Origin of the sequence: Georgenia sp. Z1344, from assembly GCF_049856295.1 — a bacterium.
Classification (GTDB): Bacteria; Actinomycetota; Actinomycetes; order Actinomycetales; family Actinomycetaceae; genus JB111.
This window is the reverse complement of sequence record NZ_JBNDMZ010000002.1, coordinates 214,199-271,284: the sequence shown is the minus strand read 5'-3', so window position 1 is coordinate 271,284 and position 57,086 is coordinate 214,199. Positions and strand designations below refer to the sequence as shown.

The following is a 57,086-nucleotide window of genomic DNA, read 5'->3' as shown; positions in this document are numbered from 1 at the left end:
AGAACAACACCTCATGGAGAAGGGGCGGGAGCATGCCGTCAGGACGCCGCAGGTCCGAAGGCTCGACGACCCGTGGCGCATTGGCGTTGGTCGCGGACACAACCAAGGACGCAACCGGCGGTGCGTTAACGCCGGTCCCGGACGCGTTCTCCCTCTTCGAGGGCGACGTCAGGCACGCATACTCACAGTGGCCAACGCCGACCACGATCATCAGCGATGGAGCGTACGGCGTACGTGGATTCCACGGTGACACCGTGGATGCCACGGATCTGGTGGACTGGTATCGAGAGCACATCAAGGAGTGGTCGAACGCAGCCACGCCAGGCACGACGCTTTGGTTCTGGGGCACCGAGGTCGGTTGGGCGACCGTACACGCCGAGCTTGACAGGCAAGGCTGGGACTATGTGCAAACGATCATTTGGGACAAGGGACTTTCGCACATCGCGGGGAACGTCAATGGCAAGACGATCCGTCAGTTCCCGGTTGTGACCGAGGTGTGTGTCCTCTATCTGAACCGCCCTGGATCTCCTGGAGGGTGCTGATCTAGCAAGGGAGACTGATCCCCATGTCAGCACCGAGGAGATACGACGGTGAGTTCCGGGAGCGGGCGGTGCGGATGTACCGCGAGAAGCTCGGCGAGGGCACCGAGTCGAAGCTGGGAGCCCGCAAGCACGTCGGCTCGCTCCTGGACGTGAACCCCGCAACGCTGCGGAACTGGATCGAGGAGGCCGAGCACGCCAGCGGCGCCCGGCCCGCGACCACTCGCTCGAGTGAGTCCGAGGAGGTCCGCGCGTTGAAGAAGCGCGTGGCCGAACTCGAGCGGGCGAACGAGATCCTCAAGACCGCGTCAGCGTTTTTCGCTCAGGCGGAGCTCGACCGCCGACTCAAGTGATCGTGGCCTACATCGACACCTACAGGGACCGGTTCGGCGTCGAGCCGATCTGCGCCGTGCTGTCCGTGCACGGGATAAAGATCGCGCCGTCCACCTACTACGCCCACAAAGCCCGTCCTGTGAGCCAGGCGCTGTTGGAGGAGGCCTACCTCGTCAACGCGCTGGTGACGCTGCACCGGGAGAACTGGGGCGTGTACGGGGTGCGCAAGCTCTGGCATGCCGCCCGCCGCGCCGGCTTCGATGTTGGGCGCGACCAGGTCGCCCGGCTCATGGCCATCGCCGGGATCACCGGCGCAGTGCGGGGACGACACCGCACCACCACGACTCGGCGGTCGGCCCAGGCGCCACGTCACCCCGACCTGGTCAAGCGCGGCTGGCACGTGCCTACTGCGACCGACCAGCTGTGGGTGGCCGACTTCTCCTACGTGTGGACGCTGACCGGGTTCGTCTACGTCGCCTTCGTCGTGGACGTCTACTCCCGCCGGATCCTGGGCTGGCGAGTCGCAACGAGCATGCGGACCTTCCTGGTCACCGACGCCCTACGTCAGGCGATCGACGTGCGTCACCGCGCCGGAGCCCACTGGGAACACGGCCGGCTCGTCCACCACTCCGATGCCGGGTCGCAATACGTATCGCTGGCGCTGACCGCCGAGTTGGCCCAGGCCGGCATCGCCGGATCCATCGGCACCGTCGGCGACGCACTGGACAACGCGCTGTGCGAGTCGACGATCGGACTGTTCAAGACCGAGGCGATCAACGACGGCGGCCCGACCTGGAAGAACCACGCCGAGGTCGAGTGGCAAGTCGCCCGCTGGGTCCACTGGTACAACCACGACCGCCTCCACTCCTCAATCGGGCAGCTGCCACCCGTTGAGTTCGAACACGCTCACCGGCAGGCTACGACCGTGACCCCCGAACCGGAGGTCGCGTAACCAACCACCCTCCGGAAGATCCAGGGCGGTTCAGGGTCAGGCGAGCCGAAGGTCTGTGAGGCACGTGGCCCCGTCGTCGGCGGTGGAGAAGTCCGACGTACCCGTCAAGCCGTCATAGGTGATCTCGATGGTTCCTTCGACGTCGCGCGGCAACCAGAAGCCTGCGAAGCCGTTGTCGAAGGTGGTCACCTCGTCGTTGACGAGCTCTTCACCGCTTGCTTGGTCCAGGATCCGCACCTGGATGTCCTGGCCGGTGAGTTCCCCCTGGCAGGTGGTGAGACTGTGGTAGTAGCAGTCGTGCGTCTGGTTCACGTATGGGGCCACGGAGAGGTAAAACAGGTCGTCAGGCATGTCCAGGGCGAGGTCCTGCTCGCCGTCGGAGAACAGCAGTTCCTCGGACCGGATGGATGCCATGTAGCTGGTGGGGCGTTCTTGACCGCCCAGTCGGTCGAGATGGTCGATCATTTCCGGGACTTCCATCCCGTCCAGGCCGTGGGCGGCGAGAAACTCTCCTTCAGCGCCCTCCACGGACTGCTCGTCGCTGGTGTCTGCGGTCGAGCAGCCAGCCAGTATCAGTACCAACGCCGGGATCGTTGCGGCAAGTCTTTTCACGTTGTTTCTCCTGTCTGACGGTGCTGGCTGATCGGACCGGACGGCTCCATGACCTGGCGGGTGCCCGGCACACGGTAGGCAACCGTTGCGCAGGTGGATCTAGGTACTTCGTCCCGGGCTCGGTCATGTTTCATCAGGGGGTGCTGAAGAGTCTGTGTCGGCACAAGAGATGCCCGGTCATACCAGGGTTTGAAAGTTGGCGACCAGGCCCTGTAGGTATCCCGAGAGCCAACTCCACACCCCGGTGACCATGGCGAGCCCGAGGAGCACGAGCAAGCCGCCGCCGAGCCGTTGGAAGAGGCGGCGGTGGCGGCGCAGGACGTCCAGCGCTCGGCGCGAGCGGGACAGCAGCATCGCCCCAGCGACAAACGGGATGCCAAGGCCGAGGCTGTAGGCCAGCACGAGGATTCCGCCGCGGGTGGGGTCGGCTTCGCTGAACGCCAAGCTCAGGACGGCGGCCAAGGTCGGTCCCATGCACGGCGCCCAGCCCAACCCGAAGACGACGCCGAGCAGCGGGGCTCCCCAGACGCCTTGACGCGGGGCCAGGCGTAGGCGTCGGTCGCTTTGCAGCATGGGGATGTACCCCATGAATGCCAGCCCCATGAGCACGACCAGCGCGCCAAGGATTCGCGTGATCGTCTCCACCCACGGGGCCAGCAGGATCCCGAGCCAGGCGAACACCACGCCGAGCAGCACGAACACAGCGGTGAAACCGGCGACGAAGAGCAGTGCACCGGTGAGCAGTCGCCCGTCGCGCACCTTCGTACGTTGCGTCCCTCCGCCGTGCCCGCCATGTGTCGTCGCTCCGGCCATTCCGCTGAGGTAGCCGACGTAGCCAGGCAGGAGGGGCAGCACGCAGGGGGAGGCGAAGGAGATGAAGCCGGCGATCAAGGCGACCGGGAGTGCGGCGAGCATCGGCCCGGTGAGAACCGTGTCGGCGAAGGCGGCCCCGAGTTGGTCCCAGACCATGGCTGTCACGCCTCCTCAGCGAGCGTGTCGTCAATGAGGCCGCGCAGAACGGTCGGATCGATCTGTCCCATGACGCGTGCGGCCACGCGCCCCTGCTGGTCCAGGACCACTGTGGTGGGCATGGCCTGGAGCGGCACGAGTCCCTGGAAGGCGGCGACGGCGGCAGCTCCGCTGTCGTGCACCGAGGGGTAAGGAACCTCGAAGGTCCGCTCGAAGGCTTGAGCGGTCGCGACGTCGTCGCGCGGATTGATCCCCAGCATCTCTACACCCTGGGGGGCATAGTCCTCGTAGATCGCGCCCAGATCGTCGGCTTCCGCCCGGCACGGCGGGCAGGCGGCATACCAGAAATTCACCACCACCACCTCACCGCGCGTGTCGTTCACGTCGACCTCCGCACCGTCATAGGTCACCCCGACCAGGTCGATGGGAGCGTCACGCTGCTCGGGTTCCCACAGCTCCAGCGAACCGTCACCCGAGACGTAACCCGTATCAATGCTGAGGTCTGAGTTGGCACCGGGTGCCGAGGCGCAGCCTGCCAGTGCCATCACCGATGCCAAGCGGGCCGCAACAAACCACCGGTCCACCGGACCTCGACGCCTGTTGTTGGAATTCACGCCTTTCACCCTTTCAAGGGCCCTTTGGGGCTCACGTGCCACTGCCTGCACGAGGCGGGTCATCGAACCGTCCGACCTCATAGTCCTACAACTTCTCCTACGCGTGTTGTTCAGAAGTCTTTTTCGCGCATCGCTACCGATGAGCTGGATCCCATCTGGTCTGCGCGAAAGTTGTCAATTCGACCCGCGCTTCCAACGCCACACCATAGGCCTGGCCCGAACGTTGGCGACCTACGACGCCCGTCCGGTGAGACTCCATGAAGAATCGATGAAGATTCACCGCAAACACTGGCATCCAACCCTCACCTCTGCTCGTCCCCGGCTAACGTCGACGCGGCGTCGAGCACGCGGTGGGCAACTCTGCCAGCAAATCTAATGAGCCGGCCGGCCGAAGGTGCTCTTCTTGCCGGCCCGTCCTGCTGACCCGGCGCCCGACTCGAACTGATCTGGAGAAAGAAACCATGAAATTGAGGACTCGGTTTACGGCAGTTGCGGGCGGAACCGTTCTGGCATTGACGCTTGCCGCATGCGGCAGCGGTGACCAAGATGCAACGACTTCAGCCCCGGCCGGGGACGATAGCTCGGAGACAACCACAGAGAGCACGCTGCAGCCGGAGGTATCCGAGATGCACAACGACGCAGACGTGAACTTTGCCCAGATGATGATCGTCCATCACGAGGGTGCTATCGAGATGGCTGACGTAGCGGTGGAACGTGCCGCCAGTGAGGAGGTGCGCACGCTCGCTGAAGGGATCGCCGCAGCCCAGGGGCCCGAAATCACACAGATGACCTCCTGGCTGGAGGCCTGGGGACAGGAGACCTCTCCGGCCGGTGACGGCGGCATGGACCACGGCGGCATGGAGATGGAAGGGCTGACCCAGGAGGAAGCCATGGTCGAGCTGGAGTCGGTGCCGGACGCCGAGTTCGAACTCCGCTTCCTGGAACTGATGATCGCGCACCATCGCGGCGCGGTGGACATGGCCGAGACCGAACTGGACGACGGAGAGAACCCCGAAGCGCTCGCCCTCGCCCAGACGATGATCGACGACCAGCAAGCGGAGATCACCGAGATGGAAGACATGCTCGAGAGTCGTTGATGCCCAACGGACCCGGGGCAGCACTCATGAGGGCTCGCTCGAGGCTGAGACCCAGCCGCACGGCCACGCGCCGAGAGCCCCGCCACACGATTCCCCCACCCGGTACGGGGGCCGCCTCGCGGCGTCAGGGGAAGTTCTGCAGTGCGCCGGATGTCAACCGCGGGACGTGAGCCTGCGCACATGTCCTCGACCCCTAGAAGGTCACGCTTTACTATCGCTCAGGTTACGTTCCGATAACGAGGAGTCCTCCCGACGTGTTTGCACCCCCGCGCGGCCGCCACGCACGGCACCGCACCCTTGCCCCCCGGGTCGCCACCGCGCTCCTGACGGTCGCCGCGGCGACGTCGGTCGCCACGAGTGCCCAGGCCACCGACACCACCGGTGGAGTCCGCACCGTCACCCCGAGCATCCGCACCGACGTCGGCTGGCAGAACCAGGTGGCCAACGCGATCGCCGCCCAGACCAACGCCTACCGCGCGGCCAACGGGCTGTCCCAGCTCACGCGCAGCGGCTCGATCGACTCGGTCGCCCAGTCGTGGTCCAACCACCAGGCGAGCATCGGCTCGATGGTCCACCGCGGCGACTACGGAGCCTCGGCCGTCCCCGGCGGCTCCACCGGCACCATGGAGATCCTGTCCTGGGGCATGTACCCCGACCACGGGGCGGACTACTTCATGAGCCAGTGGCGCAACTCCCCGGTGCACAACAACATCCTGCTCACCGGTTCGTACACGCACTTCGGCGTCGGCGTGGCCGTCTCGGCCGACGGTCGCGTCTTCGCGACGCAGAACTTCGCGACCTACCCGGGCGGCGGCCCGGGCGGCTCCACGCCCGCTCCCGCCGAGCCCGCGCCGGCGGAGCCTGCTCCCGAGCCGGAGCCGGAGCCGCAGGCCGAGCCGCAGCCGGATGCACAGGCCGAGGCCCAGGCGCAGGCCGAGGCCCAGGCCGCACGGACCGACGACGCAGCCTCGCGCGACACCGCCCGCACGGAGCCGGAGCCCGAGCCGGTCCGCCCGCCCGGGACCCCGCGCTTCCTGCTGTCGGACGAGCTCGCCGGCGACGCCGTGCACAACTTCCTCTACGGCGTCGAGGGCGACGAGATCTTCGTCGGCGACTACGACGGCGACGGCACCGACACGATCACGGTGCGCCGCGGCAACGAGCTGCACATCACCGACACCCTGGGTACCGGCCCGGCGGAGCGCGTCGTCGAGCTCGGGGCTGGCGACGGCCACGAGATCGTTCAGGGCGATTTCGACGGCGACGGCACCGACACGTTCGCGGTGCGCCACGGCAACGTCCTGCACATCATCAACGACCTCGAGAACCCCGGCGAGATCGAGCTCGCGGCCTTCGGCGCCGACGGCGACACGCTCCTCGTCGGCGACTGGGACGGCGACGGCACCGACACGTTCGGCGTCCGCCGCGGCACCGACGTCGTCTACACGAACGACCCGACCGGCGCGAGCGTCGACGGCGAGTTCTCCCTCGGCGAGGCGACCGACCTCGTCCTCGTGGGCGACTGGGACGGCGACGGCGCGGACAGCCTCGCCCTCCAGCGCGGCGCCGACTTCTTCGTCAGCAACGAGAACGCGGACGGCGCCGAGGTCGAGGAGACCCGGTACGGCCACGACGGCGACACCGCCGTCTTCGGCGACTTCGACGGCGACGGTTCGGACAGCCTCGGCGTCGTCCGCATCGAGCAGACCCGCTGACCCGGCCCCCCGGCTGCATCAGCACGACCCGACGGGGTCACCGGTCCCACCCTGGACCGGTGACCCCGTCGCCGCCCGGCCCGGACCAGCCAGCCGCGCGAACGACGTCGGTCGATCTGATCGACGGGTGCGACCCGGAGATTCGCACGATCGCGAACGGGTGAGCCACCGGGAGGCGATGCTCGTGCTTCACGATGAGGCCATGGCTCCGCACGCTTCCCCTGACGCGAATCTGCCGCGAGTTCTCGTCGTGGACGACGAGGCGCCATTGGCGCGACTGGTAGCGAGCTACCTGGAACGTGACGGCTTCGAGGTCGAGGTCACCGGTGACGGGAACGACGCGATCGAGCTCGCGCGGCGATGGCACCCCGGCGTGATCGTCCTCGACCTGGGCCTCCCGGGCATCGACGGCATCGAGATCTGCGGGATCGTGCGCACCTTCTCCGACTGTTACATCATTATGCTCACCGCCCGCGTCGAAGAGATCGACAAGCTCCTCGGTCTGTCGGTGGGGGCCGATGACTACATGACCAAGCCGTTCAGCCCGCGAGAGCTCGTCGCCCGGGTGCGGGCGATGCTGCGCCGCCCGCGCCAGGACTCGGGCGACACCCGTCGCTCGGCGTCGTTCGGGCCGCTGACGGTGGACGTCGTAGGCCGGGAGGTGTTCCTCGCCGAGCATCCGGTGGAACTGACCCGCACGGAGTTCGACGTCCTGTCCGCGCTCGCGACCCGCCCACACATGGCTTTTTCCCGGCGCGAGCTGATCGAGGCGGTATGGGGCGCAGGTTGGGGCGGCGACGAGCACCTCGTCGACGTGCACATCGGACATCTCCGGCAGAAGCTCGGTGACAAGGCATCCGCGCCGAAGTTCATCCGGACAGTTCGTGGGATCGGTTACCGCATGGGGCCGGGCTCGTGAGCAACGCCCGGCCGGGGCCATGGGGCTTGGGTGCTCGCCTGCTTGCGGCGAGCGTGGCGGTCATCCTCGTGGCGGCGGGCACCGCGTGGGTGGTCGCCTCAGCCATCGGGCCGGTGATCTTCCACGACCACATGCTCATGGCCGAGCCGGCAGAGGCAGATGTCGTCACCCACGCCGAGCAGGCCTTCACCACTGCGTCGACGCTGGCCCTTTCCCTCGCTCTGCTCGCCGGCCTCCTGACATCGGTCGTGGTGAGCGTGCTCGTCACCCGGCGGATCGCCAGGTCGCTGGACCGGGTGCGGCACGCGGCGGCGAAGGTAGCGAACGGAGACTACGCGGCCCGTGTCCCCGCGGTGCACATGGGGTCCGAGTTCGACGATCTCGCGGCGGCGTTCAACACCATGGCCACCGATCTGGGGCAGATCGAGCAGACACGCACGCGGATGCTCGGGGACCTGGCCCACGAGATGCGCACCCCTGTGGCAACCCTGGACGGCTACCTCGAGGGCATGATCGACGGCGTTGTCCAGGCGGACGAACCAACCTTGGGCATGCTGCGCGAGCAGGCCGGTCGGCTCTCCCGCCTGGCACATGACATCACCCTGGTCACCATGGCTGGCGAGGGACGGTTGAGCATGCGGCTAGAACCACTTGTCGTCGGAGACCTCCTCGACGACGTCCGCGCGCAGACCCAGGCGAGGTACGCGGACAAGGGTGTCCACCTGCACCTCAGCGGCACCGACAGCGACCGACGCACCACCATCGTGGCCGACCGTGACCGGCTCGGACAGGTGCTGACGAACCTCCTCGACAACGCGTTACGACACACACCCGGTCACGGGCGGGTGGAGCTGGGCGTCCAACGCGACGTGCCCGTCCTCCGGTTGTGGGTCAAGGACAACGGCGACGGAATCACCGCTGAGCACCTGCCGCACATCTTCGAACGCTTCTACCGGGCCGACGCCGCCCGCGACCGCGCACACGGCGGATCAGGGATCGGGCTCGCCATCGTCCGATCCATCGTCGAAGCCCACAGCGGCACCGTGACCGCGACCAACCCCGGCCCGGGCGCCCTGTTCACCATCGACCTGCCTATGAACCACCCTCAGCCCGCGTAGGGCACAGTGGGAAACGTTCAGACGGCTCGACAGTGCGCGGCACTGAGCGGTACAGAGGGCAACTCATCGTCCGGTCGGGCCGGATACGTACGACTGTGGGACGTTGATCTTCGTTCGCTGGGATCAGCGGTGCTGCTCAGTGACTTCGTCGAGAAGCCCGCGCCCGCGCCCGCGCCGATGATGCCCACCCGTGAGCGTTCATCATGTGCTTCCGGGCTGCGCAGCGTTCGCAAAAGCCGGCAGCAGGATGGCGTCGATGAACCAGGGGGCGTCCTCGGCGTTGAGCCGCCCGGCTCGCACTTCCTCGGCCGCCCCGTTGATCACGACGTGGGTAGTGGCCAGGAGCCAGCTGACCGGAAGGTCAGCGCGAAAGGCGCCTTCGTGCTGACCACGCTCGAGCAGGTCGCGCATGCGGGCTTCGGCCTTCTCGTGGTGTTCGCGGATGCGGGCTGCAGGCAGTTCCTTCTGCGCCGCAGCCAGCACGGCCCTCGCCTGGTCCACGAGCACCCAGCTGGAGGCGACGAGCCGCTGGAACGCCTTACGGGCGTCACCGTCCAGTGACACCGCGCGCAGGACCTCCTCACCGCGTTCGAGGCTGTCGATGAGTGCAGCCTCGATGAGTTCGGTACGGGTCGCGAAGTGCCCGTACAGCGTCATGCGGCCCACCCCCGCCTCGGCAGCGATGTCGGCCACCGAGGCGTCGGGGTGCTCGCGGATCGCAGTGACGACCGCCGCCAGGATCTTCGCTCGGTTGCGTTGCGCGTCGGCCCGCTGGTTGGCCGCGCGGCGGTCACCTGCTGCGGGCGCTTGCTGGGGCCCGTCGTTCGTCAGGGGCTTCTTGGCCGCCATGCTCCACCTCAGTACTCGTACGGGAATGTATGAGATAGTCTAACCGCTGCATCTCGTACACACATGATTGAGTTGCGTGGGCGAAGCGCAGAACCCATGGGCACCGTCGAGTAGAAGGAGATCGATGATGACTGCGACACAACACGAGCAAGTAGGCGAAGGGGCCCACCCCAAGCGCTGGCTGGCGCTGGGCCTGTTGGGCACGGCCCAATTCATGTTGATCCTCGACGTCACGGTCGTGGCGATCGCCCTGCCGCAGATGGGACTGGACCTGAACCTGTCACGCGAGGCGATGACCTGGGTGGTGGCCGCGTACACAGTGACCTTCGGCAGTCTGATGCTCCTGGGTGGGCGCAGCGCCGATCTGTTCGGCTCCAAACCGATCGTCTATACCGGGCTGTTCATCTTCACCGCCGGGTCGCTGCTGGCCGGACTGTCCGAGAGCGGCGGCGTCCTGCTCGGCGGCCGAGTCGCGCAGGGCCTGGGTGCAGCGCTGCTCTCACCCGCCGCCCTGTCCGTGGTGGTGCGGCTGTTCACCGGCGACGAGCGCAACCGCGCCCTGGGCATCTGGTCCGCCCTCGGCGGTGGCGGCGCGGCGGTCGGCGTGTTGCTCGGCGGCCTGATCACCGCGGGGCCGGGCTGGCCATGGGTGTTCTTCATCAACATCCCCGTCGGCCTCATCGTGCTGGCAGGCCTGCTGTGGGTGCTCCCACCACTGCCACCTGGCGCCGGCCCGCGGCCATCACTCGACATACTCGGCGCGCTACTGGTCACCGCCGCCACCGGATCGGCGATCTACGCCCTGACCGTGGCTGGTGAGCTCGGTTGGACCAGTCCACAGACTCTTATCGCTGCGGGGGCGGCCGTTGTGCTCTATCTGCTGTTCGGGTGGCGACAGAAGACCGCTGCATCCCCGCTGATGAATCTCAGCCTGCTGGGCCGACGATCTGTGGGTGCCGGGGTTTTCGTGATCCTGATCGCCACCGCGCTGATGGTCGCGGTGTTCTTCCTGGGCACCTTCTACTTCCAGCAGTTCGCCGGACATGGCCCTCTCACAACCGGCTTGCTGTTCCTGCCGATCGCACTGGCCACGATGACAGGTGCCAATCTCGGCGGACGCCTTATCGCCCGCCTGGGAGCGCGCTCCCTGGGAGCTGTCGGCATGCTCATCGCAGCCATCGGCCTGATGGTGCCCGCCTTGTGGCCCACAACCGTGGCGACCACGATCGGCATCAGCTTCGGAGCCTTCGGTATCGGCGCACTGTTCGTCGTCGCCGCGGCCACGGCGCTGGGACAGATCGGCCCGGAGGAGGCCGGCATCGCCTCGGGCCTGCTGAGCACCTTCCACGAATTCGGCGCCTCGGTCGGCGTCGCCACAGTCTCCAGCATCGCAGCCCTCAGCCTCGCCACCGACGGTGGCACCGCAGGCTTCCAACAGGCCTTCACGGCCGCCGCCATCGCCGCAGTGGTTGCCGCCGTGATCTCAACGATCGCGATTCCGCGACAACCCGCTCGAACCTAAGCCGCGAGCCTCGCCCCTGTCTGTGGGCTCACCACTTGCATCAGATACCCCTACCCGGTATAAGTAGTGATACCCCCCCTGAGGTATCTCTGAAGGAGAAGGACATGACCACTACGTCCACATACACCGTGACCGGCATGAGCTGCGGCCACTGCGAGGGCGCGATCCGCGCCGAGGTATCGCAGATCGCCGGAGTCCAGGACATCGAGGTCAGCGCGGCCACGGGCCGCTTAGCCGTCACAACGAACGACCCGGCGGACGATGCCGCAGTGATCGCCGCGGTCGACGAGGCCGGCTACCAGGCCACCCCCAGCTGATATGCGAGCCCCGGCACGGCTCGGTTTGTACGGGCTGCTCCTCGTGTCCGTGTTCGCCGTGGCATTCGTCACGGCGGGCGCGGTCATCCCCGAGCAGACCGTGCAGAGCTGGACAGAAGAGACGGAACAAACCGATCACGCAGGGGAACAAGACATGGGCACCGGCGGCCACGAGACACACACCGACGATGCGTCCTCACTGGGTCTCGGCGTCGCGCAGGACGGCTACCGGCTCACCGGGGTCACCGCTCCCGCGGAGACCGGCACCGACGGCGACCTGTCACTGATCGTCACGGGACCCGCCGGGGACCCGGTCACCGACTTCGAGCTGGAGCACGAGAGGGAGTTGCACCTGATCGCGGTCCGCGCTGATGGGCAGCACTTCCACCACGTCCACCCCGAGATGAACGCGGATGGCACCTGGTCGATCCCCTGGCAGTGGGATGCAGCCGGCTCCTACCGCGTGTTTGCCGACTTCGTGCCCGCCGAGGCCGGCGAGGGCATCACCCTGTCGACCTCGGTCCAGGTCGCCGGCAACTACGCCCCAGCACCGGCCGAGCCTGCCACCACGACCACGGTGGATGGCTACGAGGTCAGCGTGACCGGCGACCTGGTGGCAGGCACATCGACCGAGCTGACGATGACCATCACCCGTGACGGGCAGCCGGTCACCGAGCTGGAGCCGTACCTGGGGGCCTTCGGGCACCTGGTGGCGCTGCGTGAGGGCGATCTGGCCTACCTGCACGTCCACCCGCACGGCGATGAGCCCCAGCCGGGCCAGACATCGGGACCGGAGATCGTGTTCGAGGCCACCGCACCGACCCCGGGACGGTACCTGCTCTACCTCGACTTCCAGGTCGCCGGACAGGTCCACACCGCACCGCTGGTGCTGGATACCACCCGCGACGCCGGGACAGACCACGGCGAGGCCGAACAGTCGGACAACACCGATGAGCACGAGGAGGGAGGCGGCCATGACCACGACTGAGAACACCACCGGCGCCAACAGCGTCGAACTGCAGATCGGTGGCATGACCTGCGCCTCGTGTGCGAACCGGATCGAGAAGAAACTCAACAAGCTCGACGGGATCACCGCCAGCGTCAACTACGCCACCGAGAAGGCCAGCGTGACCGGGCCGGAGGGCCTGGACCCGCAGACGCTGATCGCCGAGGTGGAGAAGACCGGCTACACCGCCGCCCTCCCCACCCCCACGAAAAGGGCCGGTGACGCACCGGGCAGCGAGGCCGAATCGGCCGAGGACGCCGAACTGCGCTCGCTGCGCGAACGGCTCATCGGTTCGGCGGTCCTGGCTGTCCCGGTGATCGCGATGGCGATGATCCCGGCACTCCAGTTCGACTACTGGGGCTTCGCCTCGCTCGTGCTGGCCGCCCCGGTGGTGGTGTGGGCCGGCTGGCCCTTCCACAAGGCAGCCTGGACCAACCTGCGCCATGGTGCGGCGACGATGGACACCCTGATCTCGGTGGGCACCACCGCAGCCCTGGTGTGGTCGATCATCGCGCTGTTCTTCGGCACCGCAGGCCAACCCGGGGTGGTCCACCCGTTCGAGTTCACCATCTCCCGCGGTGATGGTCTCGGGCACATCTACCTGGAGGTCGCAGCCGGGGTGATCACCTTCATCCTGCTGGGGCGCTACTTCGAGAAGCGCTCCAAGCGCCGAGCCGGTGCCGCCCTGCGGGCGCTGCTGGAACTCGGCGCGAAGGAGGTCTCGGTCCTGCGCGACGGCCGGGAACAGCGGGTGCCAATCGAGGAGCTCTCCGTCGGTGACGAGTTCATCGTCCGCCCAGGGGAGAAGATCGCCACCGACGGGGTCATCGCCTCGGGCAACAGCGCCATCGATGCCTCCATGCTCACCGGAGAATCCGTACCGGTCGAAGTGACCGAGGGCGATCCGGTCACCGGTGCGACGGTCAACGCCGGGGGCCGACTGGTCGTGCGGACAACCCGTGTCGGCTCCGATACCCAGCTGGCGCAGATGGCCAAGATGGTCGAGGACGCCCAGTCCGGCAAAGCCGAGATCCAGCGGCTGGCCGATCGGGTCTCCGGCGTGTTCGTCCCGATCGCGATCGCGATCGCCATCGCCACGCTCGGAGCCTGGATCGGCGCCGGTTTCCCCGTCAGTGCGGGCTTCACCGCCGCGGTGGCGGTGCTGATCATCGCCTGCCCCTGCGCCCTGGGGCTGGCCACCCCGACCGCCCTGCTGGTCGGCACCGGGCGGGGGGCGCAGATGGGCGTGCTGATCAAAGGTCCCGAGACTCTGGAGTCCACGCGCCGGGTCGACACGATCGTGCTGGACAAGACCGGCACCGTCACCACCGGCAAGATGACCCTGGACGACGTGATCGTCGCCGAGGGAGTGGATCGTACCGAGCTGTTGCGACTGGCCGGCGGCCTGGAGGATGCCTCCGAGCATCCCATCGCTCAGGCGATCGCCGCTGGAGCTACCGCCGAGGTCGGCGACCTGCCCACGCCGGAGTCCTTCGAGAACGTCGAGGGCCTCGGTGTCCAGGGTGTCGTCGACGGGCACACCGTCCTCGCCGGCCGCGAGGTCTTGCTGCGCGACTGGTCACAGCACCTCGACGAAAATCTGCGGTCGGCCAAGCAGGCCGCCGAGGCGCAGGGCAAGACCGCGATCGCGGTCGGCTGGGATGGTCGGGCACGCGGCGTGCTGGTCGTGGCCGATCAGGTCAAGCCCACCAGTGCCGAAGCGATCGCCCAGTTCAAAGAACTCGGTCTCACGCCGGTGCTGCTCACCGGGGACAACCAGAGCGTGGCCGAGCAGGTCGCCTCGGAGGTCGGCATCGAGTCGGTCATCGCCGAAGTCCTGCCCAAGGACAAGGTCGATGTCGTGGCCCGCCTCCAAGACGAGGGCAAGGTCGTCGCGATGGTCGGCGACGGCGTCAACGACGCTCCCGCCCTGGCCCAGGCCGACCTCGGCCTGGCGATGGGCACCGGCACCGACGTCGCGATCGAGGCCGCCGACATCACCCTCGTCCGCGGTGACCTCCGAGCCGCGGCGGACGCGATCCGCCTTTCCCGGCGCACGCTGGGCACGATCAAGACCAACCTGTTCTGGGCCTTCGCCTACAACACCGCTGCCATCCCGCTGGCGGCCTTCGGTCTGCTCAACCCGATGCTCGCCGGGGCGGCCATGGCCCTGTCCAGCGTGTTCGTCGTCAGCAACAGCCTGCGCCTGCGGACCTTCACCGCCCGGGCCGATGACAGTGCGCCAGCTCCCACACGAGCACCGGCTGAGCGTGAACCCGTCCACGTCTGACACCGGCATCAACACCACAGGAAAGGAACACACGATGACCGCACATGAGCACCACAACCACCACGAAACACCGCAGGGCGGAGGGTGCCACAGCCACCAGCCCACGACGGAGAGCCTGGCCAGCGTCGGGGCCGACGAGATCACCGAGTGCCCCGTGATGGTCGGCACCGCGGTGATCAAGTCCGAGGCCGAGGAAGCCGGACTCGCCCGCGACTACAACGGGCAGCGGTACTGGCTGTGCTGCGCCTCCTGCGGGCCGCTCTTCGACGCCGCCCCCGAACGCTACGTCGCCGCATAAGCACATTCGACCGGTCCCGCTCGCCCCGACCCCAGTCTGGGGTGAGCGGGACCGCCGCCCCGGAGAACCAGGAACGGTCAGGGGCGCAGGAAGGAGAAACCAGCATGAGCCAGGACCACCCGACAGCGTCACAGACCGCGACGCACGACGGCCAGGCGCACGACCACAGCACGCACGATGCACACGACCAGGGCACGCATGACAGTCATGCAGGTCACCACGACCACGCGGATCACGAAGCCCCCGGGGGTCACGCCGGGCATGCCGGGCACGGAGACCACGTCGGTCAGTTCCGGCGCCTGTTCTGGATCATGCTCGTCCTCGCCGTGCCCGTCGTTGGGTTCAACGACATGTTCGCCGACCTCATCGGCTACCAGCTGCCCGAGGCCGAATGGGTCTGGTGGGTCTCGCCGATCCTGGGCACGGTCATGTACTTCTGGGGCGGCTGGCCGTTCCTGACCGGTGCCGTCAGCGAGATCCGCTCCCGCAAGCCCGGCATGATGCTGCTCATCGGCCTGGCCATCACGGTGGCGTTCATCGCGTCCTGGGGCGCGAGCCTGCGAATCTTGGACCATGAGCTGAACTTCTGGTGGGAACTGGCCCTGCTGGTGGTCATCATGCTGCTGGGCCACTGGATCGAGATGCGGTCCCTGGCCCAGACCACGTCCGCCCTCGACTCGCTAGCAGCGCTCCTTCCGGATGAGGCCGAGAAGGTCGACGGCGATCAGGTCGTGAAGGTCGCTCCCGGCGACCTCATCGTCGGCGACGTGGTCATCGTCCGCCCGGGCGCCGCGGTGCCCGCCGATGGGAGGATCGTCGACGGGTCGGCGAGCATGGACGAGTCCATGGTCACCGGCGAGTCCAAGTCGGTCCGGCGCGAGTCCGGTGAGCAGGTTGTCGCCGGCACCGTGGCAACCGACTCCGGGCTGCGCGTCGAGGTCACCGCCATCGGTGACGACACCGCCTTGGCGGGCATCCAGAAGCTCGTCGCCGACGCCCAGGCGTCGTCCTCGCGCGCGCAGCGGATCGCCGACACCGCCGCCGGCTGGCTGTTCTGGTTTGCCCTCGGCGCCGCATTGATCACCGCGGTCGTCTGGAGTCTTATCGGGCTTCCGGAATCTGCGGTCGTGCGCACCGTCACCGTGCTCGTGATCGCCTGCCCGCACGCGCTGGGTCTGGCGATCCCGCTCGTGGTGTCCATCGCCACCGAGCGTGCGGCCCGCGGCGGCGTGCTGATCAAGGACCGGCTCGCCCTGGAATCGATGCGCACCGTGGATGCTGTGCTGTTCGACAAGACCGGCACGCTGACCAAGGGTGAGCCCACTGTGACCGCCATCGAACCTGCCGGTAGCCGCAGTGCCGACGATGTGCTGGCATTGGCCGCAGCGGCGGAATCCGACAGCGAGCACCCCCTGGCCAAGGCCATCATCGGCGCAGCCGGTGCCCGCGAGCTTCCAGTCGCGAAGGCGCGCGACTTCTCCTCCTCCCCGGCGGTCGGGGTAAAGGCGACCATCGATAGCTCGGTGGTCGAGGTCGGCGGCCCCTACCTGCTCGACCAGCACGGGCTGAACGAGTTGGCCATCGTTGACCAGTGGCGGGAGGAGGGCGCGATCATCCTCCACGTCCTGGCCGACGGTGAGGTCATCGGTGCGCTGCGGCTGGCCGATGAGATCCGCCCGGAATCCCGCGATGCTGTAGACGCCCTGCACGCTGCGGGCGCTCAGGTGGTGATGATCACCGGTGACGCCCAGGCCGTCGCGGACACGGTCGCGAAGGAACTCGGCATCGACCGGGTCTTCGCCGGAGTGCGGCCCGAGGACAAGGCTGCCAAGGTCGCCGAACTCCAGGACGAAGGCAGGAAGGTCGCCATGGTCGGCGACGGCGTCAACGACGCCCCTGCTCTCGCCCAGGCCGACGTCGGCATCGCCATCGGTGCCGGCACCGACGTCGCCATCGGCTCCGCCGGAGTCATCCTGGCCTCCTCCGACCCGCGCTCGGTGCTCTCCGTCATCGAACTCTCCCGCGCCAGCTACCGGAAGATGAAGCAGAACCTGTGGTGGGCCGCCGGTTACAACCTGATCTCGGTGCCCCTGGCCGCCGGCATGCTCGCACCGATCGGGTTCGTGTTACCGATGAGCATCGGCGCGATCCTGATGTCGGTCTCGACCGTCGTCGTCGCGCTCAACGCCCAGCTGCTCCGCCGTCTCGACCTCACTCCCGCGGCCAGCACGGCCAAGATCCTTGACCAGGCCACGTCCGAATGAGCACCCATCTGCTGCCGCAGCGGATACCGCACGAATCAGGAGAAGACACGATGGACACCATCACCACGCCAGCAATCGAAGCTGACCATGGCTATATCAGTGACAAGGACCGCTACCTTGCCCGGCTCAAGCGCATCGAGGGACAAGCCCGCGGCATCCACCGCATGATCGATGAGGACACCTACTGCATCGACATCCTCACCCAGATCAGCGCCGTCACCTCCGCTTTGGAGAACGTCGCCCTCGCCCTCTTGGACGACCACCTCACGCACTGCGTCGTCGGAGCCGCCAAGGCTGGCGGTCCGGAAGCCGACGAGAAGATCAAGGAAGCCTCCGCGGCCATCACTCGCCTCGTGAAGTCCTGAGGAGGCAGTCATGGGTAGGACGCGAAGGGCGCTCAGCCGGGTGCATGAATGGCGTGATGACCTCGAGGCATGGCTGGACCACCACAACCAGCACCGACGCTCGGCGTGCGGAAGCCAGCCGCCCTTCGCGCGATTGATCAACGTCCCCGAGCAGCACAACGAGTAGCCCCACCGCAGCCGCCTACCCTCGTCTTGTTGGGGTACACCCAACCGAGCAGCACCACCACGACCAAGCGAGCGTCAGCAACTCGAGCGAACCTGGTTGACCCACGGTTCAATCTACTCGAAGCCGCAGCCGCGCAGGCGACCGCACAGGAAGCGCTGGTCCAGACCGAGCTCGACTACGCAGCAGCACACAAGGCCGCCCTGGCCGGCGGATGGTCAACCGGAGAACTCCGCAAAGCGGGCCTTCCCACGCCACCCACGACGCGCTCGCGCCGCACGCGACGACCGTCCAACGCGCCCGCAGCAACCAGACCCGCGAACAATGGGAACCACGCGTAGGCCCCTCGACGGTGCGCCGCGCCGCCCTGGCTGCTCCCCCTGGCACGGACGATGCCGACCGCGTCGCATTCAGCGCCCCTGGTCGTTGCCACTCCCACGACACCCGCACTCATCGCGGTGGCGGTCAGCGCGCTCTTGTTGCCACGCCTCCCAGAGTGTTCGTCAGCAGGCCGACCAGGGACCCCGGCCAGGAGGCAACTCGACCACGTTGCGGTGACGCGACAATCACGCACGCATAGATCGTCATCAATGTTAAGCGCTCCGACGCGCCGCGTTCATCGAGAGTTTACATAGATCGTCTTCTATGACAGCCGTGGGGTCGGGCATCGATCCTGCTTCCGAACGTGAACGGAGATGTCCATGTCTGCACTTCCTCGCCGCAAGGTCCTGACGGCGATCGGCGCCGTCAGCCTGATGGTGACACTTGCTGCCTGCGGTGGCGATGACTCGGAGGCCGAGACCTCGGCCGACGATGGCGGCACCTCGTCCGAAGGTGCTGCTGACACTTCGGCCGACGGTGGCGGTGACCTGTCTGGTGACATCGCCATCGACGGCTCGTCGACGGTCACTCCCCTGACGGAGCCGGCTGCCGAGCTGTTCATGCAGGAAAACCCCGACGTGCGCGTCTCGGTCGCCACCTCCGGTACCGGCGGCGGGTTCGAGAAGTTCTGCAACGAGGAGACCGACATCTCCATGGCCTCGCGGCAGATCTCCGAGGAGGAGATCGCGGCGTGCGAGGAGGCGGGTGTCGAGTACTCGGAGCTGACCGTCGCGAACGACGGTCTCGCCGTCGTCGTCAACCCGGAGAACGACTGGGTCGACTGCCTCACGGTCGACGAGCTCTCCCAGATCTGGACCCGCGACTCCGAGGTCAACAGCTGGAGCGACGTCAACCCCGAGTTCCCGGACGAGGCGATCGATCTCTACGGCGCGGGCAGCGACTCCGGGACGTTCGACTACTTCACCGAGGCGATCAACGGTGAGGAGGGCGTCATCCGCACCGACTACAACAACATCGGCGAGGACGACAACGCCGCCATCACGGGCGTGGCCGGTGGAACGGGCGCCATGGGGTTCATCCCGCTGTCGTTCGTCGTCGAGGCCGGCGACCAGGTGCGCGCCATCGAGGTCGAGAACGAGGCCGGTGACTGCGTCGCTCCGTCGGCGGAGACCGTCCAGGCGGGCGACTACAACCCGCTCGGCCGCGAGCTGTACATCTACCCCTCGGCCGCTGCGCTCGAGCGTCCCGAGGTCCGTGCGTTCGTCGACTTCTTCATCACCAACAGCGACCCGATCGCCGAGGCCGCGACCTTCATCCCGCTGACGCAGGAGCAGAAGGACCAGGAGCTGGCGGACGTCGCTGAGCTCCTCGGCGAGTGATCTGACGCGAGCCACGACACCAGGACCGGGGAGACCTCATGAGCACGCAGGCTTCGACGGGGGTCGACCGCAAGGTCGAACCTGTTGATCTGGCACCGTCGAGCGGACGGTTCGGGGAGAAGGCCATCGTCGGTTGGCTCTTCCTGTGCGCGGTCTTCTCGGTCCTGGTCACGGTCGGCATCGTCTTTGCGCTTGCGGGGCCGACGATCGAGTTCTTCCGCCTGGTGCCGTTCGACCGCTTCTTCTCGACGGAGGAGTGGGCCCCTACCTTCGCCCCCCCCGGTTTCGGTGTCGCGAATGTCGTGGTCGGCACGCTCAACGTCACCTTCTGGGCGTTGCTTATCGCCCTGCCCGCGGGTCTCGGTTCGGCGATCTGGCTCAGCGAGTACGCCGGTCGCCGCGCCCGCAAGGTCGTCAAGCCGATCCTCGAGGTACTGGAGGGCGTCCCCACGGTGGCGTACGGGTTCTTCGCCCTCACCTTCGTGACGCCGCTGCTGCGCGAGTACTGGCCGACGTGGCTCCCGGGCGACTTCGGCAACCCACCGGGAATCTTCTCGGCCGCGTCGGCGGGGCTTGTCATGGGGGTCATGATCATCCCGACCGTCGCGTCGATCTCCCAGGACGCCATGTCGGCAGTCCCCTCGGGTCTCCGGCAGGCCGCCTACGGCCTCGGCAGCACGCGCATGCAGGTCGCCACCAGGGTCATCGTGCCCGCCGCGCTCTCGGGCATCGTCGCCTCGTTCATCCTTGGGGCCTCGCGCGCCATCGGCGAGACGATGATCGTGCTCATCGCAGCAGGTGCGACGCCGAACCTCACCTTCATGCCGAACGAGTCCATTCTCACGATGACGGCCTTCATCGGCCAGTCCTCCACGGGCGACATCGCCCACGGCACGATCACCTACTACACGGTCTTCGCCGTCGGTTCACTTCTGTTTGTCATGACCTTTCTGATGAACCTCATCAGCAGTCTTCTTGTGCGGCGATTCCGGGAGCACTACGAATGAGATCCTCACGACGCAGCCGCATCGCCATCGATGCCGCCACGGCTTCTACCGAGCAGCTGCTTACCGGCAACAGCCGCGGCGGGCGATGGAAGGGGCCGCTCTTCCAGGGACTGCTGCTCCTGTGCATCCTCATCGCGGTGACCATGCTGCTGGCGGTACTTCTGCAGGCCCTCGTCGAGGGCTGGCCCCGCCTGGACTGGAACCTCGTACGCAACATGCCCTCCTCGCTGGACACCTCGGCCTCGGGCATGAACTCCGCCCTGTGGGGGACGATCTACGTGATGGCCGGACTCATCGTCACTGTGGTCCCGATCGGCGTGAGTGCGGCGATCTACCTCGAGGAGTTCGCGGACAAGACCAAGTGGTACGTCCGGTTCATCGAGCTCAACGTCCAGAACCTGGCGGCGGTCCCCTCGATCGTCTTCGGGATCCTGGGTCTGGCATTCATCGTGCGCGGGCCGTTGAATCTCGGCTTCGTCGCCTACGCCGCCTCGCTCACTCTCGCTCTGCTCGTCCTGCCCACCATCATTCTCGCGGCACGCGAGTCGATCAGATCGGTCCCCTCCACGATCCGACAGGCGTCGATGGGTCTCGGTGCCACGAGGTGGCGCACGATCTGGCACCAGGTGCTGCCCGCCGCTGTCCCGGGCATCGTCACCGGCACGATTCTCGCCATCTCGCGCGCCATCGGAGAGACGGCCCCGCTGCTCCTCGTGGGCGCCACCGTCTTCGTCACATACGCGCCCGACGGCTTCTTCGAGGGCAGCTACACCGTGCTGCCGGTCCAGATCTTCAACTGGGCGGTGCGTCCGCAGGAGGAGTTCCGCATCCTCGCGTTCGCCGGAATCATCCTCCTCATGGTCGTACTGCTCAGCATGAACTCGATCGCCATCTGGATCCGCAACAAGTTCACGAAGGAGTGGTGACGATGACCGCGCACGACCAGGGCGAGATGCCCAACGTCCGGATGCACGCCCAGGGACACGAGCCGCTCGACGGCGCGGACGTGCGTGAGGTGAGCGAGACCGTCACGGCACCGATCATCACCACCCGCGACCTTGACATCTACTACGGCAGCTTCCGTGCAGTCATGGGGGTCGACCTCGACTTCGGGCACAACGAGATCACCGCCCTGATCGGCCCGTCGGGGATCGGCAAGAGCACGCTGCTGCGAGCGCTCAACCGGATGAACGACCTCATCCCCAGCTCCCACCTCAGCGGCACCATCGCCTACCGAGGAGCCGACATCTACGCCCCCGGGGTCGATCCCATCGAGGTGCGCCGACGCATCGGAATGGTGTTCCAGAAGGCCAACCCGTTCCCGAAATCAATCTACGACAACGTCGCCTACGGCCCCCGGGTGACCGGGATGAAGGTCAACGACATGGACGCCCACGTCGAATCGTGCCTCCGGCAGGCGGCACTGTGGGACGAGGTGAAGGACAAGCTCAAGGAATCCAGCCTCAGCCTGTCGGGCGGTCAGCAGCAGCGTCTGTGCATCGCCCGCGCCATCGCCACCACGCCCGACGTGATCCTCATGGATGAGCCGTGCTCGGCACTCGACCCCATCGCCACCGGCGCCATCGAGGACCTCATGGCCGAGCTCAAGGAGAAGTACTCCATCATCATCGTCACCCACAACATGCAGCAGGCCGCCCGGGTCTCGGACCGCACGGCCTTCTTCACCTCGTCCCCGGACGAGACCGGGGGCGACAGGACCGGCGTGCTCGTCGAATACGGCCCCACCGTGCAGGTCTTCGAGAACCCGCGGGACTCCCGCACCGACGACTACATCTCTGGGCGCTTCGGCTGACAGGAGAGACATGACCATCCTCGTGGGCTCAACGACGAGACGCACGGCGGGCAGGCACTGGCCACGGACCAGCGCACGGTCGATCGTGCTGGTGGACCCGGACCTGGACACATCCTCCCCGATTCTGTCCGAGCTCGCGGCCGGCGGCCTCGAGGTCACACTCCACGGCGACGTCCTGCACGCACTGGTGCACATCGCCGAGCACCGGCCGGACGCCGTCGTCCTGTCGGTCACCACCCCGATCGGCGACGCGGTGCGCCTGGTGACGCTACTTCGCTCCGAGTTCGCGATGCCCGTGCTGGTCGCACTGCGCACCGAAGCGGTGGACGACGCGGCGCCGATCATCGCTGCCGGCGGACGCCCGGTCGTGGACCTGCCCTATCGGCTCGACACGTTGCTTGACGCTGTCCGCGAGCTTCCCGCCAGGAAGTCCGACCTGTCCGTCCTGCATGTCGGCGCGCTCACCCTCGAGCCCACCAGCATGGAGCTCGTCCTTGGCGGCCAGCGCGTGCACGTCGCGCCGCGAGAGTTCAGCCTTCTCCTCGCGCTGGCCGAGCGTGCGGACGAGGTCGTGGCCACAGAAGAGCTCCGGCGAGCCGGCTGGCCCGGCCTGAGCGTCTCCGACGCCACGCTCATGACCACGGTGGCGCGCCTGCGCCAGCGCCTGGCGGAGGCCGGTGCCGGCCACCCGATACAGACCATCCGCGGGGTCGGCTACCGCATGAGCTCGCCGGCTCTCAGCGACCTACCGCCGCACTCTCGACCAGCCCCGTGACCCGCGCCGTGATGTCGTCGGCGATCACCTCCACGACGTGGATCGGCTGGTTCGCCGGGTCGGCGACCGGCCAGTCGAGGTACTGCCGGCCGGGGTAAATCGGGCACGCGTCGCCGCAGCCCATCGTGACGACGTAGTCGGAGGCACGCACGATCTCGTCCGTGAGTGGCCGGGGAAACTCTGTCACCAGGGGCAGCCCACGTCGCTCGAGGACCGTGCGGACCGTGGGGTCGATGCGTGCTGCCGGCGCTGAGCCGGCTGTACGGATGCGGGCGCGGTCACCGATGAGCGAGCGGAGGACGGCCGCCGCGATCTGGGACCGTCCGGCGTTGCGCACGCAGACGAAAAGGATGTCCAGGCCCGGTAGTCGGACGAGCCCTTCGGCCTGGGCGAGCGCACCGAGCCGGTCGGCGGCGAACCGCTGCGTGAGGACGGGGAGGTGGGTGCGGATGCTGGCGCGCGACGCCAGGAGCGCGTAGCTCTCCCGCACGTACTTCTCAACGGTCTCGGGAGCGAAGACCCCGCGGTACTGCTCGGCCAGTGCGACCGAGGTGCGCACGAGCTGGCGCTCGTGCGCGCGGGTCGGCGGTGCTGGGATCTCCTGCACGTCCTCCAGGGCGACGCTTCCGAACCGAACGAGGCCGTCATGCGTGGGAGAGAACAGCCACTGACCGTCCGGAGCCGGCCGGCAGTCGAGGACACCGGTGCGGCACATGTCGAGCAGGTGCTCCTCAATCTGCTCCACCTCACCGCCCGGGCCGACCAGCCGCTCGGCGGCGACCTCCCAGTCGGCGTCACGGATGATGCGGGAGAGCAGCTGCACCCGGACCGCTTTCGCCATGGCCTCGACCTGGCGTGACAGAGACGGCTCAATGACCATCTCGACTCCGGGGCAGAGGAACGGGAACTACCGCAGCAGGTCGGAGATCGTCGTCAAACGATCGGGAACGATCGAGAGGAGCACCTCGCGGCCGCGCGCCTCTCGGCGGACCACCCCGGCCTCGACGAGCACCTTGACGTGGTAGGTCACGGTTGGCTGCCTGAGCCCGAGTGCCACCGTCAGGTCGGTGATCCGTGCGTGGCCGTTCGGTGCGTTCTGGATGAGGCTGAGCAGCTGCAGCCGGCTCGGGTCGGAGACCACGCGCAGCATGCTGGCCGTGGCCTCGGCCTGTTCGCGACCGAGGACGGCCTGGACCGGGCTGCTCGGGGCGGGAGCGGGCGCCGGTGTCTGACCGCGGGGCGCCTGCTCGGTGGACTGATTCATCACGGTCGATCATACGGGCGATCTCCTCGTCCCTGTCGCCGGGGGTGGTCGCGGTCGGGCCCGCGTGTCGGCCCCCGGGTCAGAGGTACTCGGCGAGCTCCTCGAGGAACTGGGTCTTCGTCCGCGCCCCCGTGAGGCTCTTGACGAGCTCGCCGCCCACGAACAGGTTGAAGGTGGGGATGGAGGTGACGCCGTACCTGGTGACCGTCTCGGTGTTGGCGTCGGCGTCGACCTTGACGAACTGGATCTTCTCGCCGTGCTCGGCGGCGAGCTCCTCGATGATCGGGGTCGTGCGGCGGCACGGGGCGCACCAGGTGGCCCAGATGTCGACCAGGACCGGCCCCTCGGAGCCGAGGACCGTGGCGTCGAAGGTGGCGTCGGTGATGTCGGGAACGTTGCTCATGTCGGTCCTCTCAGTGGGTGAGCGCGAGCTCGGAGGCAGTGGGCTCGGGGGTGAGCACAGGAAGGTTGGCGAGATAGCGCGCGGCGTCCAGCGCTGCGGAGCAGCCGGTGCCCGCGGCCGTGATCGCCTGCCGGTAGGTGTGGTCGACAGCGTCGCCGCACGCGAATACGCCGGGGAGGTTGGTGGTGGTCGTGGGCGCGGCTGTGAGGATGTAGCCGTCCTCGTCGAGCTCGACCTGGCCGTCGAGGACGGCTGTGCGGGGGTCGTGACCGATGGCGACGAACAGGCCGGTGACGGGCAGGTCGCGGGTCTGGCCGGTCACCGTGTCGCGGAGGGTGAGTCCTGAGACCTTGTCCTGACCGTGGATCTCGGTGACCTCGCTGTTCCAGACCAGCTGGATCTTCTCGTTCGCCAGGGCGCGGTCCGCCATGATCTTCGATGCGCGCAGGCTGTCGCGGCGGTGGACGAGGTAGACCTTGTCGGCGAACTTCGTCAGGAAGGTGGCCTCCTCCACGGCGCTGTCACCCCCGCCCACGACGGCGATCTCCTGGCCGCGGAAGAAGAACCCGTCGCAGGTCGCGCACCAGGACACTCCGCGGCCGGTCAGCCGCTCCTCGCCGTCGAGCCCGAGCTTTCGGTAGGCCGAGCCGTTGGCGAGGATCACTGCTCGTGCGCGGTAGGTCGCCTCGTCGGTGGTGACGGTCTTGACCGGGCCGGTGAGGTCCACCGATGTGGCAGTGGCGTACACGACCTCGGCTCCGAACTTCTCGGCCTGGGTCTGCATCTTGTCCATGAGGTCGGGTCCCATGATTCCGTCGGGGAATCCGGGGAAGTTCTCGACCTCGGTGGTGTTCATCAGCGCACCGCCGGCGTCCAGCTCGCCGGCGATGACCAGCGGGCGCAGCTGGGCGCGGGCCGCGTAGATGGCTGCTGTGTAGCCGGCAGGGCCGGAGCCGATGATGATGACGTCGCGGACGTCCGCCGTGGCGGGAGCTGTGCTCACGGGGATCACGCCTTGACGGGCAGGAGCTCGTGGAGGAGCTCCTCGACGCGGCCGCGGATCTCGTCGCGGATCGGGCGCACGGCGTCGATGCCCTGGCCCGCCGGGTCGGCCAGGGGCCAGTCCTCGTAGCGGACGCCCGGGAAGAATGGGCACTCATCCCCGCAGCCCATGGTGATCACTACGTCGGAGGCCTGGACGTCGTCGGCCTTGAGGACCTTCGGACGCGCGGTGGTGATGTCGATGCCGTCCTCGCGCATCGCCTCCACGGCGACGGGGTTGATCTGGTCCGCCGGCATGGTGCCGGCCGACCGGACCTCGACCCGTCCGTCAGACAGGGCGCTCATGTATCCGGCGGCCATCTGGGACCGTCCGGCGTTGTGGACGCAGACGAACATGACGCTGGGCTGCTTGCTCATGTGGTGACTTCCTTGGGGTGGGTGGAGGTGCTGATAGTCAGGCTGAATCGAGGACCTGGGCCAGGGTCGTGACCCGGCGAGCGAGATCGGTATAGGCCGCCTCGAAGGCTTGGTTCGATCCCGTGCCGACGGGCTCCGGGACGGACCAGTGGATGTCGATCGGGATGTCGAGCTCCTCGTGCGCGCGGTCGCAGACGCTGACGATGAAGTCATCCGGGGCATGTACCGCGTCGATGTGCTGCGGGCTGATCGACGGCATGTGCAAGCCGTGCCGCTCGGCGGTGGCGACCGCGGACGGGTTGATCCGATCGGCCGGGTGCGTGCCGGCCGAAGCCGCCAACACCGCGCTGGCCCGGCGCCACAGGGCGGCCGCGAGGTGAGAACGGGCGGAGTTGTGGGTGCAGACGAACAGCACGCGTGGGACCACGCGGGCCGGCCGGAGGGCGAGGACGTCGAGCGCGCCGGGGACGAGCTGGACGTAGCTCCTCCTGCGGTCGCCCTCTGACTTCTTCCGGTCGACGATGCCCGCGCGCTCGAGCACCGCCAGGTGGTGCGCCATCAGGTTGGACGGCATGTCGATGCTTCGTGCGAGCTCGGAGGGCGCGGCATCCCCGAGGCTCAGTGTGTCGACGATCCGTAACCGGGCGGCGTCGGCAAGAGCCGCGTGGAGCTCCACCCTCTGCGTGATTGCCTCAGTGTTCATTGAGTCAATGATGGCTGAGGGGGTTGGGGGTAGTCAAGTGGTGCGCGACCGGGGCAGGCGCTGCTCGTCAGGCGCTGGGCTCGCCGGGCAGCGCGTGGTTGGCAGCGTCGCTCAGTGCGGCACCGAGCTCTCGCAGCGCTCCGGGCAGAAGGCGGTAGTGCACCCAGGTGCCTCGGCGCTCCCCCTCGATCAGCCCGGCCTCGCGAAGGACCTTCAAGTGGTGGGAGACGGTCGACTGGCTCAGTCCGAGCGGCTCGGTCAGGTCGCAGACGCAGGCGCTGTCCCCGGGGTGTCCGCCGATGCTGGCAAGGAGGCGCAACCTGGTCGGGTCGCCGAGGGCCTTGAACGCCCTGCTCAGCGTGGCCACTTCCTCGATCACTACGTGCTCACGCACTACTACCGGACAGCAGTCGTCGGCCGCGGTGTGCGGAGCGGCCAACGTCGTCGGGTTCGTCATACCCCCAGTATGGTCCGTGAATCGACAATGGTCGATCTAAGGGTCTACGGTCGTCCTTGCATCGATCAATCTCGATCCACCTAGGGAGTCATCATGAGCACCATCGAGGTCTACGAGTCGGCCATGTGCTGCAGCACGGGCGTGTGCGGTCCCGACGTCCCGCAGGAGCTGGTGAGCTTCTCGGCCGATGTGGACTGGCTCAAGAACCAGGGAGCCACCGTGAACCGCTTCAACCTCGGCAGCGAGGCGCAGGCCTTCGCCGAGAATCCCCAGGTTCTGCAGTTCCTCAAGGTCTCCGGCTCCGAGCACCTCCCGCTCGTGCTCGTGGACGGCACCGTCGCACGGACGGGCACCTACCCCGCCCGCGCAGAGCTCGCACGCTGGGCCGGCATCGAGGGCGAGGAGACCACCGCTCCGGCGCCCGGCGGGCGGCCCGAGCTGTCGATGGTCGCGGCCAGCGGCGGCTGCTGCGGCGGCGGATCCACCGGCTGCTGAACCGCCGTCCCTCACTGCCCCGACACTCGACCAGACCTCCTGAAAGGCTTCTAGTGATCCCGACCTTCCTCACCGACGCCCCCCGCTACCTGTTCCTCACCGGCAAGGGCGGCGTCGGCAAGACGTCGATCGCCTGTGCCAGCGCGATGCACCTCGCCCGGGCCGGACGGTCGGTGCTCCTGGTGAGCACCGACCCGGCCTCCAACGTGGGTCAGGTGTTCGACACGGCGATCGGCAACACGATCACCGAGATCGCCGCCGTGCCCGGCCTGTCCGCGCTCGAGATCGACCCCGCGGAGGCCGCGACCACCTACCGGGAGAGCATCGTCGGGCCCGTGAGGGGCATCTTGCCCGAGCCCGAGGTCGATCTCATCGAGGAACAGCTCTCGGGGGTGTGCACCACCGAGATCGCTTCGTTCAACGAGTTCACCGGGCTGCTCACCGACACGCAGACCACCGCCGCGTTCGACCACGTCGTCTTCGATACCGCCCCGACCGGCCACACGATCCGCCTGCTCCAGCTCCCCGGGTCATGGACCGACTACCTCGACGAGGGCAAGGGGGATGCGTCGTGCCTGGGCCCGCTCTCCGGCCTTGAGCGCCAACGCTCGACCTACGCCGAAGCCGTCGACGCCCTGGGCGACCCGGCACGCACCCGTCTCGTGCTCGTCGCCCGCCCGCAGCGCGGCGCCGTCACCGAGATCGCGAGAACCCACGGGGAGCTTGCCGAGCTCGGTCTGCGTCAGCAGCACGTAGTCGTCAACGCCGTGCTGCCGCTCCCGGACGACGGCGACGTGCTGGCACGCGCCGTCCACGACCGCGAGCAGGCCGTGCTGAACGACCTGCCCGAGGTGCTGCGCGGCCTCCCGACCGACCTACTTCCGCTCAAGGCCGACAACATGGTCGGCCTCGACGCGCTCACCGGGCTTTTCGACGAGGCCAGTACCAGCCGAGAGGCACCCATCGAGCAGGTCCCGGCCGGACTTCCCGCCGGCACCGACGACCTCGAAGCCCTCGTCGACGAGCTCGCGCAGCAGGACCACGGCCTGCTCATGTTCATGGGCAAGGGCGGGGTCGGCAAGACCACCATCGCCTCGGCAGTCGCCGTCGCGCTCGCCGAACGGGGGCACGACGTCCACCTCACCACGACCGATCCGGCCGCGCACCTGGCTGACACGCTCGACGAGGCGGTGGACGGGCTCCAGGTCTCGCGCATCGACCCGGACGAGGCCACGCGCACGTACCGCGAGACGGTGCTTCGGAACCGTGGTGCGGCGCTCGACGAGGCCGGCCGGGCCGCGCTCGAGGAGGACCTGCGTTCGCCGTGCACCGAAGAGATCGCCGTCTTCCAGGCCTTCTCCCAGGCCGTCAACGAAGCGCGCCGGCGCTTCGTCGTCATGGACACCGCTCCCACCGGGCACACCCTCCTCCTGCTCGACGCGACCGGCTCCTACCACCGCGACGTCGTGCGACAGATGGGCGACAGCAACAACGTCACCACCCCGATGATGCGCCTCCAGGACCCCGAGCACACCAAGGTCGTCGTGATCACGCTGCCCGAGACCACACCGGTTCTCGAAGCGACCCACCTTCAGGACGACCTCAGGCGCGCAGGCATCGAGCCCTGGGGATGGGTCATCAACAACTCCCTCACCGCCGCACAGACCACCAACGCCCTGCTCCTCAAGCGCGCAGGCAACGAACGCGCAGAGCTCGAGCGGGTCCTTGCCACCGCCGAGCGGTGCGCCGTTCTACCGCTCCTCCCAGCCGAGCCCATCGGCGTCGCCGGCCTCCGCGAACTCAGCCAGCGCGATCGAACCGTCGAGATGGTGCCCACCTCAGCGTGACCTGCCCAGGAGCGACGCCCGGCCTGGCCAGGCCGGGCGTCGCTCGGACGGAACAAGACCCGGCGATAGCCACTCCCCCTCGCGCGTTCCAAGACCGAGGACCTACAGGCCACCGAAATGCCGGCTCCCTACGTCGCCTAGAGCCCTACCGCCGCAGCGGGTGGCGAACACCGCCTCACGTTCGGTCCGGCTGCCGCGCGAGAGCGCGATACAGAGTCGACCGGTCAACGTCCAGCCGCCGAGCGATCTCCGCTTTCGGGATCCCATCGCTGATGAGGCTTCTCGCTTCGACCACCTGCTCGACGGTCAGTTTTCGCGCCCGGCCCTTGTACACTCCCCGGGCCCTTGCGGCACGGATGCCCTCGGTTTGGCGCTCCTTGCTGATGGCCCGCTCCAGTTGGGCGAAGGACCCCATGACGTTGAGCTGGAACTCGGCAAACGGGTCGCTGGCCCCAGGCTCGAAGCTCACCCGCTCGTTAATGAACGCGACCGCCGCGCCCTTGTCGACGAGCTCGGTGACGAGCTGGTTCAGATCGACCACCGAACGCGCTAGCCGGTCCATCGACGACACGACCACCTGGTCGCCCGAGCGTGCGTAGCGGATCAGATCGGCAAGCGCCGGGCGATCCGCCCGGCCGGCGGCGGATTGCTTCTCCTCGAACAGTCGGTCGACCTCCCCAAGAGCTTCGAGTTGTCGCGCGAGATTCTGGTCCTTGCTCGACACGCGCGCGTAGCCGATCCGATGTCCCGGGTGTTGCATCATGTCTAGACCCTGGCACACATCTGTCGCAAAATGCGTGTGTGGTCTTGGCCGTTAGATGGCGGGGTTCTGCCGGTGCTATGTGGCGGTAGTCAGTTGGTGCCGATGACCAGAGTGATCGCGGCGGCTTCGAACGACGTCGGTGGTGCTGTCATGGCGTGGCCGCCGCGGGGTGTGGGACGAGGCGAGGGACGATCCGAACGTAGATGACCATTCCGACGAGTTCGACAAGGGTTTGGGTGACAACGACAACGGCGGCCAGGGCGAGAGTTTCGGGTAGTGCCAGCGCTAGGGGCAGCACGACGAGGGAGTTACGGGTAGCGCCCGAGAAGACCATTGCCCGGGTTGCTGGCACGTCCTGTTTGAGGGCGCGGGCCGTGATGAGGCCGAGAGGGATAACGGCGATTAAGAAGGTGATGTAGATCGGGATCACGGCGAGCAGCGAGGAAGCATCGGTGCGAACGGCGTCAATCTGAGAGGCGACTACGACCGCGAGGGTGGCCATCATGAGCGGGACCATCAGCGCCTGCATGAGGTCCATGAGTCGTCGAGCGGCGTGAAGGCGCGCAGCCAGGGATTGCGTGATTGCGGCGAGAGTCAGGGGCGTGACGATCAGGAGTAGGAACGCCTCAACGAATGGCGCGACATCGATGACGTCGAACAGCCCTGGTCCGACGAACAGGCGCAGATAGACCGGCAGTAGCAGCATCTGTAGCAGCATCAGCAGAGGAGAGGCCGCGAGCAGGCGTTCGTGTGCGGCGCCAGCGAGTCCGGAGAAGACGATGACGTAGTCGATGCAGGGCGTGAGGAGGACGAGTAGGACGCCCAGCAAGAGTGCTTGGTCGTGAGCGACGAACCGTGAGAGTCCGTAGACGAGGACCGGAACGAGCACGAAGTTCAGGACGAGGAGACCAGCCAGGAAGGTCCCGTTGCGTAGGGCTTGCCCGAGTTTGGTCAGCGGCACGCTCAGGAACGTGGCGTACAAGAGTGCGATCAACACTGGGTTGATCGTCTGCTCCAGGGCCGGTGCGACGGACGGTGCTGCCAGACCGATTGCCGCACCGGCCACCAGCGCTAGGAGGTACAGCGAGATCTGCCAGCGCTCCAGCCACGCGATGACAACACCGGCACGGCTATCCACCGCTGCCTCTCCTCGGAGCTCTTCGTCCATGCGTGCAGTCTCTCAACCGAGATGGGCAATGGGGCCGCGGCGGGAACTCAGAAGCCGAAGGCTCCGCCGCTGACGAGGATGACGATCCCGAGGCCGATGAGGACGATCGGGAACAGGACGTGTTCCCAGCGTTCGAGGACTTCGGCGATCGGTCGGCGGGTGGCGATGAACTTGGCGAGCATGACGAGGACCGCGACGAGCAGGAGGAAGACGACGCAGTAGGCCACCACGGCCGCAGGCCCGACGCTGAGGAAGACTGGGACGTAGACACCGATGTTGTCTCCTCCGTTGGCGAAGGTGACCGCGCCGATGGTCCAGACACCGACGTTCTTGCCCTCAACCTTGGCGTCATCGTCGTCGTCATCGCCTCCGCGCCAGGCCCGCCATGCGGTCCACAGTCCTAGGGACAGGGGGATGAGCCCGAAGTACGGGATGGCTTCCTGGGGCAGGAATGCTCCCGCGCCCAGTGACACGAGCACGGCGGTGCCCAGGATGCCGCCGAATCCCAGGTATTGGCCTGCGGTGATCCGCGCTGTTGTTCCGCGTTGTCCTGCGCCGCGGGCGAAGAACAGCGAGAGCACGATGATGTCGTCGATGTTGGTGGCAATGAACAGGCCGATGGCCTGCAGGACCGAGGACAGGATCACGCGTCAGCCTCGGCGTTGGCGCACCCGGGAACCGGGCAGGCAAGATCGATGCAGGGAGCGTTCTCGTTCACCGCGAGGGTGACCTCGACCAGTGCGTTGAGTGCACGTGCCAGGTGCGGGTCGGCGATCTCGTAACGCGTTTGGCGGCCTTCGGGCTCGGCGATCACGATGCCGCAGTCGCGTAGGCACGCCAGATGGTTCGACACGTTCGAGCGCGTCAGCCCGAGGTCGCGTGCGAGCACAGCCGGGTAGCTCGGCCCCTCGAGAAGCGTCATGAGGAGCCGTGACCGTGTTGGGTCGGCCAGTGCCCGGCCTAACCGGCTCATCACGTCCAGCCGAGTAGCAATGGTCAGCATGCGCTGAACTGTACAGCGTCGACTGAACCGGCAGCCCCGTGCCGAAAACGATCGAATGCGGAGCAGCACCGGTCTTTGTGCGGCTTCTACAAGGGCAGCCACCGGTGGGGCTCCTGGCTCAGGCGCAGCAGGAGGTCGGTAGTTGGTTGCGGAACAGCCCCGCAGCGATGCGCAGCGCTTCGCTCATCGTGAGGTAGGGCGCCCAGGTGTCGGCCAGGTCGTCGACGGTGAGCCCGAACTTGATCGCATAGGTGGCGGCCAGCATGACGTCCCCGGCGCCATCGAGCGCGGCGTGCACGCCGAGGACCTTGCCGGTGTCCGCGTCGGCGACAAGTTTCAGCGCACCCCGGGTGTCCCGGTTCACCAACGCCCGGGGGATGTCCTGCCCGCCGAGCACTCGGCACGCGCAGCGGTGGCCGCGCTGGATCGCCTGTTCCTCGGTGAGCCCGGCACTGCCGAGCTGCGGGGTGGTGAAGGTGACGCCGGGTAGGCCGCGGTAGTCCACGGAAGTCGGCTCACCCAGCGCACCAGCGGCCGCAGCGTGCCCGGTGCGGGCGGCGACGTAGACGTACTGCGGTACACCGGAGACGTCCCCGGCGGCGAAGATTCGCGGGTTGGTGGTGCGCTGGTAGGCGTCAACAACGATGAATCCACGCTCATCGGTCTTCACCCCGGCAGGTTCCAGACCCAGGTCGCCCGTGTCGGCGAACCGGCCGGTGGCCACCAGCAGCCGCGCGCCGGGCACCTCTCGCCCGCCCGCCGTGCGCACCACCACGCCGGCTCCGGTAGCAGCGACCGCCACGCCGCGGTCCTCGATGACCTCGATGCCGTCGTCGGCGAAGACCCCGCGCAGCACGTCCGCGATCTCGGGCTCGGTATGCGGGCCGAACTGTCCAACGATGCTGACCCGCGCCCCCAGGCGGGCGAACAGCTGAGCCTGTTCCAGCCCGACGTAACCCGCCCCGAGCACTACCAGCGATTCAGGAAGCTGCTGCTGCTCCATCGCCGTCGTCGACGTCAGGTAGTCCACGTCATCGAGACCAGGCAGGTTCGGGATGTGTGGGGCGACCCCGGTCGCGACAATATAGGCCGAGGCGAGCAGCGGCTCGTCATCGACGTGCAAGGTGTTCTCATCGACGAAGCTCGCATGGCCGTACCGGATCGGGAAACCGTGGGCGTCGGCGACGTCGGCGTACTTGGCCTGCCGCAGCCGGTCGATCAACTCCTGCTTCTGTCCGAGCAGGGCCGGCATGTCCACACCGTCGGTGCCAGTCGGCACCATCGGGAACGGGTTGGCCAGCGCCCGGTGGCGCTGACCGGCGGCCGCGAGCAGGTTCTTGCTCGGCACGCAACCGATGTTCAGGCATGTGCCCCCAAGCGGCCCTTGCTCGACGAGGACCACCGACTTCCCACGAGAACGGGCCTCGATCCCGGCCGCCATCGCTGCACCGCCGGTCCCGATCACCACCAGGTCGAACTCGCCCATGCTCCGCTCCTTCTTCGTGCCGCCACCGTGCTCGTGACCGTAGGGCTTCCAGTGCGGTGGAAGGTCAAGGCGTAGGCTCGCTCGTGTGCGCATCGGGGAGCTTGCTGGCAGAACCGGCCTGACCACAAAGACGATCAGGTTCTACGAGCAGGCTGGCGTGCTGCCCGAACCCGACCGCCAGTCCTCCGGCTACCGAAGCTATGACGACGATGCGCTGACCCGGCTGCGGTTCGTGAAGGCCGCCCAGGCCGCCGGGCTCACTCTCGCCGAAATTCGCGAGGTCATCGCAGCTCGCGACGACACCGGGCCTCCGTGCCGGACCGTCACTGACCTGCTCCACACCCACGCCACGGAGTTAGATCGTCGGATCGCCGAGCTCACGGTCCTACGGGACGAGGTACACCGACTACTCGACCGGGCAGGGAGCCTCGACCCCCTCTCTTGTGACCCGGCGAACGTCTGCCACGTCATCCCGGCGTACCACCCGTAAACGAACGATTCTGCTACAGCGACGACGAGGGTGCGTCACGCCGTTCGGGATGGTTGACGCTTCGCGGTTCCCGGCTCATGCCGTTTGTAGCGGAACTCAGTGCCGGATTCTATGGTTCGATACTTCCCGGGGTGGATGAGTATCGCTACAGTCATCGGCATGGGGGACCTCCTTGGCTATGCGCGCGTGTCGACCACCGACCAGGATGCCTCGCTGCAGATCGATGCGTTGAACGCGGCTGGCTGCTACCGGGTCTTCGTTGACACCATCTCTGGCTCGCTTGATCACCGTCCCGAGCTGGAGAAGCTGATGGACCAGCTCCGCCCGGGTGACACGCTGGTGGTGTGGCGACTGGACCGGTTGGGGCGCTCGATCCGTCACCTCATTGACCAGCTGCAGACCCTGTCCGACCGCGGCGTGGGGTTCCGCTCCCTGCAGGAGACGATCGACACCACCTCCTCCGGTGGCCGGCTGGTGTTCCATGTCTTCGCCGCGCTGGCTGAGTTCGAGCGCGACCTCATCCGTGAGCGCACCAACGCCGGACTGGCGGCCGCCCGGGCACGAGGCCGCACCGGCGGACGGCCCTCGGCGCTGTCGCCCGCCCAGGTCAAGACGGCCCGGCGGATGTATGAGCAGAACGAGATGACCGTGGCTCAGATCGGTGACGTGCTGGGAGTCAGCCGCACCACCATCTACCGAACGCTGAACCGCCAGAGCGCCCCAGCGGTGCCACGGCGGTCGAGAAGCGCCGTGTAGGTCATGGACGCGGCCGGGCGCTGGCAGATCCTCAGGCTTCACGTCGAGGACCAGGTCCCGCTCGCCGCCCTCGCCCTGGACTCCGGCATTGGACTGCGCACCTTGGAGCGCTGGCACGCCCGCTACCGCACCAGCGGGTACGCCGGCCTGGACACACGGCGGCGCTCTGATGCCGGCAGGCACCGCCTGCCAGGTGAGCTCGTGGCGTTGATCGAGGGCCTGGCGCTGAGCAAGCCTCGGCCGGCGATCGTCACGATCCACCGCAAGATCAGCAGCATCTGCGACCAGCAGGACTGGCCGGTGCCGTCCTATGGAGTCGTGCGGGACATCGTCGACGCGTTGGACCCGGGCATGGTCACCCTCGCCCTGGAGGGACCGTCGTCCTACCGGGACAAGTACGAACTCGCGCTGCGACGGCAGGCCGAGCGCCCCAACGCGATGTGGCAAGCCGACCACACCCTGCTCGATATCCTCGTGGTGGGCACCGACGGTAAGCCAGCCCGCCCCTGGCTGACCACAATCATCGATGACTGTTACCGAGCCATATGCGGCTACACCGTCTTCCTCGGCGCGCCCTCCGCGATGAACACCGCCCTGGCACTGCGCCAGGCGATCTGGCACAAGGCCGACCTCTCCTGGCCGATGTGCGGCCTCCCCGATGTGCTCTACGTCGATCACGGCAGCGACTTCACCAGCAAACAGCTCACCGCCACCGCCGTGGACCTGCACATCCGGCTCATCCACTCTGCCGTCGCTCGCCCACAGGGCCGCGGAAAGATCGAGAGGTTTTTCGGGACCGTCAACACCGAGCTTCTCGCTGGCCTGCCCGGGTACATCGCCGAGGGCCACCCATGGCCCACGCCGAGCCTGTCCCTGGCTGAGCTCGACACCGCCCTGGAAGGGTTCGTCGCCACATACTACGACCGCACTCACAGCGAGCTCGGCACCTCCCCGCGCACTGCCTGGATCGCCGAGGGCTGGCTGCCGCGCATGCCCGAGAGCCTGGAAGCCCTGGACGGGCTCCTTCTCACCGTCGCCCAGACCAGGGTGGTGCGCCGCGATGGCATTCACTTCCAGGGTCTGCGCTACATCTCCCCGACCCTGGCCGGCTATGTCGGCCGGTCGGTCGTGATCCGCTACGACCCCAGGGACATCACCGAGATCCGCGTGTTCGACCACGAGGAGTTCATCTGCAAGGCCATCAACCAGGACCACCACGACCAGAAGGTCAGCCTCAAGGAGGTCCAGGCCGCCCGCAACGCCCGGCGTAGGGCTCTGCGTGAGGGCATCAACGAGCGCATCGCCGTCGTGGCCACGCACACCACCGAACCTCCACCAGCGCCCGAGACGCCGCCGCCGGCGCCGCGTCGGAAGTTGAAGGTCTACCGAGAGGACCTGAGGTGAGCCAGCGCTTCATCGTGACCAAAGAGCACCGCCGCTTCACCGAGTTCGCCGACGCCGTGCGCCGCGGGCACACCATCGGCCTGTGCTTCGGGCCAGCCGGCGTGGGAAAGACGCTCTCCGCGCGCCGCTACGCCCGCTGGGACAAGGCCCACGACCTACTGACCTACTGGGGGCCGCGCTCCGACAGCGACGCGAAGATCTACGCCGCGCTGGCCAAGAACCGCACCGTGCTCTACACACCCAGCGTGCTGACCACGCCACGGGCTTTGAAGGACGAGCTCGACCAGGCCATCGCCCGCACCAACATCTGCATCGAGCAGCACCTCGCGCCGGCCGGGCAGGTCACGCCAGAGACGCGGGGGTGGCGCCACGGCAGGAACTACGTGGAGCTGATCATCGTCGATGAGTCCGAACGCCTACGCCCCACCGCACTGGAACTGCTGCGCGATCGCTACGATCGCGACAACATCGCCCTCATCCTGATCGGCATGCCCGGCCTGGAGAAGCAGTTCAGCCACTACCCCCAGTTCTACAGCCGCGTCGGCTTCGCCCACCAGTACCGGCCCCTGGGCAAGGACGAACTGCTCTTCGTCCTGCAGCGACACTGGCGCGCCCTCGGTAAGACCCTCGACCCAGAGGACTTCACCGACGCCCAAGCCATCGCCGCCATCGCCCGCATCACCCGCGGGAACTTCCGACTCCTGGAACGACTCTTCCCCCAGATCGAGCGCGTCCTGAAGATCAACGAGCTCGACACCATCACCAACGACGTCATCGAAGCCGCCGCCAGCACGCTCGTCATCGGTGTCAGCTGACTGGCCGCCAGATATCGCCCACAGAACCCCGCCATCGAACGGCGCAAGCCACAGGGATGTGTGCTAGGGACTGCTGCACGGATTGGTGACAGGTTGGGTCACGCAGCCTGCGTGGCTGGCGCGGTCATGATGGCCTCGTACTCGATGGGGGTCAATCGGCCGAGGGCGTCTTGTCGGCGGCGCCGGTGGTAGGTCTTCTCGATCCAGGTGACGATGGCGATTCGTAGTGCCTCGCGAGTGGCCCAGGTACGGCGGTCGAGGACGTTCTTCTGCAGCAGGCTGAAGAAGCTCTCCATGGCGGCGTTGTCGCCGGCTGCACCGACGCGGCCCATCGATCCGACCATGGCGTGTCGGTTGAGAGCGTGGACGAATTTCCTGCTCCGGAATTGCGATCCTCTGTCGCTGTGCACGATGCAGCCGGTGACGTCACCGCGACGGGCGACGGCGTTGTTGAGCGCCGCCACCGCCAGGCGGGACTTCATCCGGGAGTCGATGGAGTAGCCCACGATTCGGTTGGAGTAGACGTCCTTGAGAGCGCAGACGTAGAGCTTGCCTTCGCGTGTCCAGTGCTCGGTGATGTCGGTGAGCCACAGCTCGTTGGGGCCCTCGGCGGTGAACTCGTGCCGGATCCTGCCCTTGTCGTCGATCACAGCGCACAGGTCGTCGTGGACCGGCGGGCCGGGACTCTTGCCGTTCTTGCCACGCTTCTTACCAAACGCGCTCCACCAGCCCTGCTGCGAGCAGATCCGCCACCCGGTCCGCTCGGCCATGGGCTCCCCGGCTTCGCGTGCTTCGTCGACCAGGAACCGGTAACCGAACTCCGGATCGTCGCGGTGAGCAGCGAACAGTGCGTTGGCGCGGTAGGCCTGCTTGAGCTCGGTGTCAGTGACTGGGGTGGTGCGCCAGCGGTAGTAGGGCTGACGCGCGATCTTCAATACCCGGCACGTCACCGTGACGGGGATCCCGCCGTCGGCCAGCTCGCGGACGAGCGGGTACATCATTTTCCCGGCAGGTTGGCCTGCGAGAGGTAGGCGGCTGCCCGGCGCAGGACCTCGTTCTCCTGCTCCAGCAGCCGGATCCGCTTCTTGGCCTCTCGCAGTTCGGCGGTGTCTGCCGCGGTCGCACCGGGCTTGACACCGTCCTCGACGTCCGCGGTCTTCAACCAGTTCGTCAGGCACGACTCGCTGATCCCGAAGTCGGCCGCGATCTGCTTCAGATGCTGACCTGGCTCACGGTTCCTCGCGACGCGCACGACGTCGTCGCGGAACTCGGACGGGTAGGGCTTGGGCACAGTGCACATCCTTCCAGCGGTGCCCCTCGGCACCACAGATCAGATGTCACCTGTCCGTGCAGCAGTCCCCTACACGGGATTGGTCTTGCTGGGGTACACCCCAGCGCAACAGTGTGGTGGCAGGTGTCAAGTACCGGGTTTGATGGACAGCATCCTTCCCGGTAGTTGACTGGCATTCTCGTGCACACCTGCTATGGCTGGCGCCGGCGAGCCCTGCGCGAGGGCGGGGAGCATGACATTGTCGATCACGGTTGGCCGAGGGAGCAGGCTGACGGTTTGCAGGATCCAGACGACCTCGGTGCCCAGCAGGGCCGGGGCATCGTGTCGGCTCGCCTCCCTGGCCGAGCACGTCAGTGTTGGGGCAGGTGGCAACGGCGCGGACTGATGAAGTCCGCCTGACGGCTTACCGGGTGCCAAAGGGAGTAGTCCCGCGAGCGAGCCGAGCACTACTCGTCGATCTACGCCGTCCCGGCTACCCCTCACCATCATGAACGGGCACCTGGCTCTTCGCCCGGCCCAGGCTGTCCTGCCCAGCAAGGATCCGAAACAGCAGCCAGGAGAAAACAACGACGGCCAGGAGTGTGACGTGCACGGCCGGGCTTGACCCACCCCATTGGATCCAGCCCAACCATCCGGGCTGCACCCCCAGGTTGAGCTCGTGCTCGATCGCGTTAGGGATGAGGTACGACCACACGATCAGCGTCGATACGACGACCAAGAACACGACAGCGAACGACCAGCGCAGGGCCTGCGAGCCACGAGCGATGATGCCGACCACGGAGACCAGCGCAAGCACGTTGATCGACGCCAGTGCGCTTATCTGCAGGACCGGGGTTTCGGGAGACTTCACGCCAACGAGAGTATTGTCCAGCCCGTATACCCCCCCTTGGGACAGTCCCATGATCTGAATCTCGAAAAATCCAGTAGCGAGCACCAGGATGATAGCCACTGCGCCTCCTGCAGCAGCGCTGAAAACAGTTTTCAAGAAAGCTCGGTAACGTACCGTCACAACAACCTCTGCCTTCTTCGCCGAACTAATAGACTACCCAGCACGATATCTCCGCCGAACCGCCAGTGTTGTCAATGGTCCAGCGGCAACGACTACGGGCATCATAAGCGCGGTCGTGGCTTACCCTAGCGGGCACCGCACCGGCACTGGTCGCCGAGGCCACTGACGTAAATCCTGGGGCCGGGTAGTACGTTTCGATACGGATATTGCCGACCCCGATGCCCAGTTCGGCTATGCCGCCCGTGATGCTCGGTCGCTGCCCAGAATCGCGATTCAGACCAGCCGGAGTGTCAATCGAATGCGCATATTGGAAAGTCGCAGCATTTGCCACCGGCATGCCTACGGCGAAGGTTCCTAGTATGAACGAGAATATTCCAAAAACCGCTACGGAAACCCTTCCTGCTGAGGAACGTCCCTGCATATTAGCCCGCACCTAGCTCACCCTTCACGTGGGATCGGTGTGAATGAGAACAACTCACCACTATCCAACGGCAGGTCGGTCGACTCAAGCGTCCCCCTGTGCTCCGGTGGAACAATTATGAGATTTGCAATTCTACTCTCCGCCGCTGGGCCCAGAGGTTCCTCGCCGATGCTAAATTCCTGCACATCTACGTTGTCCGGTACGAGGTACGCCTCTACCGCTCTATACGGGTCGTCATCCCCCTCTGAAGCCGTCAAACCGAGGCCACTCTGATAAAATTGCGGCAGGGATGCACATGCTGATGCCGCGACTTCAACCCCACCCGGAATATGCACAAAAAGGCAGATGTCATCGCTAGAAGTCTGCCCAATCCAGTAGGACCCGATTTCATCACTTTCCACCAACCGAACCGAGTCAGGAATGATGTCGCCCAGTTCATCCAACCGAACCGGTTCCGGAGGAGCATCACTTGCCGACTGAGGCAGCGACAACGCTTCCGCAACATCATCGATCACGCGTACCGAGTCGTCCGCTCCAGACGCTGGTACGGCAATGACGGTCGCAGCCAGCCCGACGACACCAGCGACAGCCAGTCCATTCTTGTGTCTCACGACGGTCCCCTTCTTCGAAGTGCATTTGGTCAAGTCTTAGTTCCTAGTAGCGCACGTCAATGCCAGATTGCCAATATCCCCAGAGGCGTACGGCCAAGTCCAGGAACAATTCTGTCGCGCATACGCAACCGACGCGTGCGTCATCCGGTGCGGGTATCCGTCACCGGAGCTCCTAGCAACCACGGAGTATCCGGGATGATCGTAATAGGTAGTGATATGCGTAACCGTTGGACTGCCGACGTCAAACACGGCAGTCTCGGCAGTTCCACCGCTAATAGTGGGGCGAGCCGGCGAGACTCGCACGGTATCCTGCGGCGTCGCGATTGCGTTGGCGTAGTACTGGTAAGTCGCAGCCTGTGCTACCGGAGCGACAGCCATTGCTAGCACGAAAAGGACGATCAGCAAAGGGCCAAATGCTCGACGCTTCTTTGCTCGACCCGCACTAACTGGCCGAGCAAACACATCCCCGGCGGGATTGCCGTCCAACTCCGTGATAATTCTCGTGAGTCCGCGATCTCTATCGTTCGGCATGTTCGTCCCCCTCGGCGCTGCCGTGTCATGAAGACTACCGGGCCAAGCTCACCGCATCCATGCGGCACCCGACCACAGTGGCGGGTCGCAACGCTGCGGAAAGCCGATCTCATGACGTAGTCATGTCACCGTACCGATAGCAGTTACTGCGGTCAATGGGGTCCTCTGCACGGATGGGGGAAGTCTGATCTGTGGTGCCGGGCAGTGCCGCTGGAAGAATGTCCATCGCGCCTAGACCTCATCCCAAGGAGTTCGGGGTAGTGTGCAGAGGAGTTTGATCGCCCGGCGTGTCCGTACCGGTGTGCACGGTGAGTTGGTTATTCCATAGTCCTGTGCACGACGACGAAGCGGTCGATGAGGTCCGGCTTCCTGAGCGTGGTCTGTTGACCGTCCCCGATGAGGTGTGGGCAGTTGCGGTGCGCCGGGCGGAGGTGATCGGGCGGTTAACCGAGGCCGGGACGGCCGGTGAGGAGACGGTGGAGGCGGCTGCCGAGCAACTGGGCATCTCGCGCCGTCAGGTCTAGGTCTAGCTGCGTCGGTGGCGCGAGGGGCAAGGCGTGGTCTCCGATCTGATCCCGGGGCGCTCCAGCGGTGGCCGCGGTGGACCACCCTCACCGCACTGACCCGCAGCGGGGCGACCTTCCAACGCATTCGCGATGACCTGATCGTCCTCGGCATCCGGACGACCCGCCTCCGACGGACGCTGGCGGAGCAGCGTGCACGGCAGACGCCGGCGGGGCCGGAAACGACTGCCACATCTTGAGCGGCCCCCCGGAGACGGTGGGGTCCCGGGCGGTGGGTTCAGCCCTCGGTGACGGCAGTGGGGTGAAGACCGCCGGCACGCTGAATAGCCCGGTAGACGGTGGAGCGGCCGACGTTAAACAGTTCGGCCAGTTCGCTTGTGGTGTACTCGCCGGCACGCGCCAAGGAGACCAAGTGTGCTTCCTGACGGGCTGTGAGCTTGGGCTTCTTGCCTCGCAGCCGGCCCTTGGCCTTCGCCACCGCCATGCCCTCGCGGGTGCGGGCACGGATCAAGTCGGCCTCGAACTCGGCCACCATTGCCAAGACGTTGAACAGCAGCCGACCGACGGGATCGGTCGGGTCGTGCACAGAGGCGCCGAGCTGTAGGCGGACACCGCGGGCGGTCAGTTCGGCGACGATGTCACGAGCGTCAGGGACGGAGCGGGCAAGCCGGTCGAGCTTGGTCACCACGAGGGTGTCGCCAGACCGGCATGCAGCCAGGGCCTCACGCAGACCCGGCCTTGCTCGCGTGGTGCCGGTCAGGCCATGGTCGACGTAGATACGATCGGCCGGCACGCCGAGGGCTCCCAGGCCGGTGCGCTGGGCCGTGAGGCCCTGTTCGTTGGTGGAGACGCGGGCGTAGCCGATCTTGAGAGTTCACTCACCCCTCCAGTGTCACCGGTTAGCGTCCCTTCACCGGGCGTTTTCTTGGGCGGGTCTTACGGGATGACGCCGGCCAAGCGGGGACTGAGGCCGGCTGTCACCGCAATTCGTCCCGGTGAAGGCCTTGCGGCGATGCCCGCGTGGCTCAGCCCTTCGGGGGGTGGGGGTCGTTGCCGTACGAGTTGCGCTCTCCGATCGTGCCGTCCTTCTTGTGAACCAGGTGCTCGACGTGATCCTTCTTCGCCGTCGCGCGGCCCGCTGCCTGCGCCTCAGCCTTCGTGTCGTGCGTGCTTGAGGCGCGCTTTGCACCCTCACGACGGTTTGCCCACCCATCGTCGGTCGGCACCGTGTGAATGTTCTTCTTGTCGGCCATCGCAGTTCCCCTTTCGGTCCCTCGGTGAGGGAGCCACAGGCCGTCATCATCTCAGTTTACGGCGGATTTGCTGGGGATCGGCTTGCGGAACCGAAGCCATCGCTGGCCGCCACCGAGCGTCGACGAAACCCCGCCATTTAACGGCGAAAGTCACAGCGGTCATCCGCGCAGACGGTCCTCTCACGTCCGCACCTGGGACGACGGGTGCGGTCATCCGCCCCGACCTGCGATGCTGCCGGGGCCCACCGGGCGCTCCGCCCGGTCGATGAAGGAGAAGCGATGACCGCCGTACCGTTCGAACGCCGCTCACCCGTGCTGGCCGACCTGCTCCCGGGTGCGCGTGTCCGGGACGTCGCACTGGTGCTCGCCGGTACCGCGTTCGTCACGGTGGCCGGCTGGATCGCCGTACCGCTCCCGTTCACGCCCGTGCCGGTCTCCCTCGCCACGTTCGCGGTCCTGGTCACGGGTGCCGCCCTGGGCCCGATGCGGGCTGCGGCGAGCATCGTCCTGTACGTGGTCGCGGGGACGCTGGGCGCTCCAATGTTCGCCGAGTTCGGGTCGGGCTGGGCGTCCGCGTCGTACGGCTACGTGCTCGGCTACCTCGTGGCCGCGGTGCTCGTCGGCGCGCTCGCACGGCGCCGGGCCGACCGCTCGGTCGTCGGGACAGCGGGCCTCGCCGTCGCCTCGACGGTGACCATCTACGCCGTCGGCGTGCCGTGGCTCATGACCTTCCTCGACGTCGACCTCGCCACCGGACTCAGCCTCGGTGTCGTGCCCTTCCTCGTCGGCGACGTCATCAAGGCCGCGGCCGCCGCGCTCGTGCTGCCGGGAGCCTGGACGCTCGTGCGTCGCGTACGTCGGTAGGCCAGTGGCCGCCGCGCTCGTGCTGCCGGGAGCCTGGACGCTCGTGCGTCACGTGCGTCGGTAGCTCCGCGGTCACGCAGCCGATGGTGACGGCGCTGCGCCGGGTGTGGCGCCTGTTTCGCTCACCATGCGTCGCACCACCGGCCGTGACGACGCCGCGCCGGCAGGTGCAGTCAGGCGCCGTCTGCGCCTTCGACGCCCTCGATGCCCTCGGCCTCATCGATGCCGTATCCGAAACCGGGCCGGACGCCCGAGGCCGTGATCTCCTGTCCGAACCGGTCGTGGAAGCGCCACTGACCACGGGTGCGGACGATCGTGATCTCGCGGGTGTGCACGAGGTCGTGGTGGTGCCAGCACAGCAGGACACCATGCTCGACGTCGGTCGGTCCGTTGTCCCGCATCCACTGCTGGGAGTGGTGGACCTCCCCGAACGCGGGGGGCTCGTCGCAGCCCGGGTACTGGCAGTGTCCGTCCCTGGCGTGGATGGCCCGCGTCATGTGGGCAGGGTGAATCCGTTGTTCCCGTCCGACGTCGAGGACGGTGGACTCCGGTCCGAAGATCACGCGCATGAACGACGATCCGCACGCGAGGCGGGCAAGCATCGACGGCGGGATCGGCGTGCCGTCGGCCAGCCTCGCCGGCTCCGTCCCTTGGAGGACGTCGTGATCGATCGCCGTCGATATGACGTGATCGTCCCCAGGCTCCCACGCCTGCATCCACTCGCGTGCGCGATCGGACAGGTCGAGCTCCGACGACGCACCCGGCCCCCGGTCGAGGGGGAGTCCGAACGCATCGACCAGATTGCCGTGAGGATCGTCGAGCACGGGCGCGCCGTCATCGCCCTCCCGGCCGCCCGGGACCGGATCGGCTCCGGGAGGCCAACCGCCGGGCGGATCGGTGCCTGGTGGAGAGTCGCCGGGCGGATCGGTGCCCGGTGGAGAGTCGCCGGGCGGATCGGTGCCCGGTGGAGAGTCGCCGGCGGGATCGGTGCCTGGTGGAGAGTCGCCGGCCGGATCGAGCCCGGCCGACATGCCGGCGCTCGGGCCCGCATCCGGGTTGTCATGTTCGAGCGGGCGATCGTCGACGCATCGGGGACCACCAGGCGCGGTCAGGGTCGTGCCGGCGGCGACGCCCGAGATGATCCGGTTCGGCGGGAGCCGACGAGCGACCTCGCGGCTGCCGTTGAGCCCGGTCCTCGCGGCCCATCCCGCCGTGGCCGCCTCCGGCGGGATCACCGAGCCGGTCGCCGCAGCCAGCGCCTGCATCGTCTCCAGGCTCACCGTGACGGTGATGTGCGGACGCACCTTCGCGCCCGCCTGCTGCAGCCCGGCATCGAGCGACTGGTGCGCGAGTGCGACAAGAGCACCGGCGCGGCGCTGAGCGGACGTGCGGTCGTCGTCCGCACCCTTGCGGCCCGCGTGCGCCGCGAGAGCGGTCGTCACGACCTGTCCGGAGAGCTCGTCCAACCACCCCGCCACGTGGTAGCCGTCAGTGGTGGGGCTGATCGTCAGCTCCTCGCGCGCATCGGCGTCCCGCCATGCCTTGCCCGCTCCTTCGGGATCGGCGCGCACCTTCCAGGCGGCGACGAGCTTCGCAAAGTCCTGGGCATGCATGAGCTCAGCCTGCTCGACGAGGTACTCCTCCCCCGGCTCGCCGTAGGTGAGCTGGTGGCGCAGCGTCGAGGTCGACTGGGTCTCCCGGACGAGGATCGCGGCGTGCTCCGCACTGATGCGCCCGGCCGCGAGCGACGCCCGCGCACGCGGAAGGTGGTCCCGGAGCACCCGGGCCTGCCGCACCCGCCGGCCGGACTCCGCGGCGTTCGTCCCCGTCCGGTCCCGCAGCCACACCTTGAACGTGCGCTGCCCGTCCAGCGCCCACATCCCGTCGGACTCCACCTTGGCGGTCACCGCCGCCCGGGCAGCGACAACTCCACGCTCGACCTGTTCGACCAGATCAAGTGCCGACATCGCCTCGGCCTGATTCAGGTCCTGCCATCGGGCGCCCGCCAACTCGTCGACCAGAGCGGCCAGCTCCTCGAGGACCGCCCGTGGCCCGCCCCCTGCTGCGCCGTCCGGCGCATCGGCCGCGACCGGCGCCTCGTGCATCTGCCGTTCGTCGTCGGAAGGGACCGAGCCGGGCACTGCCACGTAGGTCGGAGGCTCGTCGAGTCGTGCCACGCGACCGGGCCCACCGGTCCGCTCGACGCCCGCTCTTGAGCCGGGTCCGAGCTCGTCCTCGGGGGACGCCGACAGAGGCTCCCCCACTGCCGGGTATCCGTGAGTGGGATCTCCACCGGCCGGGCCTCGGTGCGCAGCGCAATCCGCCGAGCGGTCTCCCGCTGCCACGGCGGCACGTTCGGCGAGCCAGGCCTCGATCTGCGCCGACAGGACACGCTCGAGCACGGAGGATGCAGAGTCCGGCACCGCGCCGTCGATCGTCGTCGTGCTTCCGTGCACTGCCCCCACCCCCTCGTCCTGACCTACCACCCAACATACTCGAACATCTGTTCGAGCGCAAGAGGTGTTGCGTCGCGCGTGGGGAAGCGTCGGGCCGCGACTAGCCGGCGATGCGCGAGCGAGGCTCCACCGGAACGAGCACGCGACCACACGCCCACGCAACCACCCACACGCCCCACATCCACCACCTCCCCCGTCAGCCCCACCCGGGGCACCGGCACCGCTTTCCACGTCGGACCCACCCCTGTGAGCATCCGCGCATCGTCGGGGGGTCCGCGCGACCCCCACCGCCGGGCATGCCACTCTTGAGCCCATGCAGCACTGGCCAGGCCACCCTTATCCCCTCGGGGCCACGTTCGACGGCGCCGGCACCAACTTCGCCCTCTTCTCGACGGTCGCCGACCGGGTCGAGCTCTGCCTCGTCGACGACGACAACTCCGAGGTCCGCGTCGACCTGACGGAGGTCGACGCGCACGTCTGGCACGGTTACTTCCCCGGCGTCCGCCCCGGTCAGCGCTACGGCTTCCGCGTGCACGGCCCCTGGGAACCCTCCCGCGGCCTGCGCTGCGACCCGACCAAGCTCCTCCTCGACCCCTACGCCAAGGCGGTGGACGGGCAGATCGACGGCCACCAGTCGCTCTTCTCCTACGACTTCGCCGACCCGAGCCGGTTCGCCCCGCAGGACTCGCTGGGCCACACGATGGTCTCGGTCGTCGTCAACCCGTTCTTCGACTGGGGCAACGACCGTCCGCCGGGCCACGAGTACCACGACTCGGTCATCTACGAGACGCACGTCGCGGGACTCACGCGCCTGCACCCCGACGTCCCCGAGGAGCAGCGCGGCACCTACGCCGGTCTCGCTCACCCCTCGATCATCGAGCACCTCACCTCGCTCGGCGTGACGGCGGTCGAGCTCATGCCGGTCCACCAGTTCGTCCAGGACCCCCACCTGGTCGAGCGCGGGCTGTCCAACTACTGGGGCTACAACACGATCGGGTTCTTCGCCCCGCACAACGCCTACTCCTCGCAGGGCAGCCGGGGCGAGCAGGTCGACGAGTTCCGGACCCTCGTCAAGGCGATGCACGAGGCGAACATCGAGGTCATCCTCGACGTCGTCTACAACCACACCGCCGAGGGCAACCACATGGGCCCGACCCTCAGCTTCCGCGGCATCGACAACCCGCAGTACTACCGGCTGGTCCACGGCGACGAGGCGCACTACTTCGACACGACCGGCACGGGTAACTCGCTGTACATGCGCAGCCCGCACACGCTCCAGCTGATCATGGACTCGCTGCGGTACTGGGTCCAGGAGATGCACGTCGACGGGTTCCGGTTCGACCTCGCCTCGACGCTGGCCCGCGAGCTTCACGAGGTCGACAAGCTCTCCTCGTTCTTCGACATCATCCAGCAGGACCCGATCATCTCCCAGGCCAAGCTCATCGCCGAGCCGTGGGACGTGGGCGAGGGCGGCTACCAGGTCGGCGGTTTCCCGCCCCTGTGGACCGAGTGGAACGGCAAGTACCGGGACACGGTGCGCGACTACTGGCGCGGCGAGCCCGGCACCCTCGGCGACCTCGCCTACCGGCTGTCCGGCTCGTCGGACCTCTACGAGCACTCCGGCCGCCGCCCCGTGGCGTCGATCAACTTCGTCACCGCGCACGACGGCTTCACGATGCGCGACCTCGTCAGCTACCACGAGAAGCGCAACGAGGCCAACGGCGAGGACAACCGCGACGGCGAGTCGCACAACCGGTCGTGGAACTGCGGGGTCGAGGGACCGACCGACGACCCTGCCGTCAACGCCCTGCGCGCCCGCCAGCAGCGGAACATGCTCACGACCCTGCTGCTCAGCCAGGGCGTGCCCATGATCTCCCACGGCGACGAGATCGGCCGCACCCAGGGCGGCAACAACAACGTCTACTGCCAGGACAACGAGACGTCCTGGGTGGACTGGGACCTCGACGACGACGCACAGCATCTCCTCGGGTTCACCCGCGAGCTCGTCGAGTTCCGCCTCGAGCACCCGGTGCTGCGCCGCCGCCGCTTCCTCACCGGCGAGCCGCTCGCCGAGTCGCCCGACGGCCTGCCCGACCTCGCCTGGTTCGCCCCCGACGGCGCGCCGATGGCGGACCACGAGTGGGGCGGCGACAACAAGACGATCGTCTGCTTCTTCAACGGCGAGGCCATCGCCGAGCCCGACTCGCGCGGCGAGCGCATCGTCGACGACTCGCTCCTCATCGTCCTCAACGCCTCTCACGAGGACGCCCTCGTCACGCTGCCGCTCGCGGAGTGGGGGCCGACCTGGACGGTCGCGCTCGACTCCGCCGGGGAGCGCGCGCAGCTCGGCGAGCTCGTGGCCGGGTCCCAGATCACCGTCGTCGCCCGGTCGACGCTCGTGCTCCTCAGCCCGCAGGGCTCGCGCGAGGCGGCCCCGGCCGACGGCGTGGCACGCACCGTCACCGGTCGCATCCCGACCTCCCCGGCCTGGGCGGGCGGGCGCCGACAGACGGCGGTCACCGCCGACGAGCCCGACGACGCCGCCCTGCCCGACCCGGAGGAGCTGGCCGCCGACACCCCCGAGTGACCCGCGGGCACGTCCGCCCCGGGCCGGCCAGCACGTCCGTCCCGGATCGGCCAGCACGTCCGCCCCCGAGCGGGCAGACTGGGGTGACCGTCGACGACCCGGAGGACCCACGTGAGACCGGACATCGAGTCCACCGACAGCACGGCCGTCAGCACCACGGCCGACGACGACGCCCGGGCCGCGAGCATCGGGCACCTTCCCGGGCCCGGCCGCCGCACCCCGGTGAGCACCTACCGGCTCCAGCTCGGCGCCGACCTCACGTTCGACGACGTCGCCGCGCAGCTGGGCAACCTCGACACCCTCGGCGTCACCGACCTCTACCTCTCCCCCGTCCTCACGGCGGCACCGGGCTCGACCCACGGGTACGACGTCGTCGACCACACGACGATCTCCGCCACCCTCGGCGGTCGCGACGGCCTCGAGCGCCTCGCGGCGGCGGCGCACGAGCGCGGGATGGGCGTCGTCGTCGACCTCGTGCCCAACCACATGGCGGTGCCGACCCCCGTCTGGCACAACCGCGCGCTGTGGTCGGTCCTCACGCACGGTCCGGACTCCCCCTACGCGTCGTGGTTCGACGTCGACCTGTCCGAGGGCGGGGACGGCGTCCTCATGCCCGTGCTCGGCCGGCGGATCGGCGCGGCGCTCGCCGACGGGGAGATCGAGCTGACCACCGCCGTCGTCCCGGGGCAGGAGGAGGCGGGCGAGCAGCACGTCCTCACCTACTACGACCACGTGCTCCCGGTGCGAGCCGGCACCGAGCAGCTCCCGCTCGCCGACCTGCTCGACCGGCAGTTCTACCGGCTCGCCTACTGGAAGGTCGCCGACGAGGAGCTCAACTACCGGCGGTTCTTCGACGTCGGGTCGCTCGCCGCGATCCGGGTCGAGGACGACGACGTGTTCGACGCGACCCACGCGCTCCTCCTCGAGCTCCTCCACGGCGGGGTGATCGACGCCCTGCGGGTCGACCACCCGGACGGCCTCGCCGACCCGCGCGGATACTTCCGGCGGCTGCACGAGGCCACCGGCGGCGCCTGGGTCGTGGCCGAGAAGATCCTCGAGCACGACGAGGAGCTGCCCGGCGACTGGCCGGTGGCGGGCACGACCGGCTACGACGCGGCGTGGCGCCTGCACGGGATCCAGATCGACCCGTCGGGCCTGGCGACCGCGGGCGCCCTCATGCAGCAGATCGCCGGCGACTCCCCCGGCGACTACGACGCCGTCCGTGACGAGGCCAAGCACCAGATCGTCGACGGCTCCCTCTACGCCGAGGTCCACCGCCTCGCCACCCTGCTCTCCGACGTCTGCGACGACGACGTACGCCTGCGTGACCACTCGTTCCGACCGCTGCTCGACTGCGCGCGCGAGCTCGTCGTCGCGCTGCACCGATACCGCGCCTACGTCGTCCCCGGCGAGGTCGCGCCCCCGGAGTCCGTCGAGCTCGTCGAGCACGCCGCCGCGGCCGCCCGGGAGCGCCTGGACGCGGATCGTCACGAGACCCTCGACGTCGTCGTCGACCTGGTCCTCGGCCGCGAGGTCGGGTCCGCCGGCCGGACCCGGGAGGCGCGCCGCGACGAGATCGTCGTGCGGTTCCAGCAGGTCTGCGGCGCGGTGACGGCCAAGGGCGTCGAGGACACGACCTACTACCGCTGGACGCACCTCCTCTCCCTCAACGAGGTCGGCGGCGCCCCGCACCGGCCCGCGCTCTCCGTGGACGAGCTGCACGCCTGGGCCGGCCGCGCGCAGATGTTCTGGCCCGCCACGATGACGAACGGCTCGACCCACGACACGAAGCGGAGCGAGGACGTCCGCGCCCGCATCGGGCTGATCTCCGAGCACGCCGAGGCGTGGCGCACGCTCGTCACCCACCTGCGCGAGGTCACCGCCGAGCACCGCCCGCCGAACCTCGACGGCCGCACGGAGAACCTCGTGTGGCAGACGCTGGCCGGCACGTGGGGCCCCGAGGGACCGATCGCGGACGAGAGGCTCACCGACTACCTCCTCAAGGCCGTCCGCGAGCAGAAGACGTGGACCACGTGGACGGACCAGGACACGGCGGGCGAGGAGGCGCTCGTCGCCTGGGTCACCTCGGCGACCGGCGACTCCACCGTCCGCGAGGCGTTCGCCGGGTGGGTCGAGTCCACCGCCCACTCGCTGCGCACGTCGGTGCTGGCGACCAAGGCGCTCCAGCTCACCCTCCTCGGCGTGGCGGACGTCTACCAGGGCTCCGAGCTCCTCATGGACTCCCTCGTGGACCCCGACAACCGCCGGCCGGTCGACCACGACGCGATCGCGGCCACACTCGCCGAGCTCGACGCGGGCCGCGCCCCGGTGGGCCTCGGCGAGGAGAAGCTCTCCCTCACGGCGGCGGTGCTCCGGCTGCGCCGTCGCGTCCCCGAGGCGTTCGTCGGACCGCGGTCGGGCTACGCCCCGCTGCCGACCACGACGCAGCACGCGGTGGCGCTGACCCGCACGCTCGACGGCGAACCCCGGGCCGTCACGGTGGCCACCCGCCTGACCGAGGGCCTGCGCGCGCTCGGCGGGTTCCGCGAGCACACCGTCGTCCTGCCCGACGGGACATGGACCGACGTCCTGTCCGGGGCCCGCTACGAGGGCGGTTCCGTCCTGCTCGCCGATCTTCTCGCCGACCGTCCCGTCGCCGTCCTGGAGGCCTCCGCGTGACCGCCGACCGCTCCTCGCACCGCTCCGCCGGCAGCTCCGCCGGCGCCGGCACCACCGCCGACGCCGCTCCGGCCGCGCTCCCCCCGCTCGGGGACCGCGACGCCGCCACCGACGCCCTCGTGCGCCACCCGCTCGTCCCGGCGGTGTGGTCGCCGGGCGCGAGTGCGATCGAGCTGGTCGTCGAGGGTGGAGGTGCCGACCACCAGCCCGGAGCGACCACGACCTCCGACGACGACACCGCCGCGCGCACCGCTCTCACCCGCCGCTCCGGCGGCTGGTGGACCACGGACGCCCCGCTCCCGGCCGGCACGGACTACCGGTTCTCCCGCGACGGCGGCGACCCGGTCCCCGACCCCCGCTCCGCCCACCAGCCGGACGGCGTGCACGGCCCGTCCCGCCTGTTCGACCCGTCCGCCTTCACGTGGACGGACGCCGGGTTCGCCGGGGTCCCGCTGCCCGGGTCGGTGATCTACGAGCTGCACGTCGGCACCTTCACCCACGAGGGCACGCTCGACGCCGCGATCGCCCACCTGTCCGAGCTGGTGGACCTCGGCGTGACGATGGTCGAGCTCATGCCCCTCGCGGCCTTCCCCGGCACGCACGGCTGGGGCTACGACGGGGTCGGGCTCTACGCCGTCCAGGACTCCTACGGCGGGCCGGCGGCGCTCCAGCGCTTCGTCGACGCGTCGCACGGGCTCGGTCTCGGCGTGTGCCTCGACGTCGTCTACAACCACCTCGGTCCCGACGGCAACTACCTCGGCGTGTTCGCCGACTACGTGACCGACCGGCACGAGACGCCCTGGGGCTCGGGCCCCGACCTCGACGGCGAGCACTCGGCCGAGGTTCGCGCCTTCTTCCTCGAGAACGCGCTGCGCTGGCTCGACGACTTCCACGTCGACGCCCTGCGCCTCGACGCCGTCCACGCGATCGCAGACTCCTCCGGGTACCACCTGCTCGCCGAGCTGGCCGACCGGACGCACGCCCTCGGGCGGGACCTCGGCCTGCCGCGCACGCTCGTGGCGGAGTCCGACCTCAACGACGACTCGATGGTCACCCCGACCGCCGAGGGCGGCCGCGGCATGGACGCGCAGTGGGTGGACGACGTCCACCACGCCCTCCACGCGTGGCTCACCGGCGAGCGCGACGGCTACTACGTCGACTTCGGCGAGGGGGCGACGCTCGCCCACGCGCTCACGCGCGTGTTCGTGCACGACGGCGGGTGGTCGACCTTCCGTGAGCAGGACTGGGGCCGCCCGGTGGCGGACGACGTCGACGGCCACCGGTTCGTCGTCTTCTCCCAGGACCACGACCAGGTCGGCAACCGCGCCGTCGGCGACCGGCCGAGCGAGGCGCTGCCCGACGGCGCTCTCGCGATCTCCGCGGCCCTCGTCCTGCTCTCCCCCTACACGCCGATGCTGTTCATGGGTGAGGAGTGGGGCTCGCGCGCCCCGTTCCAGTTCTTCACCGACCACGTGGACCCGGACCTCGGCCGCGCGGTGAGCGAGGGTCGCCGCGCCGAGTTCGCCCGCCACGGGTGGGGCGCCGACGGCTCCGAGCCCGAGGTGCCGGACCCGCAGGACCCGGCCACGAGGGACGCCTCCGTCCTCGACCGCGCCGAGGCCGGCACCGAGCGCGGCCGCCGCATGCGCGCCTTCTACACGGCCGCCGCCGCGCTGCGCCGCGCCGAGCCGGACCTCGCCTCGGGCGACCGCACGGCGACCGCCGTCGAGACCGACGACGACGCCGGCTGGCTCCGCATGACGCGCGGCCGCATCGCGGTCGTCGCGGTCACGGCCGACGCGCAGGTGACGGTGCCGTTCGACGGGACGGCGTCGACCATCGCTGACGACTCCGGGGCCACGAGCGACGACGCGGCGACCACCGGCGCCGACAGCCCGGCCGCCGAGCTCCTGCTCGCGTGGGACCCGGACTCGACGAGCGTGGCGGACGGCGGCGTGACGATCGCGGGCCCAGGCGTCGCTGTCGTGCGGGTCCGCTGAGGCGACGCGGCCCGCACGGGTCGGGCCGTTCGTCGTCGTCGGGCGGGAGTGGCGGGCCCGTCCCCTCTCCGGGCGACCCTCGTCGTCGTCAGTAGTAGACGGCGAGCCTGCCGTCCGGGCCGTCGATGACCCGCACGGGGGTGTCGAAGACGCGGGTGAGGACCTCGTCGGTCATGATCTCCTCGGACGGGCCGAAGTCGCAGACAGCGCCGTCCTTCATCGCGCAGATGTGGTCGGCGTACTTCCCGGCGAAGTTGATGTCGTGCAGCACGATGACGACCGTGCGGCCCAGCTCGGTCGCCGCCCGGCGCAGGTGCTTCATCATCTGCACCGAGTGCTTCATGTCGAGGTTGTTGAGCGGCTCGTCGAGGAGCACGTACTCCGTGTCCTGCGCGAGGACCATCGCCACGTAGGCGCGCTGGCGCTGCCCGCCGGAGAGCTGGTCGAGGTAGCGGCCCTCGAGGTCCCCGAGCTGGAGGAAGTCGATGGCCTGGCTGACGAGTTCCTCGTCCTTCGTCGTCAGGCGCCCCTGCGTGTAGGGGAAGCGGCCGAACCCCACGAGCTGGCGGACCGTGAGCCGGGTGATGAAGTGGTTCTCCTGGCGCAGCACCGACACGATCTTCGCGAGGTCGCGGGACTTCGTGCTCGCCACGTCGTACCCGGCGATCTCGATGGCGCCGGAGTCCATGCCGAGCAGACGGCCGATCATCGTCAGCGTCGTCGACTTGCCGGCGCCGTTGGGGCCGACGAGAGCGGTGACGCCGCAGGCGGGGATCGTCAGGGAGACCGGTCCGATCGTCACCTCGGAGCTGTACTCCTTGCGGACGTCGTCGAGCGTGATCACAGGCGGCCCTTTCGCAGGATGACGACGAGGAAGACGATGCCGCCGACGAACTCGATGAGGATCGAGACGACGCCCGCGGCCGAGAAGATGTTGCGCATGACGAAGTAGGCGCCGGAGAGGACGACGAAACCGGTGAGTCCCGCCATCGGCAGCGTGTACCGGTGGTCGTGGGTGCCGGAGAACTGGTAGGCGAGCGTCGCCACGAGGAAGCCGAGGAACGTCATCCGGCCGATCATCGCGGTGGAGACGGCCATGAGGATCGAGACGAGAAAGAGCACCTTGATGATCTCGGCCCGGTGGTTGACGCCGAGTCCCATGCTGATGTCGCGGCCGAGCGCGACGACGTTGAGCCGTCGGGACCGCAGGAGGATGCCGACCGTACCGACCAGGCAGAGCGGGATCGCGAGCGGGAGGTAGCTCTCGTCGGCGTTCGTCACGGAGCCGAACAGCCGCGCGGTGAGGACGTCGAACTCGCTGGGGGTCAGCAGGCGCTGCATGAAGGTCGACACCGAGCCGAGTCCGGCGCCGATGATGATGCCGACGAGCAGCATGACCTGCAGGTTCGCGTACCTCCCCGACAGCAGCCAGCCGTAGAGGAACATCGCGAACAGCACCATGAGGGCGACCTGCAGGGCGAACTGGGGAACGCCCTGGACCGCGACGACGCCGGCCACGCCGAGGAAGTACACCGCCGAGGTCTGCACGGCGACGTAGAGGGACTCGAAACCCATGATCGACGGCGTGATGATGCGGTTGTTCGTCACCGTCTGGAACGCGACGGTCGCGACCGCCTGGCACGTGGCCACGAGGGCCATGACGACGACGTCGGTGGCGCGCATCTTCGCGATGATCCAGAACCGGTCGTCGGAGATCGGGATCGGGTTGTCGTAGGCCAGCAGGCCGAAGCCGAAGCCGAAGGACAGGACGATCATCAGCGACAGCACGAGCCAGTACCGCAGCCGCTGGCGGCCCGTCTGGAACGCGCCGGCCCTCCGCGGGGTGGTGCGGGCGGCGCTGCTCGCGGATCCGGGCGCGGCCGACGGCGCTGACGCGTCCACGGTCGGGCGTGCGGTGCGGTGCGCCGTCGAGTCGGTCGTCACGTCGTCCTTCCCGGTCGCGAGGGCGGTCGCGCCGGCGGTCGCGGTGCCAGGGGTCGTCGCCGCCTCAGCCACGGCGACGCTGCCTCAGGAGGAGCGCGATGAACGCGATCGAGCCGACCACACCGAGCACGAGCGAGACCGGCACCTCGAACGGGGAGATGATCGTCCGGCCGATGAGGTCGCACACGGTGACCACGCCGATGCCGAGCAGGCACACCCACGGCAGGTTGGAGCGCAGGTCGTCCCCCCGGATCATCGAGACGATGTTGGGGACGATGAGCCCGAGGAAGGGCAGGTTCCCGACGACGACGGTCACCACCCCGGTGGCGATCGCGACGAGGGTGGTGCCGAGCAGGATGATCCGGTTGTAGTTGAGCCCGACGCTCGTCGAGATCTCCTCGCCGAGGCCGGCCACAGTGAAGCGGTCGGCCACGACGAACACGGCGACGCCGACGAGCGCGACGATCCACAGCAGCTCGTACTGGCCGCGCAGCACCGAGGTGAAGCTCCCGGCGAACCAGACGCCGAGGTTCTGCAGCATGTCGGTCGTCAGCGCGACGAAGGTGGAGACGGCACCGATGACCGCGCCGAGCATGATCCCGACGATCGGGACGATGAGGGAGGTCGTGAGCGAGACGCGCCGCAGGAAGAGGAAGAAGATCATCGTACCGACGAACGCGAAGATGACGGCCCCGGTCATCCGGCCGAGGATGCTCGCGCCGGGGAACAGGATCATCACGGTCAGCAGGCCGAGGCCGGCCCATTCCGTGGTTCCCGTGGTCGTGGGCTCGACGAACCGGTTCTGGGTGAGCAGCTGCATGATGAGCCCGCACATGGCCATCGCGGCGCCCGAGAGGACGAGCGCGATCGTCCGGGGCACGCGGGTGATGGCGAACATGTCGACGTCCGTCGGGTTGTCGCCGAAGAGGTCGTACTCCCCCGTGAGCAGCGAGGCGACGAGCAGGAGCGCGACGACGACGATCCCGACGACGAGCGAGCGGTCGACGAGCCTCCCCCTCGTGCGCGCTCGGGGCGCGGTGGCGGTGGTGGTCATCTCGTCTCTCGTTCCTACGGACGTGCGGCGCCGGGCGGCGGCTGCGCCGGGCACGGGTCCGGGGGGGGGGGGGGGGGGGGGGGAGGACAACAAGAAAGGACTACCCGGGGTGGGTAAACCGGGAACCAGTA

General features: G+C 68.1%; 54 protein-coding genes and 1 other annotated feature. Of the genes, 29 read left to right on the top strand and 25 right to left on the bottom strand.

Annotated elements, in window-relative coordinates:
- The first annotated feature begins 32 nt into the window (after positions 1-32).
- The gene (locus ACPYO6_RS03100; RefSeq protein WP_425713426.1) at positions 33-542 is read left to right on the top strand and encodes a hypothetical protein; all 510 of its coding nucleotides are present in this window, start codon (positions 33-35) and stop codon (positions 540-542) included.
- A gap of 23 nt (positions 543-565) precedes the next feature.
- Positions 566-1,824, top strand: a protein-coding gene (locus ACPYO6_RS03095) for an IS3 family transposase (RefSeq protein ID WP_425713425.1) whose coding sequence is annotated in 2 segments (ribosomal slippage) — positions 566-860 and positions 860-1,824 — 1,260 coding nt in all. Because the reading frame shifts where the segments join, the coding sequence is not laid out codon by codon here.
- Positions 850-981 (top strand) — a sequence feature (AL1L pseudoknot). (Overlaps the previous gene by 132 nt.)
- Before the next feature lie 36 nt (positions 1,825-1,860).
- On the opposite strand, the gene ACPYO6_RS03090 is transcribed toward ACPYO6_RS03095, so the two are convergent.
- The 3 genes from ACPYO6_RS03090 to ACPYO6_RS03080 form a co-directional block, all read right to left on the bottom strand.
- Positions 1,861-2,436, bottom strand: coding sequence for a CueP family metal-binding protein (locus ACPYO6_RS03090; protein WP_425713424.1), 576 nt, complete (start codon positions 2,434-2,436; stop codon positions 1,861-1,863).
- 177 nt (positions 2,437-2,613) lie between these two features.
- Positions 2,614-3,405 carry a cytochrome c biogenesis CcdA family protein gene (locus tag ACPYO6_RS03085; RefSeq protein ID WP_425713498.1) on the bottom strand — a complete coding sequence of 264 codons (792 nt, stop codon included), beginning with the start codon at positions 3,403-3,405 and terminating at the stop codon, positions 2,614-2,616.
- Between the two features lie 5 nt (positions 3,406-3,410).
- Complete coding sequence (locus ACPYO6_RS03080) at positions 3,411-4,019, bottom strand: TlpA family protein disulfide reductase (RefSeq protein ID WP_425713423.1); 609 nt, start codon at positions 4,017-4,019, stop codon at positions 3,411-3,413.
- 626 nt (positions 4,020-4,645) lie between these two features.
- Between ACPYO6_RS03080 and ACPYO6_RS03075 the strand changes: the two genes are divergently transcribed.
- The 4 genes from ACPYO6_RS03075 (at position 4,646) to ACPYO6_RS03060 (ending at position 8,868) form a co-directional block, all read left to right on the top strand.
- Complete coding sequence (locus tag ACPYO6_RS03075; protein WP_425713422.1) at positions 4,646-5,116, top strand: DUF305 domain-containing protein; 471 nt, start codon at positions 4,646-4,648, stop codon at positions 5,114-5,116.
- Positions 5,117-5,370: 254 nt separating this feature from the next.
- Positions 5,371-6,831: a CAP domain-containing protein gene (locus ACPYO6_RS03070; protein ID WP_425713421.1), complete on the top strand. Its 1,461-nt coding sequence runs from the start codon at positions 5,371-5,373 to the stop codon at positions 6,829-6,831.
- A 202-nt stretch (positions 6,832-7,033) separates the two neighbouring features.
- The gene (locus ACPYO6_RS03065) at positions 7,034-7,750 is read left to right on the top strand and encodes a response regulator (protein WP_425713497.1); all 717 of its coding nucleotides are present in this window, start codon (positions 7,034-7,036) and stop codon (positions 7,748-7,750) included.
- Complete coding sequence (locus ACPYO6_RS03060; protein ID WP_425713420.1) at positions 7,747-8,868, top strand: HAMP domain-containing sensor histidine kinase; 1,122 nt, start codon at positions 7,747-7,749, stop codon at positions 8,866-8,868. Before ACPYO6_RS03065 ends, ACPYO6_RS03060 begins: the two co-directional genes overlap by 4 nt.
- Before the next feature lie 201 nt (positions 8,869-9,069).
- On the opposite strand, the gene ACPYO6_RS03055 is transcribed toward ACPYO6_RS03060, so the two are convergent.
- Positions 9,070-9,717: a TetR/AcrR family transcriptional regulator gene (locus tag ACPYO6_RS03055; RefSeq protein ID WP_425713419.1), complete on the bottom strand. Its 648-nt coding sequence runs from the start codon at positions 9,715-9,717 to the stop codon at positions 9,070-9,072.
- Between the two features lie 124 nt (positions 9,718-9,841).
- Between ACPYO6_RS03055 and ACPYO6_RS03050 the strand changes: the two genes are divergently transcribed.
- The 12 genes from ACPYO6_RS03050 (at position 9,842) to ACPYO6_RS02995 (ending at position 23,258) form a co-directional block, all read left to right on the top strand.
- A complete protein-coding gene (locus ACPYO6_RS03050) occupies positions 9,842-11,239 on the top strand; it encodes an MFS transporter (RefSeq protein WP_425713418.1) in 1,398 nt (465 codons plus the stop codon).
- Between the two features lie 104 nt (positions 11,240-11,343).
- Complete coding sequence (locus ACPYO6_RS03045) at positions 11,344-11,556, top strand: heavy-metal-associated domain-containing protein (RefSeq protein WP_425710216.1); 213 nt, start codon at positions 11,344-11,346, stop codon at positions 11,554-11,556.
- A 43-nt stretch (positions 11,557-11,599) separates the two neighbouring features.
- The gene (locus tag ACPYO6_RS03040) at positions 11,600-12,544 is read left to right on the top strand and encodes a heavy-metal-associated domain-containing protein (protein ID WP_425713417.1); all 945 of its coding nucleotides are present in this window, start codon (positions 11,600-11,602) and stop codon (positions 12,542-12,544) included.
- Positions 12,531-14,852, top strand: a complete 2,322-nt coding sequence (locus tag ACPYO6_RS03035; protein ID WP_425713416.1) for a heavy metal translocating P-type ATPase — start codon at positions 12,531-12,533, stop codon at positions 14,850-14,852. Before ACPYO6_RS03040 ends, ACPYO6_RS03035 begins: the two co-directional genes overlap by 14 nt.
- Before the next feature lie 34 nt (positions 14,853-14,886).
- A complete protein-coding gene (locus ACPYO6_RS03030) occupies positions 14,887-15,150 on the top strand; it encodes a hypothetical protein (protein ID WP_425713415.1) in 264 nt (87 codons plus the stop codon).
- A gap of 104 nt (positions 15,151-15,254) precedes the next feature.
- Entirely contained in the window at positions 15,255-17,414 is a 2,160-nt protein-coding gene (locus tag ACPYO6_RS03025) for a heavy metal translocating P-type ATPase (RefSeq protein ID WP_425713414.1), read from the top strand.
- 50 nt (positions 17,415-17,464) lie between these two features.
- A complete protein-coding gene (locus ACPYO6_RS03020; protein WP_425713413.1) occupies positions 17,465-17,779 on the top strand; it encodes a metal-sensitive transcriptional regulator in 315 nt (104 codons plus the stop codon).
- 864 nt (positions 17,780-18,643) lie between these two features.
- The gene (locus ACPYO6_RS03015; protein ID WP_425713412.1) at positions 18,644-19,663 is read left to right on the top strand and encodes a PstS family phosphate ABC transporter substrate-binding protein; all 1,020 of its coding nucleotides are present in this window, start codon (positions 18,644-18,646) and stop codon (positions 19,661-19,663) included.
- 38 nt (positions 19,664-19,701) lie between these two features.
- Entirely contained in the window at positions 19,702-20,670 is a 969-nt protein-coding gene (gene pstC, locus ACPYO6_RS03010; protein ID WP_425713411.1) for a phosphate ABC transporter permease subunit PstC, read from the top strand.
- Positions 20,667-21,596, top strand: a complete 930-nt coding sequence (gene pstA, locus ACPYO6_RS03005; RefSeq protein WP_425713410.1) for a phosphate ABC transporter permease PstA — start codon at positions 20,667-20,669, stop codon at positions 21,594-21,596. Before pstC ends, pstA begins: the two co-directional genes overlap by 4 nt.
- Before the next feature lie 2 nt (positions 21,597-21,598).
- Positions 21,599-22,483: a phosphate ABC transporter ATP-binding protein PstB gene (pstB, locus tag ACPYO6_RS03000; protein ID WP_425713409.1), complete on the top strand. Its 885-nt coding sequence runs from the start codon at positions 21,599-21,601 to the stop codon at positions 22,481-22,483.
- A gap of 10 nt (positions 22,484-22,493) precedes the next feature.
- The gene (locus ACPYO6_RS02995) at positions 22,494-23,258 is read left to right on the top strand and encodes a winged helix-turn-helix domain-containing protein (protein ID WP_425713408.1); all 765 of its coding nucleotides are present in this window, start codon (positions 22,494-22,496) and stop codon (positions 23,256-23,258) included.
- Here the strand turns inward: ACPYO6_RS02995 and ACPYO6_RS02990 are convergent.
- The 7 genes from ACPYO6_RS02990 to ACPYO6_RS02960 all read right to left on the bottom strand — a co-directional run bounded on the left by ACPYO6_RS02990 (position 23,221) and on the right by ACPYO6_RS02960 (position 27,504).
- Positions 23,221-24,099 (bottom strand): low molecular weight phosphatase family protein, encoded by an 879-nt coding sequence (locus ACPYO6_RS02990; RefSeq protein ID WP_425713407.1) that lies wholly within the window; start codon positions 24,097-24,099, stop codon positions 23,221-23,223. The genes ACPYO6_RS02995 and ACPYO6_RS02990 overlap by 38 nt on opposite strands.
- Before the next feature lie 66 nt (positions 24,100-24,165).
- On the bottom strand, positions 24,166-24,522 hold the full coding sequence (locus ACPYO6_RS02985) for an ArsR/SmtB family transcription factor (protein ID WP_425713406.1): 357 nt from the start codon (positions 24,520-24,522) through the stop codon (positions 24,166-24,168).
- 79 nt (positions 24,523-24,601) lie between these two features.
- Positions 24,602-24,925: a thioredoxin gene (gene trxA / locus ACPYO6_RS02980; RefSeq protein WP_425713405.1), complete on the bottom strand. Its 324-nt coding sequence runs from the start codon at positions 24,923-24,925 to the stop codon at positions 24,602-24,604.
- A gap of 10 nt (positions 24,926-24,935) precedes the next feature.
- Entirely contained in the window at positions 24,936-25,928 is a 993-nt protein-coding gene (trxB, locus tag ACPYO6_RS02975) for a thioredoxin-disulfide reductase (RefSeq protein WP_425713404.1), read from the bottom strand.
- 5 nt (positions 25,929-25,933) lie between these two features.
- Positions 25,934-26,344 (bottom strand): arsenate reductase ArsC, encoded by a 411-nt coding sequence (locus ACPYO6_RS02970; protein ID WP_425713403.1) that lies wholly within the window; start codon positions 26,342-26,344, stop codon positions 25,934-25,936.
- A gap of 37 nt (positions 26,345-26,381) precedes the next feature.
- Positions 26,382-27,047: a helix-turn-helix domain-containing protein gene (locus ACPYO6_RS02965; RefSeq protein ID WP_425713402.1), complete on the bottom strand. Its 666-nt coding sequence runs from the start codon at positions 27,045-27,047 to the stop codon at positions 26,382-26,384.
- Between the two features lie 67 nt (positions 27,048-27,114).
- Positions 27,115-27,504 (bottom strand): ArsR/SmtB family transcription factor, encoded by a 390-nt coding sequence (locus ACPYO6_RS02960; protein ID WP_425713401.1) that lies wholly within the window; start codon positions 27,502-27,504, stop codon positions 27,115-27,117.
- A gap of 93 nt (positions 27,505-27,597) precedes the next feature.
- Between ACPYO6_RS02960 and arsD the strand changes: the two genes are divergently transcribed.
- Together arsD and arsA are read left to right on the top strand one after the other, a co-directional pair.
- Positions 27,598-27,999 carry an arsenite efflux transporter metallochaperone ArsD gene (gene arsD, locus ACPYO6_RS02955; RefSeq protein ID WP_425713400.1) on the top strand — a complete coding sequence of 134 codons (402 nt, stop codon included), beginning with the start codon at positions 27,598-27,600 and terminating at the stop codon, positions 27,997-27,999.
- A gap of 53 nt (positions 28,000-28,052) precedes the next feature.
- Positions 28,053-29,846, top strand: coding sequence for an arsenical pump-driving ATPase (gene arsA, locus ACPYO6_RS02950; protein WP_425713399.1), 1,794 nt, complete (start codon positions 28,053-28,055; stop codon positions 29,844-29,846).
- 175 nt (positions 29,847-30,021) lie between these two features.
- Here arsA and ACPYO6_RS02945 read toward each other — a convergent pair whose 3' ends face one another.
- From ACPYO6_RS02945 to merA, 5 genes are all read right to left on the bottom strand, one after another.
- Positions 30,022-30,609 carry a recombinase family protein gene (locus tag ACPYO6_RS02945; protein ID WP_425713398.1) on the bottom strand — a complete coding sequence of 196 codons (588 nt, stop codon included), beginning with the start codon at positions 30,607-30,609 and terminating at the stop codon, positions 30,022-30,024.
- Positions 30,610-30,757: 148 nt separating this feature from the next.
- Positions 30,758-31,777, bottom strand: a complete 1,020-nt coding sequence (locus ACPYO6_RS02940; RefSeq protein ID WP_425713397.1) for an arsenic resistance protein — start codon at positions 31,775-31,777, stop codon at positions 30,758-30,760.
- Positions 31,778-31,824: 47 nt separating this feature from the next.
- Positions 31,825-32,424: a cadmium resistance transporter gene (locus ACPYO6_RS02935; protein WP_425713396.1), complete on the bottom strand. Its 600-nt coding sequence runs from the start codon at positions 32,422-32,424 to the stop codon at positions 31,825-31,827.
- The gene (cmtR, locus tag ACPYO6_RS02930) at positions 32,421-32,780 is read right to left on the bottom strand and encodes a Cd(II)/Pb(II)-sensing metalloregulatory transcriptional regulator CmtR (protein WP_425713395.1); all 360 of its coding nucleotides are present in this window, start codon (positions 32,778-32,780) and stop codon (positions 32,421-32,423) included. The genes ACPYO6_RS02935 and cmtR overlap by 4 nt, the downstream gene beginning before the upstream one ends.
- A 118-nt stretch (positions 32,781-32,898) precedes the next feature.
- The gene (gene merA / locus ACPYO6_RS02925) at positions 32,899-34,266 is read right to left on the bottom strand and encodes a mercury(II) reductase (RefSeq protein WP_425713394.1); all 1,368 of its coding nucleotides are present in this window, start codon (positions 34,264-34,266) and stop codon (positions 32,899-32,901) included.
- An 85-nt stretch (positions 34,267-34,351) separates the two neighbouring features.
- Between merA and ACPYO6_RS02920 the strand changes: the two genes are divergently transcribed.
- The 4 genes from ACPYO6_RS02920 to ACPYO6_RS02905 all read left to right on the top strand — a co-directional run bounded on the left by ACPYO6_RS02920 (position 34,352) and on the right by ACPYO6_RS02905 (position 37,731).
- The gene (locus ACPYO6_RS02920) at positions 34,352-34,756 is read left to right on the top strand and encodes a heavy metal-responsive transcriptional regulator (RefSeq protein WP_425713393.1); all 405 of its coding nucleotides are present in this window, start codon (positions 34,352-34,354) and stop codon (positions 34,754-34,756) included.
- A gap of 159 nt (positions 34,757-34,915) precedes the next feature.
- Complete coding sequence (locus tag ACPYO6_RS02915; protein ID WP_425713392.1) at positions 34,916-35,512, top strand: recombinase family protein; 597 nt, start codon at positions 34,916-34,918, stop codon at positions 35,510-35,512.
- Between the two features lie 3 nt (positions 35,513-35,515).
- Entirely contained in the window at positions 35,516-36,916 is a 1,401-nt protein-coding gene (locus ACPYO6_RS02910) for a Mu transposase C-terminal domain-containing protein (RefSeq protein ID WP_425713391.1), read from the top strand.
- Positions 36,913-37,731, top strand: coding sequence for an AAA family ATPase (locus ACPYO6_RS02905; RefSeq protein WP_425713390.1), 819 nt, complete (start codon positions 36,913-36,915; stop codon positions 37,729-37,731). Before ACPYO6_RS02910 ends, ACPYO6_RS02905 begins: the two co-directional genes overlap by 4 nt.
- A 98-nt stretch (positions 37,732-37,829) precedes the next feature.
- Here the strand turns inward: ACPYO6_RS02905 and ACPYO6_RS02900 are convergent.
- From ACPYO6_RS02900 to ACPYO6_RS02890, 3 genes are all read right to left on the bottom strand, one after another.
- Positions 37,830-39,022 (bottom strand): IS3 family transposase gene (locus ACPYO6_RS02900; protein ID WP_425713389.1). Its coding sequence is split into 2 segments (ribosomal slippage): positions 37,830-38,735 and positions 38,738-39,022, totalling 1,191 coding nucleotides; the frame shifts between segments, so codons are not numbered across the junction.
- Between the two features lie 472 nt (positions 39,023-39,494).
- A complete protein-coding gene (locus tag ACPYO6_RS02895) occupies positions 39,495-39,971 on the bottom strand; it encodes a hypothetical protein (RefSeq protein WP_425713388.1) in 477 nt (158 codons plus the stop codon).
- 498 nt (positions 39,972-40,469) lie between these two features.
- Positions 40,470-41,063 carry a hypothetical protein gene (locus ACPYO6_RS02890; protein ID WP_425713387.1) on the bottom strand — a complete coding sequence of 198 codons (594 nt, stop codon included), beginning with the start codon at positions 41,061-41,063 and terminating at the stop codon, positions 40,470-40,472.
- A gap of 863 nt (positions 41,064-41,926) precedes the next feature.
- Here ACPYO6_RS02890 and ACPYO6_RS02885 point away from each other — a divergent pair.
- Positions 41,927-42,118, top strand: a complete 192-nt coding sequence (locus tag ACPYO6_RS02885) for a hypothetical protein (protein ID WP_425713386.1) — start codon at positions 41,927-41,929, stop codon at positions 42,116-42,118.
- Positions 42,119-42,395: 277 nt separating this feature from the next.
- On the opposite strand, the gene ACPYO6_RS02880 is transcribed toward ACPYO6_RS02885, so the two are convergent.
- Both ACPYO6_RS02880 and ACPYO6_RS02875 read right to left on the bottom strand, forming a co-directional pair.
- On the bottom strand, positions 42,396-42,983 hold the full coding sequence (locus tag ACPYO6_RS02880) for a recombinase family protein (RefSeq protein ID WP_425713496.1): 588 nt from the start codon (positions 42,981-42,983) through the stop codon (positions 42,396-42,398).
- Between the two features lie 160 nt (positions 42,984-43,143).
- A complete protein-coding gene (locus tag ACPYO6_RS02875; protein ID WP_425713385.1) occupies positions 43,144-43,371 on the bottom strand; it encodes a DUF2188 domain-containing protein in 228 nt (75 codons plus the stop codon).
- Between the two features lie 279 nt (positions 43,372-43,650).
- Here ACPYO6_RS02875 and ACPYO6_RS02870 point away from each other — a divergent pair, with 279 nt between their 5' ends.
- Positions 43,651-44,235 carry a biotin transporter BioY gene (locus ACPYO6_RS02870; RefSeq protein WP_425713384.1) on the top strand — a complete coding sequence of 195 codons (585 nt, stop codon included), beginning with the start codon at positions 43,651-43,653 and terminating at the stop codon, positions 44,233-44,235.
- Positions 44,236-44,408: 173 nt separating this feature from the next.
- Here the strand turns inward: ACPYO6_RS02870 and ACPYO6_RS02865 are convergent, their stop codons facing one another.
- Positions 44,409-46,382 (bottom strand): DUF222 domain-containing protein, encoded by a 1,974-nt coding sequence (locus tag ACPYO6_RS02865; protein ID WP_425713383.1) that lies wholly within the window; start codon positions 46,380-46,382, stop codon positions 44,409-44,411.
- Between the two features lie 622 nt (positions 46,383-47,004).
- Here ACPYO6_RS02865 and glgX point away from each other — a divergent pair.
- The 3 genes from glgX (at position 47,005) to treZ (ending at position 53,957) form a co-directional block, all read left to right on the top strand.
- Positions 47,005-49,278 carry a glycogen debranching protein GlgX gene (gene glgX, locus ACPYO6_RS02860; RefSeq protein ID WP_425713382.1) on the top strand — a complete coding sequence of 758 codons (2,274 nt, stop codon included), beginning with the start codon at positions 47,005-47,007 and terminating at the stop codon, positions 49,276-49,278.
- A 111-nt stretch (positions 49,279-49,389) separates the two neighbouring features.
- Positions 49,390-51,957: a malto-oligosyltrehalose synthase gene (treY, locus tag ACPYO6_RS02855; RefSeq protein WP_425713381.1), complete on the top strand. Its 2,568-nt coding sequence runs from the start codon at positions 49,390-49,392 to the stop codon at positions 51,955-51,957.
- Between the two features lie 119 nt (positions 51,958-52,076).
- Positions 52,077-53,957, top strand: a complete 1,881-nt coding sequence (gene treZ, locus ACPYO6_RS02850) for a malto-oligosyltrehalose trehalohydrolase (RefSeq protein ID WP_425713495.1) — start codon at positions 52,077-52,079, stop codon at positions 53,955-53,957.
- A gap of 88 nt (positions 53,958-54,045) precedes the next feature.
- Here the strand turns inward: treZ and ACPYO6_RS02845 are convergent, their stop codons facing one another.
- The 3 genes from ACPYO6_RS02845 to ACPYO6_RS02835 form a co-directional block, all read right to left on the bottom strand.
- On the bottom strand, positions 54,046-54,801 hold the full coding sequence (locus ACPYO6_RS02845) for an ABC transporter ATP-binding protein (RefSeq protein WP_425713380.1): 756 nt from the start codon (positions 54,799-54,801) through the stop codon (positions 54,046-54,048).
- Positions 54,798-55,859: an iron chelate uptake ABC transporter family permease subunit gene (locus tag ACPYO6_RS02840; RefSeq protein ID WP_425713494.1), complete on the bottom strand. Its 1,062-nt coding sequence runs from the start codon at positions 55,857-55,859 to the stop codon at positions 54,798-54,800. The genes ACPYO6_RS02845 and ACPYO6_RS02840 overlap by 4 nt, the downstream gene beginning before the upstream one ends.
- 106 nt (positions 55,860-55,965) lie before the next feature.
- The gene (locus tag ACPYO6_RS02835; protein WP_425713379.1) at positions 55,966-56,955 is read right to left on the bottom strand and encodes an ABC transporter permease; all 990 of its coding nucleotides are present in this window, start codon (positions 56,953-56,955) and stop codon (positions 55,966-55,968) included.
- Positions 56,956-57,086 lie beyond the last annotated feature (131 nt).

Bases quoted from the DNA above. Each gene is read 5' to 3' on its own strand.
- ACPYO6_RS03075 (WP_425713422.1), top strand. From the start codon at position 4,646: ATGCACAACGACGCAGACGTGAACTTTGCCCAGATGATGATCGTCCAT.
- cmtR (WP_425713395.1), bottom strand. From the start codon at position 32,780: ATGCTGACCATTGCTACTCGGCTGGACGTGATGAGCCGGTTAGGCCGG.
- ACPYO6_RS02960 (WP_425713401.1), bottom strand. From the start codon at position 27,504: ATGACGAACCCGACGACGTTGGCCGCTCCGCACACCGCGGCCGACGAC.
- ACPYO6_RS03085 (WP_425713498.1), bottom strand. From the start codon at position 3,405: ATGGTCTGGGACCAACTCGGGGCCGCCTTCGCCGACACGGTTCTCACC.
- pstB (WP_425713409.1), top strand. From the start codon at position 21,599: ATGACCGCGCACGACCAGGGCGAGATGCCCAACGTCCGGATGCACGCC.
- merA (WP_425713394.1), bottom strand. From the start codon at position 34,266: ATGGGCGAGTTCGACCTGGTGGTGATCGGGACCGGCGGTGCAGCGATG.
- ACPYO6_RS02965 (WP_425713402.1), bottom strand. From the start codon at position 27,047: ATGAACACTGAGGCAATCACGCAGAGGGTGGAGCTCCACGCGGCTCTT.
- ACPYO6_RS03045 (WP_425710216.1), top strand. From the start codon at position 11,344: ATGACCACTACGTCCACATACACCGTGACCGGCATGAGCTGCGGCCAC.
- ACPYO6_RS03035 (WP_425713416.1), top strand. From the start codon at position 12,531: ATGACCACGACTGAGAACACCACCGGCGCCAACAGCGTCGAACTGCAG.
- ACPYO6_RS03065 (WP_425713497.1), top strand. From the start codon at position 7,034: ATGGCTCCGCACGCTTCCCCTGACGCGAATCTGCCGCGAGTTCTCGTC.
- ACPYO6_RS02910 (WP_425713391.1), top strand. From the start codon at position 35,516: ATGGACGCGGCCGGGCGCTGGCAGATCCTCAGGCTTCACGTCGAGGAC.
- ACPYO6_RS02940 (WP_425713397.1), bottom strand. From the start codon at position 31,777: ATGGACGAAGAGCTCCGAGGAGAGGCAGCGGTGGATAGCCGTGCCGGT.
- ACPYO6_RS03050 (WP_425713418.1), top strand. From the start codon at position 9,842: ATGATGACTGCGACACAACACGAGCAAGTAGGCGAAGGGGCCCACCCC.
- ACPYO6_RS03030 (WP_425713415.1), top strand. From the start codon at position 14,887: ATGACCGCACATGAGCACCACAACCACCACGAAACACCGCAGGGCGGA.
- ACPYO6_RS02995 (WP_425713408.1), top strand. From the start codon at position 22,494: ATGACCATCCTCGTGGGCTCAACGACGAGACGCACGGCGGGCAGGCAC.
- ACPYO6_RS02985 (WP_425713406.1), bottom strand. From the start codon at position 24,522: ATGAATCAGTCCACCGAGCAGGCGCCCCGCGGTCAGACACCGGCGCCC.
- pstC (WP_425713411.1), top strand. From the start codon at position 19,702: ATGAGCACGCAGGCTTCGACGGGGGTCGACCGCAAGGTCGAACCTGTT.
- pstA (WP_425713410.1), top strand. From the start codon at position 20,667: ATGAGATCCTCACGACGCAGCCGCATCGCCATCGATGCCGCCACGGCT.
- ACPYO6_RS02875 (WP_425713385.1), bottom strand. From the start codon at position 43,371: ATGGCCGACAAGAAGAACATTCACACGGTGCCGACCGACGATGGGTGG.
- ACPYO6_RS02945 (WP_425713398.1), bottom strand. From the start codon at position 30,609: ATGATGCAACACCCGGGACATCGGATCGGCTACGCGCGCGTGTCGAGC.
- glgX (WP_425713382.1), top strand. From the start codon at position 47,005: ATGCAGCACTGGCCAGGCCACCCTTATCCCCTCGGGGCCACGTTCGAC.
- ACPYO6_RS03025 (WP_425713414.1), top strand. From the start codon at position 15,255: ATGAGCCAGGACCACCCGACAGCGTCACAGACCGCGACGCACGACGGC.
- ACPYO6_RS02870 (WP_425713384.1), top strand. From the start codon at position 43,651: ATGACCGCCGTACCGTTCGAACGCCGCTCACCCGTGCTGGCCGACCTG.
- arsD (WP_425713400.1), top strand. From the start codon at position 27,598: ATGAGCACCATCGAGGTCTACGAGTCGGCCATGTGCTGCAGCACGGGC.
- ACPYO6_RS02970 (WP_425713403.1), bottom strand. From the start codon at position 26,344: ATGAGCAAGCAGCCCAGCGTCATGTTCGTCTGCGTCCACAACGCCGGA.
- ACPYO6_RS02990 (WP_425713407.1), bottom strand. From the start codon at position 24,099: ATGGCGAAAGCGGTCCGGGTGCAGCTGCTCTCCCGCATCATCCGTGAC.
- ACPYO6_RS03100 (WP_425713426.1), top strand. From the start codon at position 33: ATGCCGTCAGGACGCCGCAGGTCCGAAGGCTCGACGACCCGTGGCGCA.
- ACPYO6_RS03015 (WP_425713412.1), top strand. From the start codon at position 18,644: ATGTCTGCACTTCCTCGCCGCAAGGTCCTGACGGCGATCGGCGCCGTC.
- ACPYO6_RS03020 (WP_425713413.1), top strand. From the start codon at position 17,465: ATGGACACCATCACCACGCCAGCAATCGAAGCTGACCATGGCTATATC.
- ACPYO6_RS02835 (WP_425713379.1), bottom strand. From the start codon at position 56,955: ATGACCACCACCGCCACCGCGCCCCGAGCGCGCACGAGGGGGAGGCTC.
- ACPYO6_RS03055 (WP_425713419.1), bottom strand. From the start codon at position 9,717: ATGGCGGCCAAGAAGCCCCTGACGAACGACGGGCCCCAGCAAGCGCCC.
- trxA (WP_425713405.1), bottom strand. From the start codon at position 24,925: ATGAGCAACGTTCCCGACATCACCGACGCCACCTTCGACGCCACGGTC.
- ACPYO6_RS02915 (WP_425713392.1), top strand. From the start codon at position 34,916: ATGGGGGACCTCCTTGGCTATGCGCGCGTGTCGACCACCGACCAGGAT.